50 protein-coding genes, 2 pseudogenes and 1 riboswitch are annotated in these 53,109 nt (G+C 44.7%); of the genes and pseudogenes, 33 read left to right on the top strand and 19 right to left on the bottom strand.

All coding sequences use genetic code 11. From position 1 onward, the window contains the following. The first annotated feature begins 182 nt into the window (after positions 1-182). Positions 183-1,895, top strand: a complete 1,713-nt coding sequence (locus tag D3H55_RS20240) for an ABC transporter ATP-binding protein (RefSeq protein WP_119549117.1) — start codon at positions 183-185, stop codon at positions 1,893-1,895. Between the two features lie 95 nt (positions 1,896-1,990). Here D3H55_RS20240 and D3H55_RS20235 read toward each other — a convergent pair whose 3' ends face one another. Then, positions 1,991-3,457: an amidase gene (locus tag D3H55_RS20235; RefSeq protein WP_119549116.1), complete on the bottom strand. Its 1,467-nt coding sequence runs from the start codon at positions 3,455-3,457 to the stop codon at positions 1,991-1,993. A gap of 323 nt (positions 3,458-3,780) precedes the next feature. On the opposite strand from D3H55_RS20235, the gene ypfJ reads away from it, so the two are divergent. Next, complete coding sequence (gene ypfJ / locus D3H55_RS20230) at positions 3,781-4,626, top strand: KPN_02809 family neutral zinc metallopeptidase (protein ID WP_119549115.1); 846 nt, start codon at positions 3,781-3,783, stop codon at positions 4,624-4,626. A 315-nt stretch (positions 4,627-4,941) separates the two neighbouring features. Here the strand turns inward: ypfJ and D3H55_RS20225 are convergent, their stop codons facing one another. The 4 genes from D3H55_RS20225 to D3H55_RS20205 form a co-directional block, all read right to left on the bottom strand. Beyond that, entirely contained in the window at positions 4,942-5,478 is a 537-nt protein-coding gene (locus D3H55_RS20225; RefSeq protein ID WP_119549114.1) for a YhcN/YlaJ family sporulation lipoprotein, read from the bottom strand. A gap of 81 nt (positions 5,479-5,559) precedes the next feature. Then, positions 5,560-6,345 carry a cytochrome c oxidase assembly protein gene (locus D3H55_RS20220; RefSeq protein ID WP_240628702.1) on the bottom strand — a complete coding sequence of 262 codons (786 nt, stop codon included), beginning with the start codon at positions 6,343-6,345 and terminating at the stop codon, positions 5,560-5,562. Next, positions 6,335-6,796, bottom strand: coding sequence for a DUF2243 domain-containing protein (locus D3H55_RS20215; RefSeq protein WP_119549113.1), 462 nt, complete (start codon positions 6,794-6,796; stop codon positions 6,335-6,337). The genes D3H55_RS20220 and D3H55_RS20215 overlap by 11 nt, the downstream gene beginning before the upstream one ends. A 369-nt stretch (positions 6,797-7,165) precedes the next feature. After that, complete coding sequence (locus tag D3H55_RS20205) at positions 7,166-7,714, bottom strand: flavodoxin family protein (RefSeq protein ID WP_119549121.1); 549 nt, start codon at positions 7,712-7,714, stop codon at positions 7,166-7,168. Positions 7,715-7,998: 284 nt separating this feature from the next. Here D3H55_RS20205 and D3H55_RS20200 point away from each other — a divergent pair, with 284 nt between their 5' ends. From D3H55_RS20200 to D3H55_RS20190, 3 genes are read left to right on the top strand one after another with little or no spacing between them, the layout of a single operon-like run. Further along, positions 7,999-8,538, top strand: coding sequence for a sigma-70 family RNA polymerase sigma factor (locus tag D3H55_RS20200; RefSeq protein ID WP_240628700.1), 540 nt, complete (start codon positions 7,999-8,001; stop codon positions 8,536-8,538). Continuing rightward, positions 8,538-8,954, top strand: coding sequence for a PadR family transcriptional regulator (locus tag D3H55_RS20195; protein ID WP_119549111.1), 417 nt, complete (start codon positions 8,538-8,540; stop codon positions 8,952-8,954). Before D3H55_RS20200 ends, D3H55_RS20195 begins: the two co-directional genes overlap by 1 nt. Then, the gene (locus D3H55_RS20190; RefSeq protein WP_119549110.1) at positions 8,947-10,212 is read left to right on the top strand and encodes an FtsW/RodA/SpoVE family cell cycle protein; all 1,266 of its coding nucleotides are present in this window, start codon (positions 8,947-8,949) and stop codon (positions 10,210-10,212) included. Before D3H55_RS20195 ends, D3H55_RS20190 begins: the two co-directional genes overlap by 8 nt. A 109-nt stretch (positions 10,213-10,321) precedes the next feature. Here the strand turns inward: D3H55_RS20190 and D3H55_RS20185 are convergent, their stop codons facing one another. After that, on the bottom strand, positions 10,322-11,431 hold the full coding sequence (locus tag D3H55_RS20185) for an aminopeptidase (protein ID WP_119549109.1): 1,110 nt from the start codon (positions 11,429-11,431) through the stop codon (positions 10,322-10,324). Positions 11,432-11,628: 197 nt separating this feature from the next. Beyond that, positions 11,629-12,027, bottom strand: a pseudogene (locus D3H55_RS20180) (anti-sigma regulatory factor); the annotation flags it as partial. Positions 12,028-12,370: 343 nt separating this feature from the next. Here D3H55_RS20180 and D3H55_RS20175 point away from each other — a divergent pair. Further along, the gene (locus D3H55_RS20175) at positions 12,371-12,901 is read left to right on the top strand and encodes a helix-turn-helix domain-containing protein (protein ID WP_119549108.1); all 531 of its coding nucleotides are present in this window, start codon (positions 12,371-12,373) and stop codon (positions 12,899-12,901) included. A 180-nt stretch (positions 12,902-13,081) separates the two neighbouring features. On the opposite strand, the gene D3H55_RS24540 is transcribed toward D3H55_RS20175, so the two are convergent. After that, positions 13,082-13,249, bottom strand: coding sequence for a hypothetical protein (locus D3H55_RS24540; RefSeq protein ID WP_168413186.1), 168 nt, complete (start codon positions 13,247-13,249; stop codon positions 13,082-13,084). Between the two features lie 30 nt (positions 13,250-13,279). Between D3H55_RS24540 and D3H55_RS24535 the strand changes: the two genes are divergently transcribed. Further along, positions 13,280-13,432 (top strand): hypothetical protein, encoded by a 153-nt coding sequence (locus D3H55_RS24535; RefSeq protein ID WP_168413185.1) that lies wholly within the window; start codon positions 13,280-13,282, stop codon positions 13,430-13,432. A gap of 40 nt (positions 13,433-13,472) precedes the next feature. Here D3H55_RS24535 and D3H55_RS20170 read toward each other — a convergent pair whose 3' ends face one another. Beyond that, positions 13,473-13,916: a S1 domain-containing RNA-binding protein gene (locus D3H55_RS20170; protein WP_119549107.1), complete on the bottom strand. Its 444-nt coding sequence runs from the start codon at positions 13,914-13,916 to the stop codon at positions 13,473-13,475. A 566-nt stretch (positions 13,917-14,482) separates the two neighbouring features. Continuing rightward, a complete protein-coding gene (locus D3H55_RS20165) occupies positions 14,483-15,538 on the bottom strand; it encodes an ATP-binding protein (RefSeq protein WP_119549106.1) in 1,056 nt (351 codons plus the stop codon). A 158-nt stretch (positions 15,539-15,696) separates the two neighbouring features. On the opposite strand from D3H55_RS20165, the gene D3H55_RS20160 reads away from it, so the two are divergent. After that, the gene (locus tag D3H55_RS20160) at positions 15,697-16,221 is read left to right on the top strand and encodes a helix-turn-helix domain-containing protein (RefSeq protein ID WP_119549105.1); all 525 of its coding nucleotides are present in this window, start codon (positions 15,697-15,699) and stop codon (positions 16,219-16,221) included. Positions 16,222-16,508: 287 nt separating this feature from the next. Here the strand turns inward: D3H55_RS20160 and D3H55_RS20155 are convergent, their stop codons facing one another. Further along, positions 16,509-17,240, bottom strand: coding sequence for a hypothetical protein (locus tag D3H55_RS20155; protein WP_168413184.1), 732 nt, complete (start codon positions 17,238-17,240; stop codon positions 16,509-16,511). A 283-nt stretch (positions 17,241-17,523) separates the two neighbouring features. Further along, positions 17,524-17,708, top strand: a riboswitch (cobalamin riboswitch). 305 nt (positions 17,709-18,013) lie between these two features. Here D3H55_RS20155 and D3H55_RS20150 point away from each other — a divergent pair. The 3 genes from D3H55_RS20150 to D3H55_RS20140 are packed head-to-tail and all read left to right on the top strand — an operon-like array spanning position 18,014 to position 21,794. Continuing rightward, positions 18,014-18,481, top strand: a complete 468-nt coding sequence (locus tag D3H55_RS20150) for an acyl-CoA thioesterase (RefSeq protein ID WP_205685513.1) — start codon at positions 18,014-18,016, stop codon at positions 18,479-18,481. A gap of 19 nt (positions 18,482-18,500) precedes the next feature. Next, positions 18,501-20,741: a ribonucleoside-diphosphate reductase subunit alpha gene (locus D3H55_RS20145; protein ID WP_119549103.1), complete on the top strand. Its 2,241-nt coding sequence runs from the start codon at positions 18,501-18,503 to the stop codon at positions 20,739-20,741. Between the two features lie 15 nt (positions 20,742-20,756). Continuing rightward, positions 20,757-21,794 carry a ribonucleotide-diphosphate reductase subunit beta gene (locus tag D3H55_RS20140; RefSeq protein WP_119549102.1) on the top strand — a complete coding sequence of 346 codons (1,038 nt, stop codon included), beginning with the start codon at positions 20,757-20,759 and terminating at the stop codon, positions 21,792-21,794. Between the two features lie 208 nt (positions 21,795-22,002). On the opposite strand, the gene D3H55_RS20135 is transcribed toward D3H55_RS20140, so the two are convergent. Further along, the gene (locus D3H55_RS20135) at positions 22,003-23,052 is read right to left on the bottom strand and encodes an NAD(P)/FAD-dependent oxidoreductase (protein ID WP_119549101.1); all 1,050 of its coding nucleotides are present in this window, start codon (positions 23,050-23,052) and stop codon (positions 22,003-22,005) included. Positions 23,053-23,215: 163 nt separating this feature from the next. On the opposite strand from D3H55_RS20135, the gene D3H55_RS20130 reads away from it, so the two are divergent. The 7 genes from D3H55_RS20130 to argH all read left to right on the top strand — a co-directional run bounded on the left by D3H55_RS20130 (position 23,216) and on the right by argH (position 32,320). Further along, positions 23,216-24,061 carry an ABC transporter ATP-binding protein gene (locus tag D3H55_RS20130; RefSeq protein WP_119549100.1) on the top strand — a complete coding sequence of 282 codons (846 nt, stop codon included), beginning with the start codon at positions 23,216-23,218 and terminating at the stop codon, positions 24,059-24,061. Continuing rightward, positions 24,012-24,932 carry an iron-hydroxamate ABC transporter substrate-binding protein gene (locus tag D3H55_RS20125; RefSeq protein ID WP_119549099.1) on the top strand — a complete coding sequence of 307 codons (921 nt, stop codon included), beginning with the start codon at positions 24,012-24,014 and terminating at the stop codon, positions 24,930-24,932. The genes D3H55_RS20130 and D3H55_RS20125 overlap by 50 nt, the downstream gene beginning before the upstream one ends. Positions 24,933-25,088: 156 nt before the next feature. Continuing rightward, on the top strand, positions 25,089-26,096 hold the full coding sequence (locus D3H55_RS20120; RefSeq protein WP_119549098.1) for a FecCD family ABC transporter permease: 1,008 nt from the start codon (positions 25,089-25,091) through the stop codon (positions 26,094-26,096). Beyond that, entirely contained in the window at positions 26,093-27,103 is a 1,011-nt protein-coding gene (locus D3H55_RS20115) for a FecCD family ABC transporter permease (protein WP_119549097.1), read from the top strand. Before D3H55_RS20120 ends, D3H55_RS20115 begins: the two co-directional genes overlap by 4 nt. Before the next feature lie 585 nt (positions 27,104-27,688). Beyond that, positions 27,689-29,086, top strand: a complete 1,398-nt coding sequence (locus D3H55_RS20110) for a VWA domain-containing protein (RefSeq protein ID WP_119549096.1) — start codon at positions 27,689-27,691, stop codon at positions 29,084-29,086. Between the two features lie 582 nt (positions 29,087-29,668). Continuing rightward, positions 29,669-30,919, top strand: coding sequence for an argininosuccinate synthase (locus D3H55_RS20100; RefSeq protein WP_119549094.1), 1,251 nt, complete (start codon positions 29,669-29,671; stop codon positions 30,917-30,919). A gap of 24 nt (positions 30,920-30,943) precedes the next feature. Then, entirely contained in the window at positions 30,944-32,320 is a 1,377-nt protein-coding gene (argH, locus tag D3H55_RS20095) for an argininosuccinate lyase (protein WP_119549093.1), read from the top strand. Positions 32,321-32,690: 370 nt separating this feature from the next. Here argH and D3H55_RS20090 read toward each other — a convergent pair whose 3' ends face one another. Beyond that, positions 32,691-34,142: an MDR family MFS transporter gene (locus D3H55_RS20090; RefSeq protein WP_119549092.1), complete on the bottom strand. Its 1,452-nt coding sequence runs from the start codon at positions 34,140-34,142 to the stop codon at positions 32,691-32,693. A gap of 170 nt (positions 34,143-34,312) precedes the next feature. Here D3H55_RS20090 and D3H55_RS20085 point away from each other — a divergent pair, with 170 nt between their 5' ends. Then, positions 34,313-34,483: a Fe3+ hydroxamate ABC transporter substrate-binding protein gene (locus tag D3H55_RS20085; protein WP_119549091.1), complete on the top strand. Its 171-nt coding sequence runs from the start codon at positions 34,313-34,315 to the stop codon at positions 34,481-34,483. Between the two features lie 11 nt (positions 34,484-34,494). Continuing rightward, complete coding sequence (locus tag D3H55_RS20080; RefSeq protein ID WP_119549090.1) at positions 34,495-34,707, top strand: hypothetical protein; 213 nt, start codon at positions 34,495-34,497, stop codon at positions 34,705-34,707. Positions 34,708-34,806: 99 nt separating this feature from the next. On the opposite strand, the pseudogene D3H55_RS20075 reads toward D3H55_RS20080, so the two are convergent. Together D3H55_RS20075 and D3H55_RS20070 are read right to left on the bottom strand one after the other, a co-directional pair. Then, positions 34,807-34,983, bottom strand: a pseudogene (locus D3H55_RS20075) (KGG domain-containing protein); the annotation flags it as partial. Between the two features lie 365 nt (positions 34,984-35,348). Next, positions 35,349-36,023, bottom strand: a complete 675-nt coding sequence (locus D3H55_RS20070) for an NAD(P)H-dependent oxidoreductase (protein ID WP_119549088.1) — start codon at positions 36,021-36,023, stop codon at positions 35,349-35,351. Between the two features lie 274 nt (positions 36,024-36,297). On the opposite strand from D3H55_RS20070, the gene D3H55_RS20065 reads away from it, so the two are divergent. The 6 genes from D3H55_RS20065 (at position 36,298) to D3H55_RS20040 (ending at position 42,535) form a co-directional block, all read left to right on the top strand. Next, positions 36,298-37,704, top strand: coding sequence for a DHA2 family efflux MFS transporter permease subunit (locus tag D3H55_RS20065; protein ID WP_119549087.1), 1,407 nt, complete (start codon positions 36,298-36,300; stop codon positions 37,702-37,704). Positions 37,705-38,421: 717 nt separating this feature from the next. Further along, a complete protein-coding gene (locus tag D3H55_RS20060) occupies positions 38,422-38,847 on the top strand; it encodes a hypothetical protein (RefSeq protein WP_119549086.1) in 426 nt (141 codons plus the stop codon). Continuing rightward, complete coding sequence (locus D3H55_RS20055; RefSeq protein WP_168413183.1) at positions 38,774-39,220, top strand: hypothetical protein; 447 nt, start codon at positions 38,774-38,776, stop codon at positions 39,218-39,220. Before D3H55_RS20060 ends, D3H55_RS20055 begins: the two co-directional genes overlap by 74 nt. Before the next feature lie 59 nt (positions 39,221-39,279). Further along, positions 39,280-40,170 (top strand): hypothetical protein, encoded by an 891-nt coding sequence (locus tag D3H55_RS20050; protein ID WP_240628698.1) that lies wholly within the window; start codon positions 39,280-39,282, stop codon positions 40,168-40,170. A gap of 82 nt (positions 40,171-40,252) precedes the next feature. Then, on the top strand, positions 40,253-41,935 hold the full coding sequence (locus D3H55_RS20045; protein WP_119549084.1) for an MFS transporter: 1,683 nt from the start codon (positions 40,253-40,255) through the stop codon (positions 41,933-41,935). A gap of 339 nt (positions 41,936-42,274) precedes the next feature. Further along, on the top strand, positions 42,275-42,535 hold the full coding sequence (locus tag D3H55_RS20040) for a type B 50S ribosomal protein L31 (RefSeq protein ID WP_119549083.1): 261 nt from the start codon (positions 42,275-42,277) through the stop codon (positions 42,533-42,535). Positions 42,536-42,810: 275 nt separating this feature from the next. Here the strand turns inward: D3H55_RS20040 and D3H55_RS20030 are convergent, their stop codons facing one another. Continuing rightward, entirely contained in the window at positions 42,811-43,557 is a 747-nt protein-coding gene (locus D3H55_RS20030; RefSeq protein ID WP_119549081.1) for an SDR family NAD(P)-dependent oxidoreductase, read from the bottom strand. A gap of 148 nt (positions 43,558-43,705) precedes the next feature. On the opposite strand from D3H55_RS20030, the gene D3H55_RS20025 reads away from it, so the two are divergent. The 6 genes from D3H55_RS20025 to rpmG all read left to right on the top strand — a co-directional run bounded on the left by D3H55_RS20025 (position 43,706) and on the right by rpmG (position 47,299). Beyond that, entirely contained in the window at positions 43,706-44,599 is an 894-nt protein-coding gene (locus D3H55_RS20025) for a LysR family transcriptional regulator (RefSeq protein ID WP_119549080.1), read from the top strand. 99 nt (positions 44,600-44,698) lie between these two features. Continuing rightward, positions 44,699-45,946 carry a methyl-accepting chemotaxis protein gene (locus tag D3H55_RS20020; RefSeq protein ID WP_119549079.1) on the top strand — a complete coding sequence of 416 codons (1,248 nt, stop codon included), beginning with the start codon at positions 44,699-44,701 and terminating at the stop codon, positions 45,944-45,946. A gap of 213 nt (positions 45,947-46,159) precedes the next feature. Beyond that, the gene (locus D3H55_RS20015) at positions 46,160-46,414 is read left to right on the top strand and encodes a type B 50S ribosomal protein L31 (protein WP_119549078.1); all 255 of its coding nucleotides are present in this window, start codon (positions 46,160-46,162) and stop codon (positions 46,412-46,414) included. Positions 46,415-46,436: 22 nt separating this feature from the next. Then, entirely contained in the window at positions 46,437-46,781 is a 345-nt protein-coding gene (locus D3H55_RS20010) for a hypothetical protein (RefSeq protein ID WP_119549077.1), read from the top strand. 59 nt (positions 46,782-46,840) lie between these two features. After that, positions 46,841-47,110 carry a 30S ribosomal protein S14 gene (gene rpsN / locus D3H55_RS20005; protein ID WP_006838581.1) on the top strand — a complete coding sequence of 90 codons (270 nt, stop codon included), beginning with the start codon at positions 46,841-46,843 and terminating at the stop codon, positions 47,108-47,110. Positions 47,111-47,149: 39 nt separating this feature from the next. After that, positions 47,150-47,299, top strand: a complete 150-nt coding sequence (rpmG, locus tag D3H55_RS20000; protein ID WP_119549076.1) for a 50S ribosomal protein L33 — start codon at positions 47,150-47,152, stop codon at positions 47,297-47,299. A 115-nt stretch (positions 47,300-47,414) separates the two neighbouring features. On the opposite strand, the gene cphA is transcribed toward rpmG, so the two are convergent. The 3 genes from cphA to D3H55_RS19985 form a co-directional block, all read right to left on the bottom strand. After that, complete coding sequence (gene cphA / locus D3H55_RS19995; RefSeq protein ID WP_119549075.1) at positions 47,415-50,036, bottom strand: cyanophycin synthetase; 2,622 nt, start codon at positions 50,034-50,036, stop codon at positions 47,415-47,417. Between the two features lie 3 nt (positions 50,037-50,039). Continuing rightward, positions 50,040-50,849, bottom strand: coding sequence for a cyanophycinase (locus D3H55_RS19990; protein WP_119549074.1), 810 nt, complete (start codon positions 50,847-50,849; stop codon positions 50,040-50,042). 255 nt (positions 50,850-51,104) lie between these two features. After that, complete coding sequence (locus tag D3H55_RS19985; RefSeq protein WP_119549073.1) at positions 51,105-51,623, bottom strand: DoxX family protein; 519 nt, start codon at positions 51,621-51,623, stop codon at positions 51,105-51,107. A 303-nt stretch (positions 51,624-51,926) separates the two neighbouring features. Here D3H55_RS19985 and D3H55_RS19980 point away from each other — a divergent pair, with 303 nt between their 5' ends. Continuing rightward, positions 51,927-53,060, top strand: a complete 1,134-nt coding sequence (locus D3H55_RS19980; protein WP_119549072.1) for a zinc-dependent alcohol dehydrogenase — start codon at positions 51,927-51,929, stop codon at positions 53,058-53,060. Positions 53,061-53,109: the final 49 nt, after the last annotated feature.

Here is a 53,109-nt window from a genome sequence, read left to right as displayed (position 1 = left end):
GATATATCCGCAGAATCGCTGATAAATTTTAAAAACCGCCGATAAACAACCCGAAATCGTCGTTAGCCAAAAATACTGACCCACCTCACTCCAAAACAAAAAAATAATTCCTTAGACACCCGAAATTAAGTATAATCGTAATGTACTTTAACTTTTAAACTATCGAAATGAGGTGTCCACCTATGATCAAGCGTTTTTTCAGCTATTACCGTCCTCATAAAAAGCTGTTTTACATAGACTTTTTCTGTGCCATGCTTGTCGGGCTTCTGGAACTCGGCTTTCCGCTGGCGGTATCATGGTTCATTGATGAACTTCTGCCGAAAGGAAACTGGGCCACCATTACGGCAGTGAGCGCGGGGCTCTTGACGCTGTATGTGATGAGCTCGGGAATGCAGTTTGTCGTGAACTACTGGGGGCATAAACTGGGAATCAACATTGAAACCGATATGCGCCGTGAACTGTTCAACCATGTCCAGCGGCAGTCTTTCCGTTTCTTTGATAATACGAAAACCGGCCATATCATGAGCCGCATCACGAATGACTTGATGGATATCGGGGAGCTTGCCCACCATGGGCCGGAAGACTTCTTCATTGCCATCATGACCTTCATCGGTGCGTTCTGGATCATGCTCACCATCAATGTGAAGCTGGCACTTGTCGCCATCATCATCGTTCCGTTCCTGATCTGGCTGATTTCCTATTCCAACATTAAGATGAATGCAGCCTGGACGAAGATGTACGGAAATATCGCCGATGTCAATGCCCGTGTCGAAGACAGCGTATCGGGAGCACGCGTTGTCCAATCTTTTACAAATGAAGAATATGAAAAAAAGCGTTTCAACGTCAACAACATGTTCTTCCGTAAATCGAAGCTGCAGGCTTACAAGGTGATGAGCTGGAACTTGTCGGGAATCTATATCACGACAAGGCTGATGACACTGGCCATCCTCGTGTACGGAGCGTGGCTCAGCTTTACAGGGGAGTTATCGTATGGCGAACTTGTCGCCTTCATTCTGTACCTAAATGCTTTATTCAAGCCGATTGATAAAATCAGTGCCCTCCTGGAGCTGTATCCAAAAGGAATGGCAGGATTCAAGAGATTCTCTGAATTGATGGAAATGGAGCCGGACATCGAGAACAGGCCGGATGCCATAGAAGTGCCGGCTTTAAGAGGGGATATCCGCTTCAAGGATGTCAGCTTCGGCTATGAAAACAACCGTACGATCCTGAATGACATGTCCTTTTCTATCCAAGCTGGCACAACTGTTGCGTTTGTAGGGCCATCAGGAGCCGGAAAAACAACAATTTGTTCATTGATCCCCCGTTTTTATGATGTGGAAGCAGGGGCTGTCACCGTAGACGGGATGGATATCCGCGATATGACCAAAGAGTCGCTGAGGGCCAATATCGGAATTGTTCAGCAGGATGTGTTTTTATTCACCGGTACACTCCGCGAGAACATTGCTTATGGAAAGCTGGGGGCCGGCCAGGAAGAGATTGAAGAAGCAGTGCGGAAAGCGCACCTGACGGAATTGATTGCATCACTGCCTGACGGGTATGACACACAGATCGGGGAAAGGGGACTCAAGCTTTCCGGAGGACAGAAGCAGAGGCTGGCGATTGCCCGGATGTTCCTGAAGGACCCGGCGATCCTGATTCTGGATGAAGCAACCTCGGCACTTGATACCGAAACAGAATCCATCATCCAGGAGGCGTTGAATGACCTGTCCAAAGACCGAACGACGCTGATCATCGCCCACCGTCTGGCAACGATCAAAAAAGCCGACAGGATCATGGTCATCACCGAAAACGGGATTGCAGAAGACGGTTCACATGCCGAATTATTGTCACACGAAAATGGGATATTTGCAAAACTGCATGCCCATCAGCATTAAAAAGAAGCCCGCTATCCCAATGAGGATAGCGGGCCTTGTTATTCGACAAAAACCGGGTTGTGACAGGCACGCCACGAGAACCCGGGTAGTGATTGTCACAAAATCTTCGGGGCCCTGCGGTGTTCCGTTCCCTGCTCAAATCCATAAGCGATTTCAATCAAGGCCGGTTCACTGAATGCTCCTCCGGTAAAGGTGATTTCTATCGGTTCTCCTTCTGGTGTGAAGCCGGCTGGCACTGTGATGGACGGGTATCCGGCTTTGGCAGGGATCATGGCGCCGAAGTTGTTCGGGAATACGATGGCATCGAGTCCATGTTCTTTCATCACAGCATCTATCCCATTGGTCTTGGAAAGGTATTGATCCTTTTCCAGACTCTTCAGATAGACCGGGTCTGTCAGGCCACTGGTTTCTTCTGATTCCTCCAATACCCTCTGGCCATACTTCAAGGCGTCTTCGCCGATTTCATTATTCGAACGGATGATATCGCTGAGGGTCCGGACGCCCACAGATGGATCCACCGTTTTTAAATAAGCATTAACCCCTGATTTGAATTCGTACAGAAGCACATTGATATCCCAATCTGCCTCTGTGGATGGAATTTCGACAGAATCGATCACTTCGGCTCCCAATTCCCCCAATTTCTCCACAGCAGCATTCATGATCTCCAGCTTGGACTCATCCAGGTAATCGAAATACGTGCTGCGGGCAATGCCGATTTTCTTTCCAGAAAGTCCGTTTGCCAGCAGGTGGTCAGTGAAGTCCGTTTCCACTAGCTCATTCGCTGCGGTTACCGCGTCTTTTCCATCCACACCCTGCAGTGCCTGAAGCAGGTGAACCGCGTCTGTTACAGTCCGGGCTATAGGGCCGGCGGTGTCCTGAGTGTGGGAAATCGGGATGACCCCCGTCCGGCTGATTAATCCGACGGTCGGTTTGATTCCGACCAGCGAATTTTGGCTTGCCGGGCTCAGAATGGAGCCGGACGTTTCTGTACCCACCGATACAACTGCGAGGTTGGCGGCGATGGCCGCAGCTGAACCGGCACTTGAGCCGCCGACCATGAAATCTGCATCATAGGGATTCAATACCTGCCCGCCTCTGGAACTGTATCCTGTCGGCATTTCTTCTCCCATGAAGTTGGCCCACTCGGTCAAGTTGGTTTTTCCAAGAATGACCGCTCCAGCTTCCCGAAGTTTTTTTACAAGAAAAGCATCATCCTCAGCATAGTGTTCCGAAAGCACCATCGAACCAGCACTTGTATGCATGCTGTCCCCTGTGTCAATATTGTCTTTCAGTAGCACAGGAATCCCGTGGAGCGGGCCACGGCTCCCTTTTGTTCTTCTTTCGTAATCAAGGCTTGCAGCAATATGAAGTGCATCGGGATTGGTTTCAATGATTGAATTGATGGCAGGGCCCGACTGATCAAGCTCCGCAATCCTGTCGAAATACATCAAGACAAGGTCCTGTGATGTGATCTCATTGTTATGTAACTTTTTCTGGATATCGCCGATACCTGCTTCGATAAGCCAGTCTTTCTTTAGTCCTTCCAGTTTTGGATTCAGCATGGTGTTGGTTCCTTTCTTTAATTAAGGCTGTTTTGGTTGGATTACTGCTTTCGAAAAAATCCTCTATGCAGGATTTTCCCCTTCGAGCTTGGGGTTTATCTATGCACAGGAAACAGCTCTTTTCTTTCCTGTGTACCTCATGCCGGAATATTTTCGAATTTGTATCATACAGCAAAAAGTACAAGAAAAGAGCCTTATATTAAAAACCTATAACAATAGTATACTATTTATGGAAATCCAATCCCTTTTTTAAGATTACAATAATATTTTTTTGCAATCCCGGGTATAAAAGGTATACACCAACATACACGGGAGGACACATAATGAAATGGAAAGGCAGAAGAGGAAGTTCTAATGTGGAGGACCGCCGCGGGATGGGGGGCAAGGCCATTGCGGCAGGCGGGGGTATAGGAGGGATCATCCTTGTCCTTCTATTCACGTTTCTTGGCGGAGATCCCGGAGCCCTGCTGAACGGTTTTGGAGGGACGGGTACAGAAACCAGCGAGCCTTATCAGGCAACACAGCAGGAAGAAGAACTTGCTGATTTTGTATCGGTCGTTCTTGCAGATACGGAGGAAGTGTGGTCGGGGATATTTGAAGAGCAGGGAAAGACATACAAGGAGCCGGCCCTTGTCCTATATACTGATAGTGTCCAATCAGCATGCGGCACGTCCAGCTCGGCAGTGGGCCCGTTCTACTGTCCGGGAGATCAGAAGCTTTATATTGACTTGAGTTTTTATAATGAACTACAGCAAAAATTCAAGGCACCGGGTGACTTTGCGATGGCTTATGTGATTGCCCATGAGGTCGGTCACCATGTACAGACATTGCTGGGCACCAGTGATGAAGTCATGCCGCTCCGAAATCGATTGAGTGAGGAGGAATTCAATAAATACCTTGTCCGGTTTGAACTGCAGGCAGATTACTATGCAGGGGTCTGGGCGAATCATGCACAAGGGCTGGACCTGCTTGAGGAAGGGGACCTGGAGGAAGCCTTGACGGCAGCAAGTGCGGTGGGAGATGACACCATCCAGAAAAGAGCTGGAGGATATGCGGTCCCGGAGAGCTTCACCCATGGAACCTCGGAGCAAAGAAAGACATGGTTCTATAAAGGCTTTGAAAACGGCACAATCGAAGGCGGCGACACGTTCAAAGGTATGCAGTTATAGAAAAAGTCCCGCAGGTGGTCCTGCGGGACTTTTTGGCAGAGGTTTGTGGACTTTGTACAGGCATGTGGAGATGTGCCAGCCACGCGAAATCCTATCCTCCGGGAGTCATTTCCTATGGCTCTTTTCGTAAACTTTGTTGCTATTCAATATAAATTTCAACTATTATCCTGATATTTCGTCATAAAAACCCCGGTGAGAAGGAAAGAAAAGAGCTGCTCGTTCTTTTTCGGGGGTGAAACCCTTGTATACAGGGGAAAAATCCCTCGCCTGGGATTTTTCCAAAAGCAACAATATATGAGAAAACAGCCTTTCCTGTTAACGTGCGTTAGGGAATACTCTTCTTGTCATTTCACTGAACTCTTCAAACAATCCTTTTACAGGCTTTCCGTTCTGAAGGTCATTTCCATAATCCTTCATTCTCTTTACGAAATCGGGGTTGGAAGAGACGTACACATTATTGATATCCTTGTCTGTATCTTTCACAGCTTTGGCGACTTTTTGTTCAATATCCTTTGTTACTTCCCCTTTTGCATTATCCTCCATCACAACAGCAACAAAAGCATTATTCTCTGTCACGATGACATTTGCGTCCCGGACTTCTTTTAATTCATTGACCTTGCTGGCGGCTTTTTCAGCTTCCTCCATTGTCTGCTGTCCATTGTTGTCGCCATTGCCGTCCAGCATTCCGTTGTCGCCGTTGTTCATGTAATTTCCGTCATTCCCGTTATTATAGCCTACATTCCGTGTCTGGAGATTATTATCATCTGCTCCATTTCCGCTGTCAGCCATACCGCAGCCGGCAAGTAAAGATAATCCAGTCAAAACAGTGAAGATCATTTTAAGGTTCTTCATATCTTTTACCTCCAAATCATATTTAGGTTCAAAGATAGAATTTGCCGACTGGAAAAAAACTATACATAAAATTTCAATTTATTAAACCTGTTCTGAAGTTTGCTGGCTCCGCTGAGTTCTGTACCATTGCGAACATAAAAGAAAAACAATGAACAAGTCGATGGCATCACCGCCGTAATACATTAAAAGGGCTCCTGCCTCAGCTTCTGCGGAAAAAACTCCTGAAGGGGGATTGCCGTAAAGATATTTTGCTAAAATGCTATGGCTCGCCAAAGCGAGGACCAATGCTGTGGAACGATAAACAAATGACGTCTTATGCGGAGAGGGGCCGATGGCAAGCATGGATTCCGTAAAAAGTAAACCTGCCAGGAAAATGTGGATATGAATGAAGACAAATAGCAGCAAGTGCTGGTGCATAGCGTGATAAAGGCCGGTTGTATAAAGGACCCATAGTCCTCCCATATTCAGAAGCGAAGCCGCAAACGGATCGGCCAGTATCTTGGCAGGCGTGCTTTTTAAAAGAGAAGAAACCTGCCTGGCCATTTTCACATTCATTGACCTCAATACCAGTGTGACAGGAGCGGACAGAGCAATCAGGAGGGGAGCAAGCATTCCCAGCAGGAGATGAGCTGCCATATGAAAGGTGAAACTGGAATGGGCTCTTTCAGCAACCGGGCCCGATACCGAGAAAAAAATACAGCAGATACCGGCTATCCAAAGCGAGGTCCGGTATACTGGCCATTGACGGTAACTTCGGTTTGAAATCATGACTGCCGAAACATAGATCAAAATAGCGGATGCAGCCCCCGCCTGCATCCACAAGCTTCCTGTTCCTGCTGCTTCCATATGGGCATGGTCAGCTGTCATATGTATTCTCCCTTGCTCTTTTTCCAGTTTTAATGGTCAGTATGATTCCGATCATCAGCAGAATGGCGGCACTGATATTCCAGACCCAATCATATACCCACAAATTATCCACATAGCGGATTTGATGGATCCTCATGGCTTTGTGCTGGATCGTGCCATCGTAGAGCTGAAAGCCGCCGCTTCCCAGAAGCATCCCGCCCCACCATCTTTTCAGCCAGAATGCTCTCCTCCGGCGGAGATCGGCCAGCATGAACAACCCTGCAATCGTGGCAAACCAGCTGAAAGCGTGGAACAGGCCATCTGAGACGAGTCCGATTGCCGTTGTGGATTTATCATAAAAATGGTGCCAGTGAAGAAGCTGGTGAAATATAGTCTCATCAACAAAGGCGGCAAGCCCGAGACCGAAGAATATCCCTGATACAAGGTTTCTTGATAAAAAGGAATGTTTCATTGTAACCTCCTTGAACTATGTCTTTCCATTTTATCCAAAATTCATCGGTATTATCTTTTTCTGAAGTTACAAAGTAAATACCATGATTACTGTGAAATAAACCCATGTTGAACTATTTGGAATTCTCTTTTCGTAAACTTTGTTGCTATTCAATATAACTTTCAACTAATATTCTGGTATTTCGTCGTAAAAACCCCGGTGAGAAGGAAAGAAAAGAGCTGCTCGTTCTTTTTCGAGAGTAAAACCTTTGTATACAGGGGGAAAATCCGGCACCTGAAATTTTTCCGAAAGCAGCAATATATGCGAAAACAGCCATTTGGAAAGAGAAAAGGCGCATCCCATTGCGGGAGCTGCGCCTTTTCTGATCATTTAAAAGTTCTTGTTCCTGAAATGGGTATTCCATCGTTCGGCTTTTTCAAGAGAAGGAAGGTCGTTCAAGATTTCTCCCGGCTTCACGCCTGATCCGATCATGTAGTCTGTGAATTCCATATTTACAAATTCAAAAATATAATTGAACTGCTGCACCAGCGGCAGGCCCTTGACGTTAGCCGTCCTTCCGCCTGTAATGACTACATAGGCCTTTTTCTTTGTCAGCTCTTCCTTGAGGTTGAAACGCTCATCACGCAGGTACTGGGACCAGCGATCGAAGAAATTCTTCATCGGGCCGCTCATGCCATACCAATAAAGGGGTGTCGCGAACAACAGGACATCATGCTCCAGCATGAGGTGAACCAATTCTTCATAGTCATCATTCACCGGCGAGAAGCCTTCCTCCGTATGTCTTAAATCCGTAATTGCCTCAATGTGCTTATCCGCCAGAGAAACGATTGTGTGGTCAGTGCCTTCAAGAATCTTGTTCGCCAAGTACTCCGAATTCCCGTTCTTCCTGGTGCTCCCCAGCAAAGCTAAAATTTTCATCAGCATACACTCCTCTTTCTAACTATATGTAGTATATTTCAAAAAGCCTATTCTGTTTCCATTTGTTCCTGCCACTGTTCAAAAATAACACAAAATCCTTAGAGGACCTACCAAGTGCGCTTTTTTCAAAGCTTAGGGTCTCCCAAAACGCCACCTGCACAAAAAAAGGCGTTAATATATAGTAAGAGTAATGATTTGCACGAACTCAGCCGCCAAAAATATAATTTTATTCCGGAAAAACCTCTGAAGAAGCAGCCTCGTCTAATGTATGGGAGGGAAAAAACGTGGAAGACATCATAACAGATATATATGACATGGAAGACAAAGAGGGGACGCTTGATGAAATCATGCGGGTATATGGCCAGGATATCCTCCAGCTTGTCTTTTCGTATGTCCATAATAAAGCGGTTGCTGAAGATCTGACACAAGAGATCTTTGTGAAATGCTATAAGAGTTTACATACCTATAATAGAAAAGCCAAACTGAAAACATGGTTATGGAGAATTGCGATCAATCACAGTAAGGATCATCTCAAAAGCTGGTATAACAATAAAGTCATCATTGCTGAAACAGATTTAAGCCAACCAGGAAGACAGGATAAAAGCGTAGAGGAATCGGTCATCCAAAGAGAAGAAGACACTGAACTTGCAAATGCCGTATTGAATCTTCCTGTTCAGTATCGGGAGGTCATCTATCTTCATTATTTTGAAGAGATGCAGATCAAAGATATCGCAAAGGCGACTGAACAAAAGCCCAACACAGTGAAAACAAGGCTCAGACGTGCGAAATCAATTTTGAAAGAGCAACTGGGAGGAGATTTGTAATGGATAACCGCCTGAAAAATTTAAAAAAGACAATGAAAACTACCACCTTCAGCGGATTGGAATTCAATGAAGCACATCGGAAAGAAATCCATAACAGAATAAAGGATGAGGAAAATGAAGATCAAATTCTGCTGGCAATCCTTCAGCTCCTCACCTTTGAAAAGAACGGGTTTGAATTGGCAAAGCAATTGAGAAGCAGGGGGATAAAAAAATTTGAAGATCAGGAAGGGATGCTGTATACCATCCTTCACCGTATGGAGGGAAAAGAATATCTGGAAGCACATTGGACCAAAGGAAATGGAAAGGTATACAAGCTCAGCCGAAAAGGAAGCAGACTCTTGAAAAAGCAGGAAAAAAGGAGCGCTGAATCCAGGGCTGTCCTGAAAACCCTGATGGAGGTAAGAAGCAATGGCTGATAAACGAAAAACCTTTTTGGAAGGGGTCCAATCCCATATCAAGTCCTCTGAAGCAAGAGATTTTGTCGCCTGTGAACTGAATGATCATATAGATTCTGCCAAAGAGAGGATCATGAAAAGCGGAAAGACAGAATTGGAAGCAGAAGAGGAAGCGGTAAAACAAATGGGAAATCCAGCTAAGCTGGGGATGGATTTCAATAACATCCACCGTCCCAAGGTTGATTGGTGGCTGGCGGGGCTTCTGCTCATAACCGTCAGTTTTAGTTTGCTTCCGATGTTTACATGGAATGTAGATGGCTCTCCTTGGCTAATGAAAAAAGTTATAACAATCTTTCTGGGATTATTCGTTGCGTTCGGCTTAATGATGCTGGATTATCGAAAAATTTTCAGATACCAGTGGCTATTTTTGGGGCTGGGGGTATTAATATTACTTTGGTTGATCCTCTGGCCGGTTCAATATATTAATGGAGCACCTAGTGTTTACGTTGGCCCATTATCGATTGAGAGTATCATGGCATTGCCTTTCTTATATTTAGGCTGGTCCATTCTTTTCTCAAGAGAGGGATTCAAGATGTGGAAGGCAGCAATTTTGTTTATCGGGACGGCATTTCTATTCTTGATGTCTGTGAATCTTTCGGTTGTATTCATCTATTCCATCATGGTCTTTGTGATGATGTGGGGAAGCCGGATGGAACTGAAGAAAAAAACAGCCGTTTCGGCCAGTGCATTTCTTGTGGCGGCTGTATATGGATTTTTGTTTGTAACTGCCACACAGGAATATCAACAAGCCCGGCTGCTTGCCTACTTGAATCCAGCTCGATTTGCCGATTCAGGCGGCTATATGTACCTCAGATTAAAGGAGACATTCTCTCAAGCCGGCTGGTTCGGCCAGTTCGGTAAGCAGGAATTCATCCCGGCGGGGCATACGGACTTCGTTTTTGCCAGCATCACCTATCAGTTTGGATGGATTACAGGACTGATTCTATTCATTGTACTGCTGTCACTGATGGGCAGGATGGTGATCGTCATCTCAAAAGTGAAAGATCCCTTCGGTAAAATGTTGATTCTTGGCAGTGTGACTCTATTTTCAGTTCAATTCCTATATAACGTGGGGATGCTCCTGGGGCTCCTGCCGTTGACGGGGATTTCGCTTCCATTCATCAGTTACGGCTTGATGCCGACCCTGTTGAATTCAATTGTTGTCGGTATCGTGCTCAGTGTGTACAGGAGAAAGGATCTTATTGGGGAAGTTGTTTAGATTACAATGGGAAATAAGCCTGGAGGAGTGCTATTCCTCCAGGCTTATTTGTCTGTTGTTGGGTCATTTGAAAATATTGCAAGCTGAGCCAGGCTTAAATAAAGGAATTCTAATCAATTAGATTCTCAGGATTCAATCCAGCGAGTGATTCCGCAACAAACCTTCCATCTTTGCTGATCAAGACGTCATCGAAGAAGATTTCACCGCCGCCGAATTCCGGCTTCAGCATCAAAACGATATCCCAGTGGATGGAGGATTTGTTGCCATTATCCGCAACTTCGTAGGCCTCCCCCAAAGCAAGGTGCAGGCTTCCGTTTATCTTTTCGTCAAAGCCGATATCGTTCATGATGGTGTTGATATAAGGGTTGACACCAAGTGCGAACTCACCGATATACCTTGCGCCTTCATCGGAATCCAGCAGCTCATTGAGGCTTTCATTATTGTCACTTTGACAGTTTATGATTCTGCCCTCTTCAAAAGTAAGTTGGATGTTGTTGTAGGTCTGTCCGGCATAAAGTGACTTCGTGTTGAAAGTGATGATCCCATTGACTGAATCTTTGACGGGCGCAGTGAAAACCTCCCCGTCCGGAAGGTTTATCCTGCCGTCGCACTTTATGGCAGGCAAATCTTTAATCGAGAACCGAAGGTCAGTCCCTGGTGCCAGGATACGGACCTTATCCGTTTGATTCATTAAATCGACAAGTGAATCCATGGCAGCGGACATTTTGCTATAATCCATTGTGCAGGTTTCGTAAAGGAAGTCGGAATAAGCATCTGTGCTCATTTCAGCGAGCTGGGCATAAGCTTTGGTCGGAACATTGAAGAGGACCCATTTCTTCTTAAGCTGTTCATCGCTGACAGGCTTGTACGCCTGGCGGTAAGTGTTCTTTTTGTCAGAAGGGATGTCGGCAAACTCTGATATGTTATTTTCTCCTAAGATGAGGATGACGGCGTCCATTTCCTTCATCTGATCAAGCTTCAGCCTTGCGTCCGCTTCAAACTGTTCTTTGGAGCCGGAAATCATCATTTTCCGGTTGATCCTATAATCTGTCCGTTCAACAAAAACATGCCCGCCTGCTTTAAATACTTCATCCATGAACGGAGCTAGAAAGCCGTAATCATGTACATCCAGAGCCTCGATCAGCACTTTTTCCCCTTGCTGGATGTTCAGGGAGTACTGAACCACCGTTTTTGCAAGAGTCTCTAATCTTGAGTCCATTTAATATCCCCCTTGAGTTATGACAGGGATCATCTGACTGAGTTACCTTCCAGATGATATGTTATAGAATATAAGATACTTTTCAAGTTTAGCACATTGGGTATAAAGAAAGTTTTTCTTTATCCTTTCAATAATTGAGGTGAAGAGGATGCAGTGTCAGGATGTAAAGGATTTTGTGTAGAGGGAATTTGGGGTGTTCGGAGCCATTTTACTGTATTTATTCTTGTTCCTTCTTCTGCTGAAGAGAGTATGGAAAATTCGTCCATTAATTTTTTCACACCGGGAAGGCCTGCTCCCAATCCGCCGGAAGTAGAGTAGCCGGACCCCATTACTGTAGGGACATCAACAATTCCAGGGCCTGAGTCCACAGACAAGATCCTGATTCCCACACATCCAGAGATTTGTTGTTTATAAATGGTTATCTGTCCCTGGTCGGCATATAGATATAAATTTCTGGCGAGCTCACTAACGGCGATAATAATTCTGGTTTGATCAAGAGTCCCAAAGCCAAGAGCCTTTGACAGATTCCTTGCCTTGTTTCTCGCTGCTGCAATATCTTCCATTCTGACGATTAATAATGGTGCTGACATTTCCATTTTTTATCCCTCCGTTCATCTACTGAAAATGATTCTTTAAGGCTCTTTTCTTCCGAGAGTAAAACCTTGAAATACAGGGGGAAATCCGGCACATGGGATTTTTCCAAAAGCAGCAATATATCCGAAGACGTCCTTCATTAAAGACTTGAATTACCGGCGTTTGGAAAGAAAAGTATAAAGGGATTATCTGGCTGAAAACGGTGATTTGAGACTTATTGTCTGCCTGGGGATTGTGTATTACACTAAGACTAACATACAGGGTCGTGTTTTAAACCTATTGTAGCAAGCAGCCACTTTCCAAATGTGCTGTTTTTTGAGAAAGTCACTACAGGAGGGAGAAGAAATGAGAGAATGGCTCAAGCAATTAAGGGAAGAAAAGGGGCTGACCCAGGAGAGCGTGGCAGCGGGTTCATTCATTAACAGAGCTTATTACTCTCAGATAGAAAATGGTGTCCGTAATCCCAGCTATGAAGTGGCAGCAAAGATCGCTGAAACATTCGATATCAACCCCGCAAGATTTTTTGCTGGTAAGATCAGTGAACCTTTTACCCTTGCTCTAAAGAATGCGCCCATTGTGGTCGCTCACTGTGACCTCGAACTGAAATATACATGGTTCCATCATCCGCATGGAGTTTTCACCCCTGAAGAAGTAATTGGAAAAACAGATGAAGAACTTGGGATATATAAGGGTATTCCCGAGTTAATCGGGATGAAGAAACTTATCATTGAAAAAGGGATGCCAATGAAGAAATTCATCGTTTTTCAGCAGCATGCAGGTGAAAAAACCTATGTAGTCTTTGGGGAACCACTGATGGATGAGAGTGGGGAAATCGTAGGTGCGGCAACTGTCTCCATGGATGTCACTGAGGAATGATGCCTCATTGATAGCAATTCCTTTTGCAATCTAGACAATCTCTACCATGGCTGAATGTATATTAACTTCCTCGATGTCCCATTTGCACTTTCGGCTTTTCTGCTGATATACCATGTACACTTGCAAGAATCGGCAGTACATAATGTAAAGAAAAAACACCCTGATCATCTTCAGGGTGTTTTATCTTTTCTGTAATTCTTCTTCAAAGAAGAATGTATTTGGATATTCCTTCACAATGTAAGAGTATCTTTTCATGTTCTTGATGTATTGCGATTTGATGATTTTTACATTTTCACTGGATGACTTAATGCTGACTTCTTCGCCGACATTGAATTGACATTTTCCCATACTGTCACCCTTTCTGAGGTGTAAACTGTAATGGCCATGGAATTGAGGTATGAAATGAATGGAAATACAGAAGGCAAGCTGTTCCGCTTGCCTTTGTTAAATGATAGGAAAGTATATATTCTTGAGGGCATCAGTGTCTGCACTTACTCCAGAGCGGAGCCGGCTCAACCGGCAAGGTGCTGAACTGGTAGCTTGCGTTTTTTCTGATGATCCCGGTTTAAGATTATCCGCGTCTTCCGCCTCGGCCGCCGCGTTTTCCTTCGGTATTGCGCTTCAGAGAAGATAAGTTCTCTTCGCTGGATTTCATGAACTTAGCCATCTTATCCTCGAACGTTTCCTTAGGCTTGAAGTTTCCTTTGGAACGGAAGTCTTTGTTAGGTCTGCTGTCTCTTCCTTGGCGCGGAGGACGCTTAGTGAACCCAGATCCCTCTGGTTTGTCTACAGCTTTTTTGATTGACAAGGCAATTTTGCCCGCATTCTCACTAATTACCTTAACCTCAACTTCATCGCCTACTTTAAGATGGTCGTTAACATCTTTCACATAACTGTCCGCCACCTCACTGATATGCACGAGACCGGTTGAGCCTTCGGGTAATTCCACGAATGCCCCGAAATTAGTGATACCAGTTACCTTACCTTTAACCTTGCTGCCTATTTCGATTGCCAAAAAAAGTTCCCCCTTAATAATTATAACAACATCTAATTATAGCAAATTCATCCGCTAAAATCTAATGGTGATTCATGGCTTTAGTTTTTACTTGATATAAAGAGGCTCTTTCGTATCCTCTGCTGCTATTATTTGCTGATTTCAAAGGGCCAACCCCTTCATCATATAACCTTTGTAAATTAGAAAGAAAGGATCTGCTCTTCCTGTTGAGGAAATGAAATTTCCAGTATCCAGGGAGCAACCCGTGTTATGGGACTTTTCAGAAAGCAGCAGCAGATGAGAAAACTGTCTTTTCCAAAGCAGCTATTGGTGCTGAAGAATCGTATAAAAAAATGATCAGACTTTACAATATGCACTGGCCGCTGAAAATGACCATTTCTGTATATAGTAGTGCATAAGCGAAAACAGCCTTGTAAGAGGTCCACGGAAGGGCACGCTGAAATTACCCGTGCCGGCGAGGGGGATGAAGGGGCTGGGAAATGTTTTTTACAGCAGGCATGAAGATCTACCGCCATTTCATCCGCTTCCATAAGATATTGTGAAACTGCCAAAAAAAGCCCTCATCCTTAGTAAGAAAGGGGAAGGGCTTCTTTATTTGCCAATGGCAATGAAATTTTGAAAGTGGTTCCGTGGTTCTCTTCACTATCTATATGGATCGAGCCATTATGATTTTTAATAATATTGAAAGAGACCATCAATCCAAGGCCGGTTCCTTTTTCTTTGCTTGTAAAAAAGGACTGTCCGATTTTGCTGAGTTGTTCTTTGGGTATTCCAACTCCATTGTCACTAATATGTATATAGACATTTTGTTGATCCTTGCTTATATGTATATTGATCTTTCCGTCATTTTTAATAGCATCGATGCTATTCTTGATAATGTTCAACAAAACTTGTTTTAACTGTGTTTTGTTTCCGAGAATTTCTATTTCTCTTTGGGGATGGTCATGCAGTTCGACTTTAATTTTACGTTTGAAGGACTCGGCACCGGAAAAATTAACAGCTTCCCTGACGATTTCCAGGATGTTTTGTCTTGTCAATCGACGCTCTCCGGGCTTTGAAAATTGAAGTAGCTCGTTGGCAATCTCTTCTATCTGATTTAATTCCTTGAGGACAATATCAACATATTCGGGATTCGGGTAGCTTTTCATTAATTGCAGGAAGCCTTTCATTGCCGTTAAAGGGTTCCTGATCTCATGGACAATCCCGGACGCCAGCTCGCCGATGAGTGAAAGCTTTTCCGATTGCCTGAGCAGCTCTTCCTTTTTTTTGATACCAGATAAATCACGGAAAATTGCATGAACAAAAATTTCACCGCTGCTGTGAAGAAGAGGGGCAGCCATTACCTCTACATCGATCATCCTGCCATCAAAGCCAATCAATTTTTGCTCGATGAATGGCACAACATCCCCGTTCACTACACATGTTCTGCGAACCAGACCTATTTCATGGTAGTCAGGATGGGTGTAGTGGAAAATGTCACAGCCGATAATTACTTCTCCTTGAGGAAAACCAAGAAGGTCTGTAAATCTCTGGTTCGCATATAAAATGATTCCCGATCTCAATATGGCTTTCGCATCAAGACTATTATCAATTAAATGGGAAAAATCAAAGTCCTTGATCATTAAATCTCCTCCGCCTATATTTTACCATGAGGAGTCAAAAACACTCGGATTGATGTGGTGGCAATTCTGCCACGTGACTTAAGGGGTGATTTAAACGATAATGGAATGTACGTGGCTAATTAGCCACTTCTCTTAATTTGCAGGAAAGGTTGCTTATTATGACGATTCGATCATGGTTGATAAAACTTAGAAAAGATAGAAGCTACACTCAGCAGCAGATTGCACAAAAGGCATATATCGATCGATCATACTATGCCCAGATAGAGAAGGGTGAACGCAAACCGAGCGAAGATGTTGCCAAAAAGATCGCCCGGATACTGGAGTTCCACTACTCTGCCTTTTCAATGGAAGAAAACCCATTCCTCATTTCCCTGCACAATTCACCTATGATATTAGCACACTGTGACCGCTCTTTGAAATATACCTGGATCTATAATCCCCATGCAGATTTCGATGCCGAATCAGTTATCGGAAAAACGGATATAGAGATTGATGACAACCCAGGCACCCGCGATATGGAAAAGCTGAAGCAGGAAGTCCTCGATACAAAAATGACGATCCGCAGAAAGATCCTTTTTCCATTATCCACTGGAGCCATCAATTATGACGTCTTTGCCCAGCCGCTTCTTGATGATAATGACCAAATTATCGGTGTGGCGACTTCATCAACTGAAATGGAGTAAGCAGAGTCAATATGTAGGGCTGGTTTCGCCTATATTGTTGCTTTCGGAAAAATCCTAAGTGCAGGATTTTTTCCCTGTATTCAAAGGTTTCACTCCCGAAAAACAATGAGCAGCTCTTTCTTTCCTGCTTACCGGGGTTTTTACCGCGATTTACCAGGATATTATTAAAAATTTATATTGAATATCAACAGATTTTACGAAATGAGCCATATGTAGATACTCGGAGGACGAAATCATTTTTGATTTCGTCCTCAAGCTTTTTATACTCGAAATGATGGTTATGATTATTACTCAGAATCTGCCCACGCCCTGATGGTGGAGGTCATTTCATGCTTGTTCTGGCGGAATTGTTTAAGCCTGTGCCCATTTGCTCCAGAAGGATGGGGAAATCCTGTTAACAGGGTTTGAGAAATCCTGTGTTCTTCCTTGAGCTTAAGGAGAACGGATTCGACTGTTCTTCCTAGCGGGATTACTATTGCACTGGGGTCGATCTGGTTAAGCTCTTCAGGGAAAATCTTGAATGCGTAACAAGAGAGTAAATTCGATTGACTTAGTGCCGGTTTGTGGCCGGTATAATTTTGCCGGTCAATGAACACAGGGTATTTTATAACCGAAGTGGTGTGCAGTAAAGACCGGTTTTCATGAAACAGTGATAAAGTACTTTCGATATTGAGGCATTCGGCAAGCCCTATTTGATCAAGCATGCCAATGAGATTCCTTCTGATCGACCCCGAGAAGCCGGCGGCTTTTGCTGTCTGTAAAAGCCGGGATTGGCTTTTCTCCATTTCCACGCTGTTTAATATCTCTTCATAAGCTGTCTTCATCTGTGTCCAGCCGGGGGTAATGCCAACAATGATGACCCTTGCCTCGCTATTGACAGATTCGTTATGAGGAGAGTAATACATTTCCAAATCCCCTTCCTTTTCCACCAAAAACCCGGGTGTAAGCAATTGTTCTTTGGTAAGGGGAAGAGATAAAGAACGGATCTGAGTCAGGTAGGAAGAAAGCTTTGGCTCCAATGACGGCCCCTCCTTCTATTTTTATTTGTAGTTCCAGCGTTGGCCAATACAAACAATACAAGTATAAATCATTTCTTCAGATCTCATGAAGTAGATCATTCTTTCCTTGCAAATCGATTCCTTCATTTTAAAGTTCTGATATGACATTCCAAGAAAAAGAATTCTAAAAAAACATTGGAAATATTACAAGCAAATCTATTGTAATCCTTCAGAGATTCCTTTATCATCTAAAAAGAGAACACAATATTATGTGTCTGGTTTTATAGTTAATAACTACATATTGTGTAATGCCGATAAAAATGGTGTCTATATAGACTTAATAGGGAATCCGGTGAAAATCCGGAACTGTCCCCGCAACTGTAAGTGCCGACGAAATAAGTAACTGCCACTGTCTTCATCCGAAGACGGGAAGGACTTAAAGTAGAGTGAAGCACAAGTCAGGAGACCTGCCATGTTTATAGCGTCTTATCTTCTTCGGGAATTGGGAAGGTAGAACGAGGATACATTGGTAGGCTTGAATATTTGTCTATTAATCTATCAGCGTTTGATGAACCCATCCTTAGTGATGGGTTTTTTTCTTTTAGGAAAATTAAGAGTCCTGTGGTGTGGCTGGATGTTAATAAGTGGATTCTTCAACCAGTGCACAGCCCCTCTGAGTCATAATCCAATCCGTCACGAAGGTAAAAGAGCCGTCTGTCGGGGCTGGCCAAGGCGTTTATTCCTTCCCGCTTTTCCCTTGAGGAAAACATTTTCAGTAAAAGGAGAAATGAATAATGGAAGCTTTATCTTCCCATGTATCAAGGACAGTGGTGACACGGCTGGTGCTCCCGCCTGATACCAATCATATGGGCACTATCTTTGGGGGGACTGTCTTGTCTTATATCGATGAGATTGCCGCAATCGCCGCTATGAAACACAGCCGGAAAGTTGTGGTGACGGCATCCATCGATACGGTCAATTTCCTGTCTTCGGCAGAAGTCGGCGACATATTGACACTGGAGGCCTGCGTCATTTCAACGGGACGCACCTCGATGGAAGTCTTTGTGAAAGTGGAGAGTGAAGACCTTGAATCAGGAGAAAAAACTCTTACTACGACATCGATCTTGTCAATGGTGGCAAAGGATGAGGAAGGACGGCCGACACCGGTACCCGGCGTGATCCCGCAGACGGAGGAAGAGGAAAGCCTGCTTAGAACTGCCAAGCTCCGCAAACAACGCAGGCTTGAAATGAGAAATCAATAGAAAGACAGGAGGAATTGATATGGAATTAAAGACAGAAATTAGGACACAGGGGGCCGTACAGATGCTTGGAGAAATGAAGGACAGGCATCAGTCCCTGTCTTTCACAGAGTACGAGGAGAAGGTGCTGAAAGCGTTGGAAGTGAAGAAGGATGCCGATGATGAGCAGCTGGATAATCTGCTTATCCTTGCAGCGGTGGAGAGGATCAGCAGTTTGGAACCCGACTGGACCTATGTGGCAGCGGATATCTATTTGAAAAAGTTATACCGCGCAAGCTCGATTTCCAGAGGGACGCTGTCCTCCAAAGGATACGGGTCCTTCTATGACATGATCGCTCTCTTGGCTGGACTGGGAATCTATGACAGAAGCCTCTTTCAAAGTTATAGCAAAGAAGAGATTCATACCTTGGAAAAGATGATTGATCCGGAAAAGGACCGATTATTTACGTACATAGGAATCGTCACGCTGGCAGAAAGATATTTGGCCAAGTCCCATGATGGAAAATTCATTGAGCTCCCGCAGGAACGGTTCATGGTCATTGCGATGACTCTTTTAGCCGATGAGCCAAAAGAGAAGCGCCTGGAATTAATTAAAGAGGCTTACTGGGCATTGTCAAATCTGTATATGACCGTTGCGACTCCCACTTTGGCGAATGCCGGAAAAAGCTATGGACAGCTTTCAAGCTGCTTCATCGATACGGTGGAAGATGACCTTCGGAGCATTTATGACTCCAATACGGACGTCTCGACATTGAGCAAAAACGGCGGCGGAATCGGCATTTATCTCGGTAAGATCAGAAGCCGCGGCAGTGATATCAAAGGCTTTAAAGGAGTCAGTTCAGGTGTCATTCCCTGGATGAAGCAGCTGAATAACACAGCGGTGTCTGTCGATCAGCTGGGGCAGAGGCAGGGAGCGATTGCGGTTTATCTGGATGTATGGCACAAGGACATTTTTCCGTTCCTCGATTCAAAACTGAACAATGGAGATGAACGCCAGCGGACCCATGATCTATTTACGGGTGTCTGCATTCCCGACCTGTTCATGGAGCAGGTGGAAAACAGGGGGGACTGGTATTTGTTTGATCCCCATGAAGTGAGGAAAGTGATGGGATTTTCCCTGGAAGACTATTTTGATGAGGAGCAGGGCCGTGGCTCATTCCGGGAAAAATATTGGGAGTGTGTATTTAATCTTGACCTGTCCCGCACGACCGTTCCCGCAATCGAACTGTTTAAATCAATAATGATTTCACAGCTTGAAACGGGGACACCTTACATGTTTTACAGGGATACGGTCAACAGATTCAATTCGAATCAGCATAAAGGAATGATTTATTGCAGCAATCTCTGCACAGAAATCACCCAGAACATGAGCGCGACGGTTATGGAGGAAGAAAGGGTGGAAGACGGGACCATCATCACCTATAAGAAACCGGGGGACTATGTTGTCTGCAACCTGTCGTCCCTTTCGCTTGCAAAGGCTGTTAAGGACGGGGTTCTTGAAAGAGTCATCACGATTGCTGTCAGGATGCTCGATAATGTTATAGATATTAATGAGATTCCGGTGCTTCAGGCTCAGCTGACGAATGAAAGATACCGCGGAATCGGGCTTGGAACTTACGGCTGGCACCACCTTCTCGCTCTGGAAGGGATCAAGTGGGAAAGTGAAGAAGCCGTGGATTACTGTGACTCACTGTATGAAGAGATCGCTTATCATACTATAAAGGCAAGTTCGGCTTTAGCAGAGGAAAAAGGGGCTTATCCGTATTTTACCGGATCGGAGTGGTCGACAGGAGAGTACTTTGAAAAGAGAGGATACAATTCGCGGAGGTGGCGGGAGCTTAAGGAAGAGGTGCACCGGAACGGCGTGCGAAATGGCTACTTGATGGCTGTAGCCCCCAATTCATCGACCTCTTTGATAGCCGGATCGACTGCAAGCATCGACCCGGTTTTCCGCCACGAGTATTCCGAGGAAAAGAAAGATTATAAGATTCCGGTAACGGCGCCGGATCTATCGCCGCATACGACATGGTATTACAAGACTGCTTATAATATCGATCAGCATTGGAGCATCAAACAAAATGCCAAGCGCCAGCGCCATATCGATCAGTCGATTTCCTTCAACCTGTATGTCCGGAATGATATCAAGGCAAAAGCCCTGCTGGATATTCATCTTGATGCATGGAAATCAGGATTGAAAACGACCTATTATGTACGCTCGACCTCCAATGCCGAAATAGAAGATTGCGAGAGCTGCCACAGCTAAAGGAAAGGATGAGGAATGTTGGATTTAGAAAGAAGAAAATTGATTGATTCAGGTGCTCCGAATGCTTCGACTGCGATCATTAATGGCAGGAGCTCAAATATACTAAACTGGGATGATGTGAGGTTTCCGTGGGCTTATCCCAAATACAAAAGAATGCTGGGGAATTTCTGGACACCCTTTGAGATCAATATGTCCAAGGACATCAAGCAATTCCCTGATCTGACGAATCGTGAACAGGAAACCTTCTTGAAAGTGATAGGACTTCTTGCATTGCTGGACAGCATCCAGACGGATTATGCAGGAAAGGTTGCCGACTATTTGACGGACTCGAGCCTCAATGCACTGATGATCATCCTTGCCCAGCAGGAAGTTGTCCATAATCACTCCTACAGCTATGTATTGTCAAGCATAGTGTCAAAAAAACAGCAGGACGAGGTATTTGATTACTGGAGAACGGAACCGACCTTGCGGAAGCGCAATGACTTTATCACAAACGGCTACCAGGGGTTTGCGGAAAATCCCAGCGTAGAAAACCTGCTTCGTTCCATTGTGTATGATGTCATCCTTGAAGGGCTGTTCTTTTACTCGGGATTTGCATTCTTCTATAACCTGGCGCGCAATCAAAAGATGGTCGCCACTTCGACGATGATCAACTATATCAACCGGGATGAACAGCTGCATGTCGGGCTGTTTGAAAAAATCTTCAAGGAAGTGCTGCTGGAAAACCCAGAGTATGACACAGCGGATCTCAAAAAATTCGGGGTTGAGGCATTCCGGAAGGCGGCGGTACTCGAAATTGAATGGGCAGAGGAGATCATCGGGGATGACATCGACGGCCTGTTGATGTCCGATCTGGAAGCCTACATCAAGTTCATGGCCAATAGACGGTCACAGCAGATGGGCTTTGATGCGCCGTTTGAAGGACACAGGACCAATCCATTAAGGTGGATCGTTGCCTACCAGGAAGTCGACCTCGGCAAGACGGATTTCTTTGAACAGAAATCCAGGCAGTATGCAAAAACCTCGGATGCCAATGGGTTTGATGAGCTTTAAAGGAGCTTGGATGATTGGTGCCTGGCACAAAAGGGCGGTTCTGAGCCAGGCTCAAAAGGGTGGATTTGAGCCAGGCTCAAAAAGGTGGATCTGAGCCAGGCTCAAAAAGGCGGATCTGAGCCAGGCTCAAAAGCGCGGATCTGAGCCAGGCTCAACCAACAAATCAAGAAGGCGTATCCCCATCAAAGGGAATACGCCTTTTTCACTGTCACTTCACTAACTGACGGACCAATTCTTTGTTCCTGTCCTTGAATACCTCATTATGGGAGGAAACCATTGCAAAAGCACCGGCATCCGGCTGGATATACTGTTTTGCTTTGTTGACTGCATTGGCCGCATCCTGGAAAGCGCCAGCGATCAGATTCAGCTTGCCGTCATGTTTGAGAATGTCACCAGCAGCAAAGATGCCGGGGATGGAAGACTCACCCATGACAGATCCTTCAACATAGAAGTCTTCGAGCATCCTGATATTCAGTTCGCTTTCTTTAAGAAGCGAGGCGTCCATATCAAATCCATGATTAATGATCACATCATCCACAGGAAGGAAGGAAGTTTCATGGGTGACATTGTTCGTCAGTTCAACCCTGTCGATCACATCTTCCCCGTCTTTTGCAATCAGCTTTGTTATAGAAGTGCTCATCAGACATTCAGCAGTACTGTTCGACAGCTGTGTCACCTGTGCCTCATGCCCTCCCAGCTGATCCTTCCGGCAGGTGAGATACACCTTTTTGGCAATGGGTACGAGCTCGTTGGCCCAATCAATGGCGGAGTTGCCGCCGCCTGAGATGACGACGGTACGGTCTTTGAAATATTTTAAGGATTTGACGGTGTAGTGCAAATTGGAGATTTCAAAGCGGTCCGCCCCTTCGATATTCAGTTTTTGAGGCTGAAGGATGCCGCTGCCCACCGCTACAATGACAGACCTGGTATAGTGGAGGTTCCCTGATGCCGCTTTCAAAATAAAGAGTCCATTGCTGCTCCGTGCAATGGAGACAATCTTCTCATTCAAGACAACTTCCGGATTGAAAGTCAGTCCCTGATGGACCAATTGATCAATCAGCTTTGCTCCAGGAGTTGGCATTAATCCCCCGACATCCCAAATCATTTTCTCCGGATACACGTGGATCTTGCCGCCGAGCTGAGGCTGGAACTCAATGATTTTTGTTTTCATTTCCCTCAATCCGCTGTAGAAAGCCGAGTATAGGCCGGCCGGACCTCCACCAATGATGGTGACATCAAAGCATTCGATTTCCTTCATTAATGACCGCTCCTTATATCTGCGCATTTTTTATATAAAACAATCTAAAAAGAATATTGACAGATTTTTTTAAAAGATTTATAGTTACATTGTAACCGAAAGTGATAATCATTATCAACGAGAAAATATCAAATAAGAATACTAAATTTACAGGAGGGTCTAAATGGTTCGCCTTCACACGGATCAATTACATATTGGCTACGGTGAGAAATTGATTGTGAAAGATATGTCGATTGAAATTCCAGATAAAAAAATAACAACGATTATTGGATCTAACGGCTGTGGGAAATCGACTCTTTTGAAAGCGTTAACCAGGATTATCCGCTTTCAGAGCGGCTCTGTTATTCTGGATGGGAAAAGCATTACCAAAGAGGATACCAAAAAACTGGCGAAAAAGATGGCAATCCTGCCGCAGAACCCTGAGAGTGCAGGGGGCTTGACGGTCGGGGAATTGGTATCCTACGGAAGATTCCCTTATCAAAGCGGTTTTGGCCGGTTGACGAAAAAAGATATTGAAGTCATCGACTGGGCTCTCGAAACGACCGGAACGGCCGAATTTAAATACTTGCCTGTCGATTCCTTATCTGGCGGGCAGCGCCAAAGGGTCTGGATCGCAATGGCCATCGCCCAGGAGACGGAAATGATTTTCCTCGACGAGCCTACCACCTATCTGGATATGGCCCACCAGCTTGAAGTTCTGGAATTGCTGCGGAAGTTGAATGAAGAACAGGGAAGAACGATTGTGATGGTCCTTCACGATATCAATCAGGCTGCACGGTTTGCAGACCATATCATCGCGCTGAAAGAAGGCAATATCATTAAAGCAGGCAATTGCGAGGAAGTAGTCACAAATAAAGTCCTTCAGCAGGTTTTCCAGATCGATGCTGTCATAGGGCGTGATCCCCGCACAAATAAACCAATGTGCATGACTTATCATTTATTAAAAGGAGAAGAACACCATGAAAAAACTAATTTTGCCGTTTCTGCTCTTAGCCGCGCTACTTCTTAGTGCATGCGGAAACAATACAGAGAACAACAGCTCAAGTGGGGAAAGTGATAATAAGGAGAAGGAATCTGAAACAATCACCTATGAATCGGAAAACGGGCCGGTCGAGGTGCCTGCCGATCCCCAGCGTGTAATCGTCTTATCCTCTTTTGCAGGGAATGTCATGGCACTGGATGTTGACCTTGTGGGAGTCGACTCATGGTCCAAAATGAACCCCCGCTTTGAAGAAAGATTGGAAGGCGTCGAAGAAGTAACAGATGAAAGCCTTGAGAAAATCATTGAACTTGATCCGGACCTGATCATCGGCCTTTCTAACATCAAGAATGTTGACAAGCTGAAAGAAATTGCGCCGACAGTGACATTTACATACGGTAAGGTTGACTACCTCACACAGCATGTTGAGATCGGTAAACTCCTGAACAAAGAAGAAGAAGCACAGAAATGGGTGGATGATTTCAAATCCCGCGCCAAAGCTGCAGGAGAAGAGATCAAAGGAAAAATCGGCGAAGACACAACTGTTTCAGTTCTGGAAAACTTCAATAAGCAGATTTATGTGTACGGAGATAATTGGGGCCGCGGAACGGAAATCCTTTATCAGGAGATGGGCCTGAAGATGCCTGAAAAAGTAAAAGAATCTGCCCTTGAACCAGGTTACTATGCTGTTTCACTGGAAGTCCTTCCTGAGTTTGCAGGTGACTATGTGGTCTTGAGCAGGGATCCTGACCAGGATAATTCATTCATGGAAACGGACACGTACAAGAATATCCCGGCAGTAAAAAACAACCAGGTGATCGAAGTCAATATGATGGAATTCTACTTTAACGATCCTCTCACACTTGAGCATCAACTAGAGACTTTCAAAGAAGCATTCTAAAACAAAAAGTTTACCACTTTAAAGCACTAAAAGGGACAGTCCCCGGATGTGGTAACGCGTTAGAGTGATAAAGGGTTTTAGAAGGAATTCTTCTCCGTGAAGAATTCCTTTTTTTCGGTAAGAAGCAGTATAAATACATAAGAAGAGATGATATCCATGGAAAATGTATCTCAGCCATTCAAAATTTTATATAAGTTCATTATCGGGATTGTACTCCTGTTGATTTCTTTTACAGCTGCGATGGCTCTTGGTGCAGCTGATATCAGTATTAAGGATGTTTGGGGCGCAATCTTCGCTTCGGAAACAAATGCTTCCAATTCGATCATACGGGAAATCCGGCTGCCCCGGGAAGCTGCCGCCCTCACGGTTGGAGCAGCCCTTGGAGTATCGGGTGCAGTCATGCAAGGATTGACCCGCAATCCGCTGGCGGACCCTGGTCTGCTTGGTTTGACCGCGGGAGCCAATGCAGCGCTTGCCTTCACGCTGGCGTTTCTGCCCTCGGCTAATTATTTTGTGATCATGATTGCCTGTTTTATCGGTGCATCAGTTGGTGCCATCCTTGTCTTTGGCATGAGTGCAGCCAAAAAAGGAGGTTTTTCGCCTCTAAGAATTGTGTTGGCAGGTGCCGCAGTCTCGGCGTTTTTATATGCTGTTGCAGAAGGGATCGGTTTGTATTTTAAAATTTCCAAGGATGTAACGATGTGGACGGCGGGGGGACTCATCGGCACAACATGGTCCCAGCTCAATGTCATTGTGCCATTCATCGCTTTGGGATTGATTATTTCCTTTGCGTTATCAAAGCAGCTGACGATTCTCAGCCTGAATGATGAATTGGCAGTCGGTCTTGGCCAGAATGTTGGCAGGATCAAAGGAATCCTCTTTGTGGTAACGACATTGCTGGCGGGAGCTTCTGTGGCACTCGTTGGAAATCTTGCCTTCATCGGCTTGATGATCCCTCATATTGTACGGGCGTTTGTCGGGACGGATTACCGCTATATTTTACCGATGTCGGCCCTTTTTGGAGCATCCTTCATGCTTTGGGCAGATACGCTTGGCCGGACGATCAATATGCCATACGAAACCCCGGTAGCAGCGATCATTTCTATTTTGGGTCTGCCATTCTTCATCTTTATCGTCAATAAAGGAGGCAGAGCGTTCTCATGATTCATCCTTCCGTCATAAAAAAACAAAGAAGAGTCGTGCTATTATTGCTGGCTCTCATCATACTAACCGCAGTCGTAGGAATGGGGATGGGGTATTCAAGCCTATCCTACAGCAGGATCATCCCTACTTTACTTGGACAGGGAAGCTTTAAAGAAGAATTTGTCCTGTTTTCCGTAAGGCTGCCGCGAATTGTCATCACCCTGCTTGCAGGTATGGCTCTTGCTGTTTCAGGTGCCATCCTGCAAAGCATCACCAGAAACGATTTAGCTGATCCCGGCATCATCGGAATCAATTCGGGTGCAGGTGCCGCCATCGCTGTATTCTTTTTATTCTTTCCGATAGATGTAGGGAACTTCGTGTACGCCATCCCGGCGATTGCCTTTGCCGGCGCACTTCTGACCGCCATACTTATCTATGTGTTTTCATATAAAAGGACAACTGGTCTTCAGCCAGTTCGGCTTGTATTGACCGGTGTCGGATTTTCCATGGCGTTGTCCGGTACGATGATCGTCCTTATTTCTTCAGCAGAACGTGAAAAAGTGGACTTTATCGCAAGGTGGCTTGCAGGGAATGTATGGGGAAGTGATTGGCCGTTTATACTGGCGATTCTTCCATGGCTGATCATCCTGATTCCATTCACTCTCTACCGGGCCAATAAACTGAATTTGCTTGGATTAAATGAACCGGTTGCAGTAGGAGTTGGGGTGTCCCTTGAAAAAGAAAGATTCACCCTGCTTCTTGCAGCAGTTGCCCTGGCTGCGGCGGCAGTTTCGGTAACAGGAGGGATCGCCTTTGTCGGGCTGATGGCCCCGCACATTGCAAAAGCCCTTGTGGGACCAAGGCATCAATTATTCTTACCGGTTGCCATCCTGGCAGGGGGCTGGCTGCTGATGTTTGCCGACACGATCGGACGGAACCTTACTGATCCGGACGGTATACCGGCAGGAATCATGACAGCTCTTATCGGGGCACCATATTTCATGTACCTGTTGATGAAAAAAATATAAACCATTAAATGAAGCAGAGATCCTTAGGCGGGTCTCTGTTTTTTTTTGCTAAGTTTAAAGTCAACAAGTAAACTAATTCTCAATCTGCATTACTCCCAGCCTCTTCTCAAGAAGTTTGGATTCTTATAATGATGGAAAAAAGCAGAGGAGTTCTTGTTCCAGAAATTATTTTAAATTATAGAAGAGTAAAATGAATTGTATCCTTCGGCAGAAAAAAAAGTTAAAAGCAGGTTCCATACAGTAGGAATATACTATTTAGGATGCAACATTATTAAAATTGGATTTACGCCAATTCAAGAAAATGGCAGTAAATAATAGTTAGTAAAAGGAAAAACTTTCTATAAAAGGTTTTGAGGTGGGAAAAATGAGGTAAATAGTAGAGGATTTATCACAAGTTCCATTATTTTACATATGAAACGCTGCTATAAAAAATAACAAACCTGGGGTTTAAGGAAAGCCCTGTACATAATTCTTATTTAGGCAGATGTATTCCACAATACCCTATGGACAGAGTCAAAACCGGTAAATGAGTAAATGAATCAGGCAGCATTGTGTCGAAAAAAATAGATTAGGAGTGTTATTCAGATGAAAAAAAAGTGCTTTGTTCTTTATGCAGTTCTTCTATCAATCTTTCTTGTCACAGCTTGCAGTGAAAATGAGCCTATTTCAGCGGGTAAAACTAAAGCTGAGGGAGATGCGGAAACCGGGCAGTCGAAGCAGGAGAAGCAGGGAGAGAAAGATATTAAAGAACTAATTGAGTCGCTTCCAAAACCTTCCGAAACTTCGGTGGAAATCGTCAATGCCAAAGCGGGACCCTTTTCTGGAAAAGAGTATGATGAACTGACAGCGGAACAGCAAAAGGCAGCAGTCGACGAATTAGGCAAGCTTCCAAAAATTGAAGGAACGCCGACTGAGGATGAGATAGAGTTATATTGGCGAACGGCACTATCGTTATTCCACGAGGACTACCCTAATCCTGCAGAAGTACTTGATGAACTGGAGGTCGCTTCATTTGGCGGCCCGGAGAATAAGGATCCAAGATACGAATTTAAAGAAAATCTGAATGTGGAGATTTTATTGGATGCCAGCGGGAGTATGGCAAAGGAAATTGACGGAAAATCCATGATGGACATTGCCAAGGGGTCCATTGAAGATTTTGCTGAGGAACTGCCTGAAGGAGCCAATATTGCTCTTCGTGTCTACGGGCATAAAGGAAGCGGTGCCGATGAAGATAAAGAACTTTCCTGCAGCAGCAATGAGCTGATATACGACATGAATGTCTATGATTCTGGTAAACTGCAATCGGCATTAAACAACATCCAGCCTGCGGGATGGACTCCGCTAGCGGAAACCATTGAGGAAGCTAAAGTAGATTTAGGTAAATATAATGGCCAAAACAACACCAATATCATCTACCTGGTCAGTGACGGCGTAGAGACTTGCGGCGGTGACCCAATAACGCAGGCCAAGAGCCTTGCGGATTCAGATATCCAGCCAATTGTAAATGTAATCGGTTTCGATTTGGATCCGGAAGGACAGAAGCAGTTGGAGGAGGTTGCTCAAGCGGGAGATGGTATTTACAGCAATGCCCGCAGCCAGAGCGAGTTAAAAGAAGAACTTGAAAAAGCAAAGGATATCGCTAAGAAATGGGAGGAGTGGAAAAACGATTCTATTTCTGATGCTTCCGGCCAAAGATATGACCAGAAATTAAAAAACATTCCGAGTTTTGGAATAGATTGGGGTCAAGCTAACAGGTATGAAAAGTTTAATATTCGTGAACCACTTTATGAATTGAGAGAGCAAGGTCACATCAGCAGGGAAGCGTATAAACTTTTATCTGATAAGACCAGTGAACGCTTTAGCCGAAATCTTGAGATAAACGATGAAATCCGGGAGGAACTGCGAAGCCTGGCCGATGAAAATTTCGAAACGGTCAAAACTGAGATTGAGAAAAAATATAAGGAAAACGTCAACAGTAACTAATATATCGTCAATCGTTTTAATTATAGGCATTCAGTAACTAGTTAAAGAACAAGAAATACTATTATCCTCTTAGGTATCAGGTTTTGATTATCGATCACTGCACAAGTTGACCTATGAATTGGTGCTCAGCCTGCGTATGAAGATAAAAATATATTGTTGAAATTCTTATAAGGCATCTGATATTTGGAACGCGGACCGTGCATTCCAAATATCAGATGCTCTTTGTTTGTCTGGAGATTTTCTAGGCAAATCCATCTTTTATTTTCGCTGACTCCTGGCATGGACCAAGAAGTAGTGCCTGATTGCATACAATACCAGATGTTAATTCCCTCCCCCTCTTCATTTCCTTCATACAAATAATAAACTCTTCAGTTCGTAAGCCGCAAAGAGGGGCTTTTCAGTTTTTTTCACACTAGGCATCTGCCGGCATATACAAAAGCATGGAGAAATAAATATACAATCAAATGTATATAAAATTAATGAATCTTTTTATCTATTATTTTTTAAAAGGGTTGTAAATGAATAAAAATACAGTATAATAAATTTTAATTCATTCTAACTGAAGAAAGGATGCGTTGTGATTTGGCAAAGGAAAAGATTGTTCTGGCATATTCCGGTGGTCTTGATACATCGGTTTCTATAAAGTGGATCCAAGAAAAGTACGGGTATGAAGTCATTGCTTTGGGGCTTGATGTCGGAGAAGGGAAAAATCTCGATTTTATTAGGGAGAAGGCTCTCCAGGTGGGGGCTGTCAAAGCGTATATGATTGATGCCAAGGAAATGCTGGCAAAAGACTACATTGTGCCTGCCTTGAAAGCGAATTGCTTATACGAAGGGAAATATCCACTTTCATCCGCTTTATCCCGTCCGCTGATTTCCAAGCTGCTTGTGGATGTTGCGAGAAAAGAAGGAGCGGTTGCTGTCGCCCATGGCTGTACGGGTAAAGGAAATGATCAGGTCCGTTTCGAGGTTTCCATCAACGCGCTTGCACCCGGCATGAAAGTTGTTGCCCCGGTAAGGGAGTGGGGGATGACCCGTGATGAGGAAATACACTATGCCGGGAAAAAAGGGATTCCGATCCCGGTCAATTTAGACAATCCTTATTCGATTGATGCAAATATATGGGGCCGTGCCTGTGAAGCGGGCGTGCTGGAAAACCCATGGACAGAGGCACCAGAGGGGGCATTTGACTGGACCAATCCAATTGAAGAGACGCCTGATGAAGCAGAGATTCTCGAAATTGATTTTGAACAGGGAACTCCGACAGCCCTGAATGGAGAGAAGATGGAGCTTGTCCCGCTTATTGAATCCCTTAATGAAATTGGCGGTAAGCATGGAATCGGCAGGATCGATCACATTGAAAACCGCCTGGTAGGGATCAAGTCCCGCGAAGTGTATGAAAATCCAGGGGCGATGATCCTTATTAACGCACATAAAGAACTGGAGTTCCTGACCCTGCCTCGTGAAATCACTGCCTTCAAAGCAACAGTCGATTCCCAGATGGCGAAGCTTATATATGAAGGACTCTGGTATTCTCCGTTGAATGAAGCACTCCAGGCATTCGTTGATGAAACACAGAAAGTGGTTTCCGGAAAAATCCGTATAAAGCTGCACAAAGGCACCCATTTTGTCACCGGCCGCCAGTCAGCTAACAGCCTCTATAATGAAGAGCTTGCCACCTATTCAAAAGGTGATGCCTTCGACCATGATGCAGCAGTCGGGTTTATCAAGCTTTGGGGTTTGACGACAAAAGTCTATTCACAGGTGAATCTGGAAGATAAAGAGAGTCAGGGGAACGTCAGTGAAATTGCAGAAGAAAATCTCGGAGTCTAGTTTTAAAAGTCTGGAGGAATGATAATGGCGAAACTATGGGGCGGACGTTTTACAAAAGAGACAAACAAACTGGTAGAGGAATTCACAGCTTCGATTTCATTCGATCAGAAGCTTGCGCTCGAGGATATAGAAGGAAGTCTGGCTCATGTGAAAATGCTCGGTGAGACGGAGATCATACCGATAGAAGACGTCAAGCTGATAATTGAAGGACTTTTGAAGCTTAGAAGTAAAATAGAGTCGGGTGAAATGGAGTATTCTGTTGAGCATGAAGATATCCACATGAATATTGAGAAACAATTGATTGAGCTGATCGGCCCTGCAGGCGGAAAACTTCATACAGGGAGAAGTCGCAATGATCAGGTTGCAACGGATATGCATCTTTACCTTAATAGAAAAACCAAGGAACTGATCGGACTGGTGAAAGCTGTCCAGGAGGCCATTTTAGAACAGGCAAAGGATAATGTGGAAACGATCATTCCGGGATATACTCATTTGCAAAGAGCCCAGCCGGTATCATTTGCTCATCATCTACTGGCCTATTTTTGGATGTTCCAGCGTGATAAAGAGCGTCTGAAGGACAGCATGAAGAGGGTGAACTGGTCACCGCTTGGTGCAGGAGCGCTGGCAGGGACGACTTTTCCCATTGATCGGGAACGGTCTGCAGAGCTGCTTGGGTTTGATACGGTCTACCCAAACAGCATGGATGCAGTCAGCGACAGGGATTTTATCGTTGAGTTCTTATCGGTTGGCTCATTGGTCATGACGCATATTTCCAGACTCTCGGAAGAATTGGTCATCTGGTCGAGCCAGGAATTCCAATTCATCGAGCTGGATGATTCCTTCTGCACGGGTTCCAGCATCATGCCGCAAAAGAAAAACCCGGATGTACCGGAGCTGCTCCGGGCAAAAACTGGAAGGGTATATGGAAGCTTGATCGGACTGCTGACCGTTTTGAAAGGGCTGCCTCTTGCATACAACAAGGATATGCAGGAAGACAAGGAGGGGATGTTCGATACCGTTGATACGCTGGAAGGCTGCCTGAACCTGCTTGCCCCCATGATTGAAACCATGACTGTCAGGAAGGATGCCATGCAAAAAGCTGTTAATCAGGACTTCTCCAATGCGACGGATATCGCCGACTACCTTGTCACCAAGGGAGTTGCATTCCGGGATGCCCATGAAATCATCGGGAAAATTGTCCTTTACGCTCTTCAGGAAAAGAAGTTCTTACTGGATCTAGAGATGGAAGAATTCAAGCAGTTCAGCCCTCTGTTTGAAAATGACATCTATACAGTCCTTTCACCGGACCGTGTGGTAGGGGCGCGGGAAAGTTATGGCGGGACTTCTCCTTCCCAAGTGAGAAAACAGATTCAGCTGGCTGAGGAGGAAGTGGTACTCTGATAGGTTAAGAGGAGGAACTGGACTGGTTCTAAAAGGGAGCTGTGATTAGAGCGCAAGGACATGTATAGAGGTTCTAGAGTCCAAAAGCGAGCAAGGATTAAAGGGATTAGGCGCGTAGAGAGGTCCAAGAGTCCAAAAGCGAGCGGAAACCAAAGCTCAAAGGCGTATAGAGCGTTCCTGGAGTCCAATAAGTATTCAATTTCAAACAGAAATGGTCCTTAAAAAGGCTGGCACCGACTCATATTGATCAAAAATACAAAAAACGAACCCATTCAAACGGTATCGCAACCCCGAAAGTTAAAGTTGAAAAGCTAACTTTCGGGGGAAGCACCGACACGGGTTCGTTTTTTCTTATCTCAAAAATCAAACTTTATAAAGCTTCCCCTTCTGCCGGCTTCTTCTCCTCATCAAAATCCGGAGATACAGCCTTCTTGATAAAGAGGGCAACGATAAACGCAATGACAGTCAGAGCCAGTGCAAACCAATAGGCATGGTGGACTCCATATGTCATGGCTTGATTGGCAGTCTCCTCGGTAACAGCGGACCTGCCTTCCAGGTAGTCTGCCTGTCCCTGGGTCATGATGCTGACAAAGATAGAAACACCCAGGGCACCTGCAACAGGCTGCAACGTGTTGGCAATCGCCGTGCCGTGCGGATAAAGGTTCTTAGGCAATTCATTGAGCGCATTCGTTTGAGATGGCATCATAATGGCTGATATGGATAGCATCAGGACCATATAGACGATGATAAAAGCCCAGATCGGTACCGAAGGATTGATATTGCTGAAGAAGATCATCACTCCAACAAGGGTAATCGTTCCCGGTATGATCAGTTTCCTGGGGCCGTACTTATCAAACAGCGCGCCCATTGTCGGGGACATCAGCCCATTCAACAGGGCGCCGGGCAGCAGCAGAAGACCCGCTACTTTCGCTGAATAGCCAAGTGGTCCCTGAAGGTACATCGGCATGACGATCTCGGAAGCGAACATGGCCATGATGACAATGATAAAGATGATGATTCCCCTGGCGTAGCTTTTATATTTGAATACCCGTACATCAAGCAATGGCTGATCAAGCTTGAGCTGCCTGAATACAAATACAATCAAACTGATGAAGCTGACGGCAAGGATGATGATGATCTTTGCTGAAGTAAAGCCTTCCCCTTCTTCTCCTGCACTGCTGAAGCCGTAAACAATCCCGCCGATCCCGATGGATGAAAGGATGATTGATAAGATGTCCACTTTTGGCCGGGTAACTTCCCCCACGTTCTGCAGGTATTTAAAAGCGAACAGAATCGAGAATAGGGCAAAGGGGATGACCGTGATGAACAACCAGCGCCATCCAAGAAGGTCGACTATCACTCCGGACAAAGTAGGACCGATTGCCGGAGCGAACATGATCACCAGGCCGAATGTCCCCATGATTTTCCCTCGGACTTCTGGACGGTACAATAGAAGCAGGGCATTGAAGATGACTGGGATCAGCAGCCCAGTACCCACTGCCTGGATCATCCTCCCCGTTAGCAGCATCGGAAAGTTAAGAGCCGAAGCGGCAATCGTCGTCCCCAGCAGGAAAATCGACATGACACCGATGAACATCTGCCTGGTTGTGAACCACTGTATGAGCAGAGCTGAAATCGGCATCAGCACCCCCATCACAAGCATAAAGCCTGTCGCCATCCATTGGACGGTAGGGGCATCAATATTGAAGACAACCATTAACTCTGTAAGAGCGATATTCAACAGAGTTTCATTCAATATGGCAAAGAAAGCCCCGATCATGAATGTAATAAGTATTGCTTTAGAATTTATTTTTGTTTCCATAAGCTCCTCCATTTTTAAACTTCAAATACACTTATCTATATTCCTTCATTTAGATGAAATTCTCAAGCGGCAGGCTTAGTTTTTTGCAGAATCTGAAACTATATTCAATTCGGCCCCGTATACAACAGTCATATGAAGGAATCAAAGAATAAAAAATGGAGGGAAGAGGAATGTTTGGAGACAAGCCTAAATGTATGAAATGCGGAAAAGAGATTGAAGGAGAAGAAGAAGTGTATATCAAGATGAAATGGCCCAAGCGCAAGGGAATGACCGAAATCAAAGCTTACCTTCAGAATGAAGCAGCATTCTTGTGTTTGCAGTGCTTTGAGCAAGAGGCTTAGGGGGCAGTCGGATGAGTGGATTTGTATTACTCTTGATCTTACTGGCTTCCGGTTCCGCATTGGCTTTTACTCTGGTGATGGCAATCAAGGCGCTGCAGAACCACCTCCATCATAAAAAAGGGCTTGATCAAAGCACCTCGTTTGTTCTCTGCCCCAGCTGCGGTGAAAGTAACAAACGGCAAAAGAACGGCCAGCAGTGCAGGGCCTGTTATAAGGTTTTTTGAAGTTACAAAAGAAAAGAAACAAAAGAAAGCCTGCACAATTGTGCAGGCTTCTTGCGGTTCAAAGTATTAGCGGTTGCTGTTATTGTTATTATTGTTGTTATTGTTCTGTCGGCTGCGGGCTTCTCCGCCTTTTTCACCGATTTCCTGGTAAAATTCCTTGTCGTGGTTCTCAGATGTCGCTTCTCCGCCCTTTTGGCCGATTTCCTGATAGAATTCCTTGTCATGATTCTTGGAAGTAGCTTCTCCGCCTTTGCGTCCTGCTTCCTCTACTGTCATGTTCTTGTTGTTATTGTTGTCGTTATTGTTGTTTCTAGCCATTGTAAATCCTCCTTAAGTTTAGAAATTTGATTTTCCACTAAGACGAGTTACACCAGCAATTACAAAAGACAAAAAGCTTTAACTTCTGTCTCTGCTCTTTGTCTTCCCCTTCATCATTTCTTTAAACAAGGTGGAAGAAACTACCATCAACCCGGATAGAAGGGAAAATGCATTAATAGTAGAAATAACACATCTTCTAGAACTGATGTAGAGGAAGATCAATTTTTCTAATGGTTCATTAAGTCCTTCAGACAGCAGCTGCAACGCAAACGGGCAGCCCCGGCAAAAAAATGCTCAGCACTAAAAGCACTGAGCAAAAAGTATTATATCCACTTAACGACATCATCAAATGGCCGGCGTGTTTTCGGTCGTGGTTCCTCGGCACGATAGCCAAACGCTGCCATGACCGAGATGCTGAAATGCCCGTCTTCGAGCAAACCTTCTTCGTCTAAGAGTTGATTCATCTTTTCTATATTGAAACCTTCAACCGGACAGGAATCGATTCCAATTTGAGCGGCGGCTGTCATCATGTTAGCCAGCGCTATGTAAGTCTGTTTAGATGCCCAGTCATAAAGCGGCCGGTCACCATCCAGCAGTTTGAAGTCTTCCCTCTGGAACTCTTCGACTCTGCCAAGAAATTTCTCGAGCATCTCTTCAGGGAATTTTGAGATGTTCAGTAACTGATCTTTGAGGTATTCAGAATCATACTTCGTATCTTTCTTCGTCCTGGCAAGAAAAATGACAAAATGGCTTGCGTCTGGAAGTTTCGTGTATGCTCCCCAAGAAGTATTTTTGATTTTTTCCTGGATTGCCGGGTCTTGGATGACAAGGAAACGCCAAGGTTCAAAGCCGAATGAGCTTGGTGATAGGCGGCCGGTTTCAAGGATGAACCGGAAATCATCTTCCGGAATCTTTTTATCAGGGACGAATTGCTTTGTGGCGTGTCTGAAATGGAAGGCGTCAAGGATCTCCTGCTTCAATTGCTCTTTGTTTTTCACTTATGTCATCTCCTTTAAAATCTTCTCTTATAAAGTATCACATTAGCAGATTCCCATTCAGTGATGATGCTCAAACGAAAAGAGCACATTTCAAGAGCATATTGATTGTCCTAAGGGAGGGAGAAAGGCTACAATTATTACGGAAACCGAAATAGTTTTGATGCTGTTTCTTTTTTTTTGAAGAGGGAATTATATACCCGTTAACCTTCTTGAATGGATAGAAGGCAGGGAGGAACAGCAAACTAATAGTCATGTTATCGTAAGGGGGAATAAAATGGAGACAACGGAAGCAAAAGAAGAACAGAACATCAAAATTGCGCCCATTGTGGCGATCTTAATTTCCGGGGCTTTTGCAGCCATACTGAATCAGACCCTTCTGGCTACAGCCTTGCCTCATATTATGAAAGATTTAGATTTGACTGCCAATACAGCACAATGGCTGACAACTGTCTTTATGCTGGTGAACGGGGTGATGATCCCGATTACGGCATTTCTGATCGGCCGCTACACGACCAGGACATTGTTTCTTACAGCGATGGGGCTTTTCGCGCTGGGGACGCTGTTTTGTGCAATCGCCCCAAACTTTTTCTTTTTGATGATCGGCAGGATTGTTCAGGCATCAGGGGCTGGAATCATGATCCCGTTAATGCAGACGGTCTTTTTCATTATTTTTCCCATTGAAAAACGCGGGTCTGCCATGGGGTTGTTCGGTTTGGTCATTTCCTTTGCGCCAGCCATCGGGCCTACATTGTCGGGATACCTCGTTGATCAGTATCCTTGGCGCGTTCTTTTTTATATCGTACTGCCAATTGCCATCATTGATTTCATCATCGCTTTCTTTGTATTGAAAAATGTTACAAAGCTCACGAATCCGAAGCTGGATGTGCTTTCCATCATCCTGTCCACACTGGGATTCGGCGGAATGCTTTATGGCTTCAGTGCAGCAGGAACAGCAGGATGGGCAAGTGCGCAGGTCATCCTGTCATTGGTCTTTGGGGCGCTGACTTTGTTTATTTTCATAAGAAGGCAGTTCAAGCTGGAGCAGCCGATCCTGGAGTTCAGGGTATTCAAGTATGGAATATTCACATTGGCAACCATCATTGGGGTGATCATGTTCATCGCGATGATCGGAGGTGCGACCATCCTGCCGATTTATATGCAGAACATGCATGAGTTCACGGCATTCGAATCCGGCTTGATGCTCTTGCCGGGTGCATTGATCATGGGAATCATGAACCCGGTCAGCGGAAGGATCTTCGATAAGTTCGGAGCGAAAATGCTGGCCATAGTAGGACTGACGATAACGACTGTCTCTACCTTTTTCTTTACAAATCTCACGACGGAAACGTCCTTCACCTACATGGCCGTTGTCAATGCAGTGAGAATGTTCGGTGTCGCACTGGTGATGATGCCAGTTACGACTGCGGGGCTTAACCAGCTGCCGCCAAGTCTCATTCCACATGGTACAGCGATGAACAATACAATGAGGCAGGTCTCAGGATCGGTCGGGACTGCTTTGCTTGTGACGATCATGACAAATACCGCATTGAATCCTGCAGAACATGGAATGCAAGGCCTTGTTCACGGTGTCAATGTATCCTTCATTGCAGCAGGAGCCGTCGCCGGAGTCGGAATCATCCTGGCATTCTTCTTGAGAAAGACCAGTCCGGCAGAAGAGTGACAGGCACCACCCGGAAATTGTCGAAATCAACGAGTGTGAAACCCCACCGGTTTTGCACTCGTTTTTTTAAGGCTCTTTTCGTAAACTATGTTGCTATTCACTATAAAGTTTAAATAAAGTCCTGGTAAATCACCGTAAAAACCCCGGTGAGCAGGGAAGAAAGGAGCTGCTCGTTCTTTTCCGGAAGCAACAATATATGCGAAAACAGCCTTTATGATAAAGGCCCTTTCCGTAACCTTTGTTACAGCATATTCCGATTATTGCCTCGGACCTTTTGTGAATAAGGTAGCAAAGGGCTGTACTAAGAGGATAGAGGGAAGTCCGGTTATAAGGACTTTCCATTTTAAAATATACGGTTGTATAAGCTGGCACGCCTGTCGGTGATTTGATCCAATAGACGTTTGACTTCAATATCTTCTTTACGCTTGAAAATATCCATCATTCTGCGTTTCATCTTCATCTCTCCTTTCTATCCTCAGTGTAGCCAGAATCCATTTTTCATTTAACATGCGTGAGGAGGTTTTTTCTTCAGTCTTTAGCAGGAGGGGGAGTCAGCACCATGAAAAAGGCATAATCGCTGGTGCGATATGCTTTTTTGGTGCTCCGTAATTTTTACAGAATAAATAATAATTTCTGCTTCAAAAGTACGGTAAAATGGGTATGGTAATGAAAAATGGAATATTAAGTAAAAAAAGATGAGGTAAAGGAGTAAACGCCATGCTCGAGTTTAAAAAACTGCCTGAACATATAAAAAGGAAAGCGGAGCAATATGATCCATCCAGTAAAAGGATTGACTGCCTTCCCTCTAAATTTTATTACAATGGAACAAAATATTTTGTGATAAGCTATTATCCTTCGCTTCAAGACCTTTTCATCAGGGAGGATGGTTCTATTCCGCCTTATGAAGAAGTGGAAAGGGCCACACTCGTTGTTCATTTCTATAAAACAGCTGGTGCGACGATCGTAAAAACAGGAGGGGCTTGGGCACTCTCTCCTTCGGCAAGACTGTACAGGAAGTGGGAGAGAACCCTGCTTTCCATTAAGGAGAAGCTTGAAGGGACAGCACCTCATGCCACTATGGTGCATAAACCGCTGTCTGGATGCAGCGGGGCGATTGAACGAAGAGCAGGATATCATCTTTAAGAGTGTTGAAGAAGGGGTTGACCTGGTGGAGGAGGCTAACACTTCCGAATTGGTCACAGAAGATGTACAAAAGAAAGTCAGGGCATGTGTAGTGGAAATGGTAAGGGCGGCTGTCCGCAAGAATGAAGTGCAGTTAAGGACTGAAAGAGATCGAAAGGATTTAATAGCTTATTTGAACAAAGAAATGTTCAAAAGGCCATCCCTCCTGTGGAGTTATTTATGGTTAAAGAGACAGGATCCTCATATCCTGAACAGCGATTCTGAAACTGCAAAAGATATGCCGGAACTTATAGATATGGTGAAAGAGGATACACCGGTGGACGAGTTGGAAAATAAAGAGGAGCTTTATAAACTGCTGCTGAATCCAAAGTGACCATCAGTTCGCAAATTATAAAGAGTTCATCCTTTACCTTTTTGAGCAGGAGGGGTTCCATGGAAGACAAAATAAACCTGGTGCCGGCAGAAATGAGCCCCAGGAAAAAAATCAACGTCAAACCGACGAAGCAGCACAAAGTGAATATCAAAAAGCATAAGAAGATTTTTGAAAAATGGGATATGTGGGATTTTGCCTATTTTGACGGAAAAGAGTACTACTTCTTGACAGTTTACAATTCTTTATTTGGAAAAGTCACCGGTTATTTATTATTGGATAAGTCGGGAAAAGAGCCTGATGTGGAAAAAGTGAAAGAAGCTGCCTATTATCTGATTTGTTACAACACCCTTGTCCATAATGTCATTACTGGCATGGTTCCAAGGATGAATATGAACATGGCTCCCTATCAGCAAATGGTAAAGCTGCTTGCTGAGCATAAGAAAGAGATTGTCCGGGCAGACCCTGAACTGGAAGGGACTGTCGAAAGAATCATCGCCTTGAACAAAATAATTGTAGAAGAGGCTTCCCAGGTCAGGGAAATTGTCTACACGGTTGGCGGCCTTCAAAGGGAAATTACCAGGGGAAGCGGATTTTTTGATCAGGAATTTTTGCAGAAGATGGAGGAAGAAGCCGGAAGGTACAGCTTCAATATGTACACTTTTGGATTAAGAGAGCGTGAAATGCAGCCGGGATATCAGCGTATTTATCAGTTGATTTCTAAAGGAAGAGTCAAAGCTCCAAGGCTCAGAGCACTATTGAAAGCTGCTATCGAAACCAATGAGAAAGAATTGGAAGCCTCCATGTCTACATTTGAGAGGGACCAGAAGGGAAATCCATTGCAAATTGATAGGGAGAACATCCCTGAATCCTTGGTGTATAATCGGCAAATGCAGGGACAGAAGGATTTCGATGAGTTAATAATGCCTATTATCCGTAATTTTCATGAATAATAAATTTCTAGATAATTGAATCCCCGGTGCCCCTTCATCCGTATACATATTAGACAAAAATAATTCCTGGAAGGGGAAACATATGGGGAACATTTTTTTATTTTCAGTTATAGTCGGTTTGGTGATGGCCGTTCTGCTGGTCCCGCTCAGCGGCAGAAGGACGAAGGGAAAAGAGGCAAGCCGCTTCAATACAGCCGGAGTCGCAGCGGTTTTGGTCCTCACTGTCGCAGCCGCTTTTGGTTTTTATTATTTCAGTAACCTTGATCGAAACTTTTCGTCCATGTGGCTTCTGCTGATTCTCGCTTCAGGTGCCGGCGCCATTTTGGCAGCAGGGAAAGAGCGGGTGGTCAAGGGCTCCGTGTTTCTTGTAACCCTGCTGATTGGGGCATTCATACTGACTGCGTTTCTCTTTAATGCAGATGAGAAGTTTGAATCAGCCAAAATGGATGTGAAAACGGAAATTGAACCATTCGATGAGCAGAAGACACCGGCAAGCGTCCCGCCGAAATTCGCCAGAAATAAAATGAAAAAGGCATTTGGACAGGTGCCTGACACCAGTTATTATGAGCTTGGTAACCTGCAGATTCAAAAGGTGAATGGTGATTATGTTTATATTGCCCCAGTGGAATTCTCTGGATTCTTCAAATGGGTAAAAGGAGACGAAACACCGGGATACTTCACTATCAGTGCAACAGATTCTTCAGCTAATCCAAAGTTTGTAAAAGAAAAGATGGCTTATACGCCTTCTTCTTACTTTAATAAGAATCTTGAACGCCATATCCGGATGCATTTTCCAAAGCGGATCTTTAACGGAGAAGTGCAGCTCGAAGTGGATGAAAATGGCAAGCCTTTCTATGTCCGTACCTATGGGGAATTCATTTCCGCCAGAAACGGCTTTAAAGCGGAAGGCATCGTAGTTGTCGACCCGCAAAACGGAAAAGTGAAATCATATGAACTGGCAGATGTTCCTGCTTTCATTGACGGTGCAGTATCACCTGAAACGGTCAGCCTGCAAAACAGTTATTATGGTAACTATGTACAAGGCTTTTGGAACAGCGTGTTTGGAAAGTCCGAAGTGAAGCTTCCTTCAGATGAGGGTACAGAGGCAAATGTCAGCCCGATTTTCGATGAAAATGGAGATATGTACTACTTTACAGATTTTACCTCGCCAAAAGAAGGAGTGGACAGCATGCTGGGCTATTCCCTCACCAATTCCCGGACAGGTGAAGCGGTCTTCTACACAGGCAATCTCGAAGAATCGTATATGGACTCACAAGGAAACCTCCAGATCATTGAGAAGAAATTCATAGAGAAAAAATGGAGCGGGGAAATGCCGATACTCTATAATTTCTATGGTGAAGCGAGCTGGCTGACTCCGGTGCTGGATCCTAACGGCTTCCTGCAGAATTACTTTATCGTTTCGGCTGCAAATCCTGAGATCTCCGTGTATGCAAACACCCCGAACCAGGCGCTGAAATTATACAAAACAGCTTTGCAGCGGGGCGGGGGAAGTGTCGATGGAAGCGGGGAGGCAGAAGAAAAACAAGTGAGTGGGACGGTCACCCGGGTCTATAAAGAAAAGACAGGCGATTACACGACCGTTTTCTTCCTTCTGGAGGGAGGAAATAGCTACATCGTTTCCTCGGAAAACAGTCCGATGAGCATCTACCTTGAGAAGGATGACAAAGTAACGGTAACCTTTCTCGATACCGGGGAAAATTCGCTGCCAGTACGAGAAATGAATATAGAAGGGCTGCAGGATTAGGGAAATGTACATCCCGAATGGAAGGATTTCCTAAAGGAATGGTGAAAGTCAGTTTCAAATAAAAAGGGAAGAGGCCCGCGATTGAATACGGGCCTCCCTGATAAGGAAACCCTCACAAAGGCTTTGAAACAAGGGCTGATGTGAGGGTTTCTATTACTTTAAGCACTGTTGGGAATTTTAACGCCAGAGCAAGCAGCTGAAAAATAGTTTGAACATAGCGGAAAAAGTGAATAATGACTATATGGAGGGTCTTTCGCTCAGGACAAAGGACAGTGCGAAAAATGCACCTTTCAAATCCTCATAGCTGGTTTGATCATAATCATACAGGAGGTTTTATCATTGAAAGAAGGAATCCATCCAAACTATGACAAAGTAGTCTTTCAGGATACGAACAGCGGCTATAAGTTTCTGACAAGCTCCACCATGAAATCCTCAGAAACGATTGAATGGGATGATGGAAACACCTATCCGCTTATCAAAGTCGAAGTCAGTTCAGACACACACCCATTCTATACAGGGGTCCAAAAGTTTGCGGACCGCGGAGGCCGTGCCGACCGCTTCATGAAAAAATATAATATGAAGCGTCCTGAAGAAGATTGACAGCAACCAGCTGATTTAAATGTAAAAAAACAGCGGATTCCCATGAACGGGGGTCCGCTGTTTCATATCACCTATTATTTGAATGCTGTTTTTGTATATATTGTGGCTTTCGGAAAAATCCCAGGTGCCGGATTTTTTCCCCTGAATTCAAAGGTTTCACTCTCGAAAAAGAATGAGCAGCTCTTTTCTTTCCTGCTTATCAGAGGTTTAACGGCGATTTACCAGGATATTATTTGAAATTCATATTGAATAGCAACAAAGTTTATGAAAAGAGCCTATTTGAAAGAAGCATAGCCTTCATCGGCCATCACGACACTTCCATTGATTGCACTTGCTTCCTCAAGGGAAAGAAGATAGACCGTGTCCGCCAGTTGTTCAGGCTGTGTCAATTTATTGCCCATGACTTTTGCTTTCATAGCATCGATAATGCCTTTATCTTTATACCCTTGGATGATTGGTGTGTCCACGACTCCCGGAGCGACACCGACAACCCTGATTCCGAATGGCGCCAATTCCAAAGCTGCTGATTTTGTCATCATGTTCACTGCACCCTTTGTTGCATGGTAGGCAAATGTTCCAGGGGATGCAAGGACTCCGAATACCGAAGTTGTATTGATAATGACCCCTTTGATATTTAATTCCTTCATCTTTTTCCCTGCAGTGATGATTCCATACGCAACACCATGCTGGTTGATATCGATGATTTTATGATAAGATTCAAGGTTCATATCCGGTACAGGTGTCGGGCTGCCGATCCCTGCATTATTGAACATGACATCAATGCGTCCATACTCTTCAACGGTTTTCTCGACCAAAGCCTCGACTTCTTCATACTTGGAAACATCCGTTTTAATAAAGATCGCTTCGCCGCCTGAAGCGTTGATTTGTTCCGCCGTTTCAGTACCTGCCGATTCATTGAAATCTGCAATGACAACCCGGTCACCTTTTTTCGCGAATTTAAGGGATGTTTCTTTTCCGATCCCGCTTGCTCCTCCTGTGATGACAGCTACTCTCTTAGTCATAAAAAAAACCTCCCTGAAATTAGTAGATATTTTGACGATTCTTATTTTACCATTGAAACGGCTTTCATAAAATTTAATAATAATAAGGGAAGCTTAAGCATTACTTAATTAAACGTCATATCGACGTCTAAACTAAAGGGGTCAGGACATGAATATAGATCAGCTGGAACACTTGATTGAGGTAGCCAATACAGGATCACTGACGAAAGCAGCGGAAAATCTGCATGTCAGTCTATCGGCAATAAGCCAATCCATCAGCAAGCTGGAGAGGGAATTGGGGATTCAATTGTTTATCCGGAACCGGAATGGAGCTTCACCTACCTTTGAAGGGAAACGGATCATTGAAAAAGCGAGTGAAGCCATGGTGAAGGTCAATGAACTGAAAGAAGAAGCCAACCGATATTCAGAGACACTTTCAGGTGAATTGAAAATCGGGATCATCCCGAGCCCGACCAATTTCCTGATCGATATAGTGTCCGAATTCAAATCGGATTATCCTGCTGTCAAAATTGAAATATATGAAAAAGGCCCCATGGAAATACTGGATGATATCCATCATCACCGCCTTGATATGGGGTTGATTCTTACATCGCAAAGTTTATTGGAGGATGATCATTCCCTGCGGAGTGAAACACTTTTGGAAGGCAAGATGGTAGCGGGGGTCCATAAACATTCCTCCCTGGCAAAACTGAAGATGATTTCTCCTGAGGATCTGATTTCCAATACCCTCGTCCTATATAATGACGATTACATTAAGAAATTCACAGAAGATATCCTTTCCGGGTTTGGGGAGATCGATATCATGTTCACCAGCAACAACCTTGACGCCATCAAACGGGCTGTACAAAAAGGGCTGGCAGTCACTATAGGCCTTGATTATTCCTTCAACAGCCATCAGCCTTTCCAAAACGGTGATATCGTTTCAGTCCCCATCAGCGGCATCAGGGATGAACGTGTTTATTTTACCCTCGTCAGGAAAGAGGGCAGGATCCCTACCTTGACAGTGAAAGAATTCATGAAGAGGATCAAACGGAAGTTTTAGTTTATCAAAACAAAAGGAATTCTTTATGAAAAAGGAAGGAAAATATTATTTTCCAGCCGATATAAAGGACATAAAACGAATAAAGAGAGAGGTTTTCTTATGTCCATCAAGATGAAATTGCTGATTGTGCTTTCTATTAATTTCTTGATTCCGATTTTTACTTTCGGTTTCTATTCTTTCAATTATTTATCGCCGGAAGAAATTCGGACTGTGTTCATTATTTTGGGAATTGTCCTTATCTATGCCTGTGTACAAAACTATTTTGTCATTAAATCGATTGCGAAACCGCTGCGTATGACAAAGTTGGCTTTGGAAAAGATTGCAGACGGAGACCTGAATACAACAATGGATATCAAGCAGAAAAATGAACTTGGAGACATGGCCAGAAGTTTGAACAGGATGACCACGAATTTTAAAGAGATGATTCAAAAAATCGATTCCGCATCAACAGAGCTTGCTGTTTCGGCTGAAAGCCTGACGGCCGTATCTGAACAAACAGCAGCAGCCAGCGAGGGTGTTTCCCATGCAGTTCAGGAAATTGCCGGGGGTTCTGCCCAATCTGCACAAGAGGCAGATGAAGCAAGCCAACTTGTAGGGTCACTGTCTGATCAACTGGCACTTGTGCATAAACAGGCAGAGAATATCAGCGGCTTTTCAACTAAAGCGAACAATGCAAGCGAAACAGGGCTGGAGAAAATGCGGCATCTCAATGAATCATTTGAAGCGTCGTCAGTATCACTTTCTTCCGTCCGTGATGTTGTCGTCGATCTGGATGACAAAATCAAGGATATTGAACAAGTAATCCTTTCCATCAATGCCATCTCCGAACAAACCAACCTTCTGGCTCTTAATGCAAGCATTGAAGCGGCAAGGGCAGGCGAACAAGGAAAAGGATTTGCAGTGGTGGCTGATGAAGTAAGGAAGCTGGCTGAACAATCGGCTCAAGCAACGGACAGGGTGAAGGGGACGATTCTGTCCATCCAGTCTCAATCCAAGAAAGCTGTTGAAGAAATGAACAGGACCAAAGACTCCCAGACTACCCAAAGCAAGTCTGTGGCAGAAACGCTGATGGCGTTTGAAACGATTGCCTCTGTATTCGAAAAGGTATCCGATTCGATAGTCACAATCAGCAGGGAAGTCAATCAGATCAATTCCAGCAAAGACACAGTGGTTCAATCCATCACCGGCATCACGAATATGACAAAACAGTCTGCAGCAGCCTGTCAGGAAGCCAGTGCCTCCACAGAAGAACAAGTGAGGGCATTCTCATCCGTTACCCATACTGCAGAGCAGCTCAATGAATCAAGCAGGGAACTGAAAAAATTAATAAACTACTTTTCGATTTAATTATTCCAAGTAGAAAGCGGCAATTAACCCCACAAGGTTAATAGCCGCTTTTTTAATGCCAGGAAGAGTCGGGAAGCTTCAGGGGACAAGGCATAAAGAAGGTTATTAAAGATATCGGCCTGAAATGTTGCATTTCAGATAAGTTTCTGGTTTAATAATGAATATAATTTAAATCGTAACGTTTACGTTTTAATTAAATTAGGAGGTATAGTCATGAAAAAAGGAATTCATCCACATTATCAAAAAGTAGTATTCATGGATACAAACAGCGGTTATCAATTCTTAACACGTTCAACCATGGGGTCTTCCGAGTCAATCGAATGGGAAGATGGAGGCACCTATCCGTTGATCAAAGTCGAGGTAAGTTCTGATACACACCCGTTTTACACAGGAGTCCAAAAATTCGCGGACCGCGGGGGACGTGCAGACCGATTCATGAAAAAATATAATATGGAACGCCCAAAGTAAATACAATCCGGGAGAGAAGGATATGAACGAGCATTTAATGGAGATGATGGCAAGGGATATAGTTGCCGCCCTTCCATCACAAAAGAGAGATGTCTATCAGTATGTTGTAGGAATCGAAGATGAACTGGCCTCTCAATCGCAAACAACGGAACAGTTCATGTCGCTTTTGGCAAAGCATACACCGCACAAGCAGGCAGCTTCACATTTCAATATGACTTATGGGCAGCTCATGAAAATTATGCGGGAAATAGAAACAGAGATAGACCTGCAACTGAAAAGAAAAATAAAAAAAGTTGAATGGGTCGACTGCTCTGATCAATTCAAGTTGGACAGCCATAAGGAAATGAGTTTCCTTTTACTCATTTAAAAAATTTGATTTTTAAATCGTAATGATTACGTAATAAGTATATAGAGAGGAAGGTAGAAATGGCTAAAAAATCAAAAGTGGCAAAAGAAAGAAAACGCCAGGAAATTGTGGAACGTTACGCAGAATTACGGAGGGAATTAAAAGAAAAAGGTGATTATGAAGCATTGAAAAAATTGCCAAGAGACTCATCTCCGACTCGATTGAAAAACCGGTGTGAAGTGACAGGCCGCCCGCGCGGGTACCTGCGGAAATTCAAAATGTCACGGATTGCCTTCAGAGAGCTTGCACATAAAGGGCAGATCCCGGGAGTTAAGAAGTCCAGCTGGTAATCATTAAAATACTATAGCCTATATCAGGAGGAACAAACAATGAGAGTCAAGATCACATTAGCATGCACGGAAACAGGAGACAGAAACTACATTACAACGAAAAATAAGCGAAATAATCCGGACCGCATTGAATTGATGAAGTACTGCCCGCGTTTGAGAAGGCGGACCCTGCATAGAGAAACAAAATAACCCTGGAAGTTTGCAAGTGAAAAAGCCATCTGCCCTGCCATTAATGGAGGAGGCGGATGGCTTTTTTTCAATGCTTTACCACAATAGGTACAGTTCTGTCTTCCAGCTCAGCAGATCATTCAGTCGCATCACTGAAAAGTTTGGAATCTTGCAATCTATCAATGAATTTTTCAGTTGTTTCAATAGATTCATAAAGAAATAACAGCAAATCCCCTCCACGGGATTGCTCCCAAGCAAATTGATAGGCATCTGCTTCATCCAGGACCACGGATGAAGGTGTCCCATAATTTTCAGCCTCCTCGAGCATGATGGCGGGGACTTCTTCAGGCAGCCTTCCCCGTAAGTCCTTATCTTCCTTGATGATCAGAAAGGAGGAATTAGCGGCGGCGATTTGGACCATTGCCCGGATGGCATCATCCTGTCTATCGCCGGCTGCTGAAATGACAGTGATGGTCCGGCTGCGTTTCATATGATCGACCGCTTCATAAATGGCTCTGAGGCCGGCCTGATTATGAGCATAGTCCACCAGGATTTCCCTTCCGAGAATACTGGTCCGATTGAATCGGCCGCGGGAATGAAGTGAATCCGGCTTGAAGGACAGTGCCCTCTCCTTTAATTCCTCAAACCCTGCCCCTTGGGAGTGGGCAGCCGCCAACGCCTGCAGCAGGTTGGAGATGTTATGTCTGGCTGTTCCTGCAAGGGTGACAGGTATCTCAGCTGCCGGGAGAAATGGCTGTTGAACTCCTTTGCAGCTGTAAATGATCATTCCTTCAGTATCTACATACCAGGCAGTTTCTTCATTCAGAATGGCGCTTTGTATATAGTGATTCCATTCATCCAAGGAAGTATAGATAACCGTCCCTTTTGTATAAGCAGCCATTTTGGCCGTTTCTTCGTCATCGGCATTCAAGATGCAGTACCCGCCTTCAATGACCACTTCTGGAATCAGCCTTTTCAACTTCACCAACTGTTCAAATGTCTCGATTCCATCAAGCCCTAAATGATCCTCGCTGACGTTTGTGACGATTCCCACGTCACAATGGCGGAAAGCAAGGCCTTCCCGAAGGATACCGCCCCTTGCCGTTTCGAGGACAGCTATATCTGTCTTGGGGCTGCCAAGGACTTTCCGTGCACTGATGGGGCCGCTGCAGTCGCCTTTATCAATTTGTTTTTCCCCGATGTATACACCATCTGAGTTTGTCATTCCGACAGTCAGGCCGCTCCCTTCAAGTAAATGTTTTACAAGCCTTGTAGTTGTGGTTTTTCCATTCGTACCTGTAATGGAAATGACCGGAATGGCTGCCTCGGTCCGGTCTTTGAATAAGTAGCGGACAATATCTTTCCCGACATCCCTTTTTTGTCCTCTGCCCGGGTGAAGATGCATCCTGATTCCGGGCGCTGCATTCACTTCCAATATGGCAGTGGTTTCCGGGTTGAAAGGTTTCGTGATATCAGGGCAGATGATATCAATTCCCGCAATATCCAATCCGATTGCCGCCGCTGCCTCTTCAGCTATATCCTTTATGGTCGGGTGGACCTCGTCTGTCACATCGACTGCCTGTCCCCCTGTAGAAAGATTGGCGCTTCCCACAGCTTGTATGACCTGTCCTTTTTCCAGGACGGATTGGAATGACAATCCCTGGCTTTCCAGGAAGCATCTCACGGTGTCATTCAGCGGTATCTTTGTCATGGGTTTTTCATGTCCCGCCCCGCGCAGTGAGTTTTGATTCTCTGATTGTATCAATTTTTCTATCGTATCTTTCCCGTTACCGATGAGCAGAGGAGGGGTACGCAGGCTTGCTGCCTTCAATTCGTTATCTATGACGAGCAGGCGGTAATCGCTTCCTTCAAAATAACGTTCAATGATCAACTCATTTTCTTCCTGCTCCAGGCAGCAGAGGGCGTTGAATAGTTCTTCTCTTGTCCTGATGTTGGTGATGACCCCTCTTCCCTGCCGTCCACGAAGGGGCTTGAGCACAAGGGGATAGCCGATTCTGTCCGCAGCTGAGAAGATTTCTTCCTTGGTCTGAGCCGTTTCCCCTTTTGGCACAGGCAGTCCTGCTGCTGAAAGGATCATTTTGGCCGCTTCTTTATCACAGGCATTTTCCACAGCCAGATGGGAGGTTTGGCTGGTGATGGTGGCCTGGACAGACTTTTGCCTGTATCCATTACCTAACCGCAATATGCTTTGGCTGCCGATCCTTTCCACAGGGATGTTCATCTCCTTTGCGGCATTGTAAATGGCCTCCGTGCTCGGCCCGAGTTTATTTTCATAGAAAAGGGAAGAGATTTTCTCTATGTATGGTTCAATGGAAAACCCATCCTCCCCGTTGATGAGCCGCTGAACGATGTCCATGGCTGCTTCAAAGGAGTGGAAACCGGACTCTTTCTCCTGGTATTCAAAAGTGACAAAGTAGATGCCCTTCTTACGGCTTGTTATCGTTTTTCCGTGCTTAACTTCAATGCCGGCAAGGTGCTGCAGTTCAAGGGCGATATGCTCCAGGATATGCCCCATCCAGGTTCCTTCATGCAGCCGTTCTATAAAGGCCCCTGCATAACCGCGTGAACATGTATGAGTCTGGAGGGAAGGGATAAGGGCTTCCAGTGACTTGGCGAATCCCGGTATTTCATTGGAGGGCTGGTATTCATACTCCTCCAGGTCAAGCTCAATCCACAGGGTAGGTTTATAGCTGAAGTAATTGGGGCCATTCAAGTATCTAACACGATTAATTTTCATCGATTATTTCCTCTCTTCGCTAGAATGTATGACAGATTTGGTTTCCAGACTGAACCTGAACCCGGCTTTTAAAGTGTGGAGCTTGAAGTCTGTAGCGGTTAATTCACTGCTTTCTTCTGGAACTTCCGGTTTGAACACCTTGCCGTCCTGACCATCTATGACGAACACCTGATGTTCTCCCAGTACAATGAATTCATCCCCTCTAAGCAGTATGGCGGTGTTCTCGTCAATACCAATCCCGATTTTGTCCGGCATTTCAGCCATTGCCCCTATCAACCTTCCGAATCTTCCCCGCTGGGAAAAATGCTGGTCGATGATCAGGTCTTCCAAAATGCCGAATCCCCTGCCCATAAAAACCTTCAGTGTGTCATCATGGAGTTTGATTTTGGAGGAAACAATCATTTCCTTGCCCATGATCGAAGCACCTGCACTGGTACCGGCAAGAATCATTCCATCTTCCCACTTCCGGAGAAGGGATTGATGGAACGGTGTGCCTTCAACTCTCTCAGCCAGCAAGGATTGATCACCGCCGGTAATGAAAAGGGCGGACATTCCCTCCAAAGCGTCTCTTAACTCCGGTAAGTGGGCATCCTTTCTATCTGTAATGGAAATCACCACGGAATCTTCAATGCCGAGATCAGCGAAAATATCACTGTAGTTTCCTCCTACTTCTTCCTGAATCCTTGAGGCAGCAGGCAGGATTCCCACCTTGCCTGTTTTCCTCTTTACAAGTTCAGCGAATGTTCCCAAAATCGATAACCCTTTGTACTTTTCTTCATTCCCTCCGATTATAAGCAGTTCCCCAACTGGCATTTTTTTCACCTTTCCTGTAAAAAAATTCTAATAAAAGCAAAGGATATATACCCAAATGTCCGTGAACGAAAACCCGGGAAGGGAAATTAGTCAGCAGGTAATTAAAGGAAATGAAGTCCGGTACTCCAGTATCGACTTTCAAGGTTAGAATAGAATATAAAAAAACAGCACAATCTTCATGGTTAAGAGGAAGGTGTGCTGTTTCTCGATATGAATACTGTTTGTTTATTTAATCTTCACTTAGATTGATATTTATCAATGAAGCACAGCATGTTTGCGTTTAATTTCATCTTGTTTTCGTGCTTTTTTAGCGGCCATAACATTCTTAATGAATGGAATAGCGAATCTATCCACCCCGAAGCAGTAAGCTCCGGCACCGGTGAACAGAAGGATGATGGCTGCTGTGAAAAGGATAGGGTTGGTGCTTACTGTGCCTGCCATCAGGAAATTCAAGTTCATGAATGCCCCTGCAAGCAGTGCCGGGATTGTCGCTGCTCCGAGGATCAATCCAACACCGACCAATACTTCGCCCCAAGGGATGAGGGTATTGAAGAGTTCTGCGTTTGGGAGAGCGGCATTTTCAAGGAATCCTGCATACCAGCCCTGAACCGCCGGGTGATCTCCGCCTGCTTTGGCAATTGCTCCTTGCAGGAATCCGGTGGTATCAAATCCATCAGTCAGTTTGTGAAAGCCGGCTTCAAGCCATTGAATACCGAGCCATATTCTTAATACAGTCCATAATGTTGCAGCCTGGGGAGTTTTCCACCATCTCATTTTAAACATCTCCTTATAATTGTGAAGTATTTCACATAAGCAATTAAAAAAATTTGAGATAAAGCCGGCCAGCTTTTTTAACTATCTTAGAGAGTGTTAATTTTGTGAAGTATTTCACTTACTCTCTACACTTATAATATACTCCCGTTAATCCATATTGGCAACGGTTTTCACAGATCTTTCACATTTAAATTTTAAAAAGGGAGTGGTATAAAAAATAGAAAAATTATACATTTACAATAGTCAGAATAATTCTGTCAGTCATGGGTATATGATTTATATTCCAATATTAGGAGGCTGAAAATGAGAGCTGTAACTTACCAGGGATCGAAAGACATTCAAGTCAAAGAGGTAGAAGACCCGAAAATCCAGAAGCCAGATGACATCATTGTCAAGATCACTTCAACAGCAATTTGCGGATCTGACCTTCACTTGTATCAAGGAAACCTGCCGCTGAGACCAGGGTATATCATCGGACATGAGCCGATGGGGATTGTCGAGGAAACCGGGCCGGATGTTACCAGAGTAAAAAAAGGCGACAGAGTCGTCCTGCCGTTCAATGTTTCCTGCGGACACTGCTTTTATTGCCAGCATGATATGGAAAGCCAATGTGATAATTCCAACCCTCATAAAGATACAGGAGGTTACTTCGGTTATACTGAACAATATGGAAATCATCCTGGAGGGCAGGCGGAATATTTACGTGTTCCTTTTGGAAATGCCATGCCGTTCAAGGTGCCTGAATCCTGCGATTTAGCAGATGAAGCACTGTTGTTCATGTCTGACGTATTGCCGACTGCCTATTGGAGCGTCGAGCATTCCGGTATGAAGCCGGGAGATACGGTCATCGTCCTTGGCTGCGGTCCCATCGGATTGATGGCGCAGAAATTCGCCTGGATGAAAGGGGCCGGAAGGGTGATCGCGGTCGATAACCTGCCGTACCGCCTGCAAAAAGCGAAGCAAAACAACAATGTCGAAGTCTTCAACTTTGATGAATTCAAGGAAATGGGCCAGCATTTGAAAGAAGTGACCAAAGGCGGCGCCGATATTGTCATAGACTGCGTCGGTATGGACGGAGAAAAGAATGCGATTGAGAAAGTCGAGCAAAAATTGAAGCTGCAGGGCGGAACGTTAAGTGCCATCAACATCGCCAAAGATGCCGTCCGTAAATTTGGTACCGTGCAGCTTACCGGTGTTTATGGAATGATGTACAACATGTTCCCGCTTGGAAATTTCTTTGAACGGAATGTTACTTTGAAAATGGGACAGGCTCCAGTTGTCCACTACATGCCGGAACTCTTTGAAAAAATCACCTCAGCCGAGCTTAACCCAACGGAAATCATCACCCACATCATGCCGATGGACCAAGCTGCGGATGCCTATAAAATGTTCAATGATCATGAAGATGACTGTATTAAAGTCGTGCTCAAACCTTAGAAGTGAGTACAGCCCGAAACTTGTGAAAAAAACCTCTCCTCCCGTATCC

It is taken from the genome of Bacillus salacetis, assembly GCF_003581585.1.
In the GTDB taxonomy this organism is placed as follows: domain Bacteria; phylum Bacillota; class Bacilli; order Bacillales; family Bacillaceae_B; genus Rossellomorea; species Rossellomorea salacetis.
The sequence above is the reverse complement of the archived record's forward strand: the minus strand, read 5'-3'. Positions and strand labels throughout refer to the sequence as shown.

What these genes read in the sequence shown, in the direction of transcription:
- D3H55_RS20135 (WP_119549101.1), bottom strand. Translation starts at nt 23,052, where the DNA reads ATGAAGGAAATCGAATGCTTTGATGTCACCATCATTGGTGGAGGTCCG.
- D3H55_RS19980 (WP_119549072.1), top strand. Translation starts at nt 51,927, where the DNA reads ATGAGAGCTGTAACTTACCAGGGATCGAAAGACATTCAAGTCAAAGAG.
- D3H55_RS24535 (WP_168413185.1), top strand. Translation starts at nt 13,280, where the DNA reads ATGGCCATGGAATTGAGGTATGAAATGAATGGAAATACAGAAGGCAAG.
- D3H55_RS20090 (WP_119549092.1), bottom strand. Translation starts at nt 34,142, where the DNA reads ATGGAAACAAAAATAAATTCTAAAGCAATACTTATTACATTCATGATC.
- rpmG (WP_119549076.1), top strand. Translation starts at nt 47,150, where the DNA reads ATGAGAGTCAAGATCACATTAGCATGCACGGAAACAGGAGACAGAAAC.
- D3H55_RS20150 (WP_205685513.1), top strand. Translation starts at nt 18,014, where the DNA reads ATGGAAGCTTTATCTTCCCATGTATCAAGGACAGTGGTGACACGGCTG.
- D3H55_RS24540 (WP_168413186.1), bottom strand. Translation starts at nt 13,249, where the DNA reads ATGGGAAAATGTCAATTCAATGTCGGCGAAGAAGTCAGCATTAAGTCA.
- D3H55_RS19985 (WP_119549073.1), bottom strand. Translation starts at nt 51,623, where the DNA reads ATGAGATGGTGGAAAACTCCCCAGGCTGCAACATTATGGACTGTATTA.
- D3H55_RS20120 (WP_119549098.1), top strand. Translation starts at nt 25,089, where the DNA reads ATGGAAAATGTATCTCAGCCATTCAAAATTTTATATAAGTTCATTATC.
- D3H55_RS20055 (WP_168413183.1), top strand. Translation starts at nt 38,774, where the DNA reads ATGCCACTATGGTGCATAAACCGCTGTCTGGATGCAGCGGGGCGATTG.
- D3H55_RS20130 (WP_119549100.1), top strand. Translation starts at nt 23,216, where the DNA reads ATGGTTCGCCTTCACACGGATCAATTACATATTGGCTACGGTGAGAAA.
- D3H55_RS20205 (WP_119549121.1), bottom strand. Translation starts at nt 7,714, where the DNA reads ATGAAAATTTTAGCTTTGCTGGGGAGCACCAGGAAGAACGGGAATTCG.
- D3H55_RS20030 (WP_119549081.1), bottom strand. Translation starts at nt 43,557, where the DNA reads ATGACTAAGAGAGTAGCTGTCATCACAGGAGGAGCAAGCGGGATCGGA.
- D3H55_RS20160 (WP_119549105.1), top strand. Translation starts at nt 15,697, where the DNA reads ATGACGATTCGATCATGGTTGATAAAACTTAGAAAAGATAGAAGCTAC.
- D3H55_RS20185 (WP_119549109.1), bottom strand. Translation starts at nt 11,431, where the DNA reads ATGGACTCAAGATTAGAGACTCTTGCAAAAACGGTGGTTCAGTACTCC.
- D3H55_RS20145 (WP_119549103.1), top strand. Translation starts at nt 18,501, where the DNA reads ATGGAATTAAAGACAGAAATTAGGACACAGGGGGCCGTACAGATGCTT.
- D3H55_RS20110 (WP_119549096.1), top strand. Translation starts at nt 27,689, where the DNA reads ATGAAAAAAAAGTGCTTTGTTCTTTATGCAGTTCTTCTATCAATCTTT.
- D3H55_RS20195 (WP_119549111.1), top strand. Translation starts at nt 8,538, where the DNA reads ATGGATAACCGCCTGAAAAATTTAAAAAAGACAATGAAAACTACCACC.
- D3H55_RS20235 (WP_119549116.1), bottom strand. Translation starts at nt 3,457, where the DNA reads ATGCTGAATCCAAAACTGGAAGGACTAAAGAAAGACTGGCTTATCGAA.
- rpsN (WP_006838581.1), top strand. Translation starts at nt 46,841, where the DNA reads ATGGCTAAAAAATCAAAAGTGGCAAAAGAAAGAAAACGCCAGGAAATT.
- D3H55_RS20060 (WP_119549086.1), top strand. Translation starts at nt 38,422, where the DNA reads ATGCTCGAGTTTAAAAAACTGCCTGAACATATAAAAAGGAAAGCGGAG.
- D3H55_RS20115 (WP_119549097.1), top strand. Translation starts at nt 26,093, where the DNA reads ATGATTCATCCTTCCGTCATAAAAAAACAAAGAAGAGTCGTGCTATTA.
- D3H55_RS20215 (WP_119549113.1), bottom strand. Translation starts at nt 6,796, where the DNA reads ATGAAACATTCCTTTTTATCAAGAAACCTTGTATCAGGGATATTCTTC.
- D3H55_RS20015 (WP_119549078.1), top strand. Translation starts at nt 46,160, where the DNA reads ATGAAAAAAGGAATTCATCCACATTATCAAAAAGTAGTATTCATGGAT.
- D3H55_RS19990 (WP_119549074.1), bottom strand. Translation starts at nt 50,849, where the DNA reads ATGCCAGTTGGGGAACTGCTTATAATCGGAGGGAATGAAGAAAAGTAC.
- D3H55_RS20080 (WP_119549090.1), top strand. Translation starts at nt 34,495, where the DNA reads ATGAGTGGATTTGTATTACTCTTGATCTTACTGGCTTCCGGTTCCGCA.
- D3H55_RS20125 (WP_119549099.1), top strand. Translation starts at nt 24,012, where the DNA reads ATGAAAAAACTAATTTTGCCGTTTCTGCTCTTAGCCGCGCTACTTCTT.
- D3H55_RS20225 (WP_119549114.1), bottom strand. Translation starts at nt 5,478, where the DNA reads ATGAAGAACCTTAAAATGATCTTCACTGTTTTGACTGGATTATCTTTA.
- D3H55_RS20190 (WP_119549110.1), top strand. Translation starts at nt 8,947, where the DNA reads ATGGCTGATAAACGAAAAACCTTTTTGGAAGGGGTCCAATCCCATATC.
- cphA (WP_119549075.1), bottom strand. Translation starts at nt 50,036, where the DNA reads ATGAAAATTAATCGTGTTAGATACTTGAATGGCCCCAATTACTTCAGC.
- D3H55_RS20175 (WP_119549108.1), top strand. Translation starts at nt 12,371, where the DNA reads ATGAGAGAATGGCTCAAGCAATTAAGGGAAGAAAAGGGGCTGACCCAG.
- D3H55_RS20010 (WP_119549077.1), top strand. Translation starts at nt 46,437, where the DNA reads ATGAACGAGCATTTAATGGAGATGATGGCAAGGGATATAGTTGCCGCC.
- ypfJ (WP_119549115.1), top strand. Translation starts at nt 3,781, where the DNA reads ATGAAATGGAAAGGCAGAAGAGGAAGTTCTAATGTGGAGGACCGCCGC.
- D3H55_RS20140 (WP_119549102.1), top strand. Translation starts at nt 20,757, where the DNA reads ATGTTGGATTTAGAAAGAAGAAAATTGATTGATTCAGGTGCTCCGAAT.
- argH (WP_119549093.1), top strand. Translation starts at nt 30,944, where the DNA reads ATGGCGAAACTATGGGGCGGACGTTTTACAAAAGAGACAAACAAACTG.
- D3H55_RS20085 (WP_119549091.1), top strand. Translation starts at nt 34,313, where the DNA reads ATGTTTGGAGACAAGCCTAAATGTATGAAATGCGGAAAAGAGATTGAA.
- D3H55_RS20065 (WP_119549087.1), top strand. Translation starts at nt 36,298, where the DNA reads ATGGAGACAACGGAAGCAAAAGAAGAACAGAACATCAAAATTGCGCCC.
- D3H55_RS20025 (WP_119549080.1), top strand. Translation starts at nt 43,706, where the DNA reads ATGAATATAGATCAGCTGGAACACTTGATTGAGGTAGCCAATACAGGA.
- D3H55_RS20165 (WP_119549106.1), bottom strand. Translation starts at nt 15,538, where the DNA reads ATGATCAAGGACTTTGATTTTTCCCATTTAATTGATAATAGTCTTGAT.
- D3H55_RS20045 (WP_119549084.1), top strand. Translation starts at nt 40,253, where the DNA reads ATGGGGAACATTTTTTTATTTTCAGTTATAGTCGGTTTGGTGATGGCC.
- D3H55_RS20220 (WP_240628702.1), bottom strand. Translation starts at nt 6,345, where the DNA reads ATGACAGCTGACCATGCCCATATGGAAGCAGCAGGAACAGGAAGCTTG.
- D3H55_RS20020 (WP_119549079.1), top strand. Translation starts at nt 44,699, where the DNA reads ATGTCCATCAAGATGAAATTGCTGATTGTGCTTTCTATTAATTTCTTG.
- D3H55_RS20050 (WP_240628698.1), top strand. Translation starts at nt 39,280, where the DNA reads ATGGAAGACAAAATAAACCTGGTGCCGGCAGAAATGAGCCCCAGGAAA.
- D3H55_RS20240 (WP_119549117.1), top strand. Translation starts at nt 183, where the DNA reads ATGATCAAGCGTTTTTTCAGCTATTACCGTCCTCATAAAAAGCTGTTT.